56 protein-coding genes are annotated in these 54759 nt (G+C 68.5%); 35 read left to right on the plus strand and 21 right to left on the minus strand.

Annotated features, from left to right (window positions below):
- Positions 1-76: hypothetical protein (locus tag AC4OR5_RS14020; protein WP_242451281.1), on the plus strand; the 76-nt coding region annotated here is incomplete at its 5' end.
- A 435-nt stretch (positions 77-511) separates the two neighbouring features.
- On the opposite strand, the gene AC4OR5_RS14025 is transcribed toward AC4OR5_RS14020, so the two are convergent.
- Positions 512-1405 carry a LysR family transcriptional regulator gene (locus AC4OR5_RS14025; RefSeq protein ID WP_003143374.1) on the minus strand — a complete coding sequence of 298 codons (894 nt, stop codon included), beginning with the start codon at positions 1403-1405 and terminating at the stop codon, positions 512-514.
- Positions 1406-1500: 95 nt separating this feature from the next.
- Between AC4OR5_RS14025 and AC4OR5_RS14030 the strand changes: the two genes are divergently transcribed.
- The 7 genes from AC4OR5_RS14030 (at position 1501) to AC4OR5_RS14060 (ending at position 6670) form a co-directional block, all read left to right on the plus strand.
- The gene (locus tag AC4OR5_RS14030; RefSeq protein ID WP_003091885.1) at positions 1501-1890 is read left to right on the plus strand and encodes a CidA/LrgA family protein; all 390 of its coding nucleotides are present in this window, start codon (positions 1501-1503) and stop codon (positions 1888-1890) included.
- Positions 1877-2563 (plus strand): LrgB family protein, encoded by a 687-nt coding sequence (locus AC4OR5_RS14035; RefSeq protein WP_058160064.1) that lies wholly within the window; start codon positions 1877-1879, stop codon positions 2561-2563. The genes AC4OR5_RS14030 and AC4OR5_RS14035 overlap by 14 nt, the downstream gene beginning before the upstream one ends.
- A 128-nt stretch (positions 2564-2691) precedes the next feature.
- Positions 2692-3471 carry a class II aldolase/adducin family protein gene (locus tag AC4OR5_RS14040; protein WP_003091880.1) on the plus strand — a complete coding sequence of 260 codons (780 nt, stop codon included), beginning with the start codon at positions 2692-2694 and terminating at the stop codon, positions 3469-3471.
- Complete coding sequence (locus AC4OR5_RS14045) at positions 3468-4364, plus strand: alpha/beta fold hydrolase (protein ID WP_003102328.1); 897 nt, start codon at positions 3468-3470, stop codon at positions 4362-4364. The genes AC4OR5_RS14040 and AC4OR5_RS14045 overlap by 4 nt, the downstream gene beginning before the upstream one ends.
- Before the next feature lie 98 nt (positions 4365-4462).
- Positions 4463-4756 carry a hypothetical protein gene (locus AC4OR5_RS14050; protein WP_058160063.1) on the plus strand — a complete coding sequence of 98 codons (294 nt, stop codon included), beginning with the start codon at positions 4463-4465 and terminating at the stop codon, positions 4754-4756.
- Between the two features lie 115 nt (positions 4757-4871).
- The gene (locus tag AC4OR5_RS14055) at positions 4872-5783 is read left to right on the plus strand and encodes an SDR family oxidoreductase (RefSeq protein ID WP_003111019.1); all 912 of its coding nucleotides are present in this window, start codon (positions 4872-4874) and stop codon (positions 5781-5783) included.
- A gap of 116 nt (positions 5784-5899) precedes the next feature.
- Positions 5900-6670, plus strand: a complete 771-nt coding sequence (locus tag AC4OR5_RS14060) for a crotonase/enoyl-CoA hydratase family protein (protein WP_003091874.1) — start codon at positions 5900-5902, stop codon at positions 6668-6670.
- Positions 6671-6689: 19 nt separating this feature from the next.
- On the opposite strand, the gene AC4OR5_RS14065 is transcribed toward AC4OR5_RS14060, so the two are convergent.
- The 3 genes from AC4OR5_RS14065 to AC4OR5_RS14075 all read right to left on the minus strand — a co-directional run bounded on the left by AC4OR5_RS14065 (position 6690) and on the right by AC4OR5_RS14075 (position 9309).
- Positions 6690-7034, minus strand: a complete 345-nt coding sequence (locus AC4OR5_RS14065) for a cupin domain-containing protein (RefSeq protein WP_003091873.1) — start codon at positions 7032-7034, stop codon at positions 6690-6692.
- Between the two features lie 34 nt (positions 7035-7068).
- Complete coding sequence (locus AC4OR5_RS14070; protein WP_058160062.1) at positions 7069-8475, minus strand: NAD(P)/FAD-dependent oxidoreductase; 1407 nt, start codon at positions 8473-8475, stop codon at positions 7069-7071.
- A 90-nt stretch (positions 8476-8565) separates the two neighbouring features.
- Positions 8566-9309 (minus strand): AraC family transcriptional regulator, encoded by a 744-nt coding sequence (locus AC4OR5_RS14075; RefSeq protein ID WP_003119583.1) that lies wholly within the window; start codon positions 9307-9309, stop codon positions 8566-8568.
- A 284-nt stretch (positions 9310-9593) separates the two neighbouring features.
- On the opposite strand from AC4OR5_RS14075, the gene AC4OR5_RS14080 reads away from it, so the two are divergent.
- The 3 genes from AC4OR5_RS14080 (at position 9594) to AC4OR5_RS14090 (ending at position 15411) form a co-directional block, all read left to right on the plus strand.
- The gene (locus AC4OR5_RS14080) at positions 9594-11351 is read left to right on the plus strand and encodes a DUF1302 domain-containing protein (RefSeq protein ID WP_003102337.1); all 1758 of its coding nucleotides are present in this window, start codon (positions 9594-9596) and stop codon (positions 11349-11351) included.
- 56 nt (positions 11352-11407) lie between these two features.
- Positions 11408-12778 carry a DUF1329 domain-containing protein gene (locus AC4OR5_RS14085; RefSeq protein WP_003091862.1) on the plus strand — a complete coding sequence of 457 codons (1371 nt, stop codon included), beginning with the start codon at positions 11408-11410 and terminating at the stop codon, positions 12776-12778.
- Positions 12779-12927: 149 nt separating this feature from the next.
- Positions 12928-15411, plus strand: coding sequence for a LuxR C-terminal-related transcriptional regulator (locus AC4OR5_RS14090; RefSeq protein ID WP_012613810.1), 2484 nt, complete (start codon positions 12928-12930; stop codon positions 15409-15411).
- 6 nt (positions 15412-15417) lie between these two features.
- Here AC4OR5_RS14090 and AC4OR5_RS14095 read toward each other — a convergent pair whose 3' ends face one another.
- On the minus strand, positions 15418-16230 hold the full coding sequence (locus AC4OR5_RS14095) for a SirB1 family protein (RefSeq protein WP_003091860.1): 813 nt from the start codon (positions 16228-16230) through the stop codon (positions 15418-15420).
- 245 nt (positions 16231-16475) lie between these two features.
- On the opposite strand from AC4OR5_RS14095, the gene AC4OR5_RS14100 reads away from it, so the two are divergent.
- The 4 genes from AC4OR5_RS14100 (at position 16476) to AC4OR5_RS14115 (ending at position 20864) form a co-directional block, all read left to right on the plus strand.
- Complete coding sequence (locus tag AC4OR5_RS14100) at positions 16476-17501, plus strand: Leu/Phe/Val dehydrogenase (RefSeq protein ID WP_003091859.1); 1026 nt, start codon at positions 16476-16478, stop codon at positions 17499-17501.
- 141 nt (positions 17502-17642) lie between these two features.
- Complete coding sequence (gene pdhA / locus AC4OR5_RS14105) at positions 17643-18740, plus strand: pyruvate dehydrogenase (acetyl-transferring) E1 component subunit alpha (protein ID WP_003091858.1); 1098 nt, start codon at positions 17643-17645, stop codon at positions 18738-18740.
- Positions 18733-19734 (plus strand): alpha-ketoacid dehydrogenase subunit beta, encoded by a 1002-nt coding sequence (locus tag AC4OR5_RS14110; RefSeq protein ID WP_023088140.1) that lies wholly within the window; start codon positions 18733-18735, stop codon positions 19732-19734. The genes pdhA and AC4OR5_RS14110 overlap by 8 nt, the downstream gene beginning before the upstream one ends.
- Before the next feature lie 17 nt (positions 19735-19751).
- Entirely contained in the window at positions 19752-20864 is a 1113-nt protein-coding gene (locus AC4OR5_RS14115; RefSeq protein WP_058152197.1) for a dihydrolipoamide acetyltransferase family protein, read from the plus strand.
- On the opposite strand, the gene AC4OR5_RS14120 is transcribed toward AC4OR5_RS14115, so the two are convergent.
- The 3 genes from AC4OR5_RS14120 to AC4OR5_RS14130 form a co-directional block, all read right to left on the minus strand.
- Positions 20865-21263 (minus strand): DUF2809 domain-containing protein, encoded by a 399-nt coding sequence (locus AC4OR5_RS14120; protein WP_058160061.1) that lies wholly within the window; start codon positions 21261-21263, stop codon positions 20865-20867.
- Positions 21264-21356: 93 nt separating this feature from the next.
- The gene (locus AC4OR5_RS14125) at positions 21357-21941 is read right to left on the minus strand and encodes a hypothetical protein (RefSeq protein ID WP_012613812.1); all 585 of its coding nucleotides are present in this window, start codon (positions 21939-21941) and stop codon (positions 21357-21359) included.
- 35 nt (positions 21942-21976) lie between these two features.
- Positions 21977-22243: a YebG family protein gene (locus AC4OR5_RS14130; protein ID WP_003091854.1), complete on the minus strand. Its 267-nt coding sequence runs from the start codon at positions 22241-22243 to the stop codon at positions 21977-21979.
- A gap of 209 nt (positions 22244-22452) precedes the next feature.
- On the opposite strand from AC4OR5_RS14130, the gene AC4OR5_RS14135 reads away from it, so the two are divergent.
- The 9 genes from AC4OR5_RS14135 to AC4OR5_RS14175 all read left to right on the plus strand — a co-directional run bounded on the left by AC4OR5_RS14135 (position 22453) and on the right by AC4OR5_RS14175 (position 32986).
- Complete coding sequence (locus AC4OR5_RS14135; protein ID WP_003091850.1) at positions 22453-22722, plus strand: DUF2790 domain-containing protein; 270 nt, start codon at positions 22453-22455, stop codon at positions 22720-22722.
- A 119-nt stretch (positions 22723-22841) separates the two neighbouring features.
- Entirely contained in the window at positions 22842-23060 is a 219-nt protein-coding gene (locus AC4OR5_RS14140) for a hypothetical protein (protein WP_003112066.1), read from the plus strand.
- Positions 23061-23136: 76 nt separating this feature from the next.
- Positions 23137-23652: an RNA polymerase sigma factor gene (locus tag AC4OR5_RS14145; RefSeq protein ID WP_003107536.1), complete on the plus strand. Its 516-nt coding sequence runs from the start codon at positions 23137-23139 to the stop codon at positions 23650-23652.
- A gap of 64 nt (positions 23653-23716) precedes the next feature.
- On the plus strand, positions 23717-24703 hold the full coding sequence (locus AC4OR5_RS14150) for a FecR family protein (protein ID WP_003138216.1): 987 nt from the start codon (positions 23717-23719) through the stop codon (positions 24701-24703).
- Positions 24704-24913: 210 nt separating this feature from the next.
- Complete coding sequence (gene hasR / locus AC4OR5_RS14155) at positions 24914-27589, plus strand: heme uptake receptor HasR (RefSeq protein ID WP_079992402.1); 2676 nt, start codon at positions 24914-24916, stop codon at positions 27587-27589.
- 85 nt (positions 27590-27674) lie between these two features.
- Positions 27675-28292 (plus strand): heme acquisition protein HasA, encoded by a 618-nt coding sequence (gene hasA, locus AC4OR5_RS14160; RefSeq protein ID WP_003091842.1) that lies wholly within the window; start codon positions 27675-27677, stop codon positions 28290-28292.
- A gap of 217 nt (positions 28293-28509) precedes the next feature.
- Complete coding sequence (locus AC4OR5_RS14165) at positions 28510-30306, plus strand: type I secretion system permease/ATPase (protein WP_023093899.1); 1797 nt, start codon at positions 28510-28512, stop codon at positions 30304-30306.
- Positions 30303-31634, plus strand: coding sequence for an HlyD family type I secretion periplasmic adaptor subunit (locus AC4OR5_RS14170; protein ID WP_058160059.1), 1332 nt, complete (start codon positions 30303-30305; stop codon positions 31632-31634). The genes AC4OR5_RS14165 and AC4OR5_RS14170 overlap by 4 nt, the downstream gene beginning before the upstream one ends.
- Positions 31631-32986, plus strand: coding sequence for a TolC family outer membrane protein (locus tag AC4OR5_RS14175; protein WP_003138223.1), 1356 nt, complete (start codon positions 31631-31633; stop codon positions 32984-32986). The genes AC4OR5_RS14170 and AC4OR5_RS14175 overlap by 4 nt, the downstream gene beginning before the upstream one ends.
- On the opposite strand, the gene AC4OR5_RS14180 is transcribed toward AC4OR5_RS14175, so the two are convergent.
- Positions 32979-33266 carry a DUF3509 domain-containing protein gene (locus AC4OR5_RS14180; RefSeq protein ID WP_003091839.1) on the minus strand — a complete coding sequence of 96 codons (288 nt, stop codon included), beginning with the start codon at positions 33264-33266 and terminating at the stop codon, positions 32979-32981. The genes AC4OR5_RS14175 and AC4OR5_RS14180 overlap by 8 nt on opposite strands.
- A gap of 174 nt (positions 33267-33440) precedes the next feature.
- Between AC4OR5_RS14180 and AC4OR5_RS14185 the strand changes: the two genes are divergently transcribed.
- The 5 genes from AC4OR5_RS14185 (at position 33441) to AC4OR5_RS14205 (ending at position 37699) form a co-directional block, all read left to right on the plus strand.
- Positions 33441-33926, plus strand: coding sequence for a phosphate-starvation-inducible protein PsiE (locus tag AC4OR5_RS14185; protein WP_003091838.1), 486 nt, complete (start codon positions 33441-33443; stop codon positions 33924-33926).
- A 100-nt stretch (positions 33927-34026) separates the two neighbouring features.
- Positions 34027-34998 carry an HlyD family secretion protein gene (locus AC4OR5_RS14190; RefSeq protein ID WP_003091837.1) on the plus strand — a complete coding sequence of 324 codons (972 nt, stop codon included), beginning with the start codon at positions 34027-34029 and terminating at the stop codon, positions 34996-34998.
- Between the two features lie 3 nt (positions 34999-35001).
- A complete protein-coding gene (locus AC4OR5_RS14195) occupies positions 35002-36174 on the plus strand; it encodes an ABC transporter permease (RefSeq protein WP_003111478.1) in 1173 nt (390 codons plus the stop codon).
- The gene (locus AC4OR5_RS14200; protein ID WP_003098675.1) at positions 36171-37304 is read left to right on the plus strand and encodes an ABC transporter permease; all 1134 of its coding nucleotides are present in this window, start codon (positions 36171-36173) and stop codon (positions 37302-37304) included. Before AC4OR5_RS14195 ends, AC4OR5_RS14200 begins: the two co-directional genes overlap by 4 nt.
- 53 nt (positions 37305-37357) lie before the next feature.
- The gene (locus tag AC4OR5_RS14205) at positions 37358-37699 is read left to right on the plus strand and encodes a YceK/YidQ family lipoprotein (RefSeq protein WP_003098676.1); all 342 of its coding nucleotides are present in this window, start codon (positions 37358-37360) and stop codon (positions 37697-37699) included.
- A 1-nt stretch (position 37700) separates the two neighbouring features.
- Here the strand turns inward: AC4OR5_RS14205 and AC4OR5_RS14210 are convergent, their stop codons facing one another.
- A complete protein-coding gene (locus AC4OR5_RS14210; RefSeq protein ID WP_003091833.1) occupies positions 37701-38627 on the minus strand; it encodes a LysR family transcriptional regulator in 927 nt (308 codons plus the stop codon).
- Between the two features lie 273 nt (positions 38628-38900).
- Between AC4OR5_RS14210 and fpr the strand changes: the two genes are divergently transcribed.
- Positions 38901-39677, plus strand: coding sequence for a ferredoxin-NADP reductase (gene fpr / locus AC4OR5_RS14215; protein ID WP_003091832.1), 777 nt, complete (start codon positions 38901-38903; stop codon positions 39675-39677).
- A gap of 82 nt (positions 39678-39759) precedes the next feature.
- Here fpr and AC4OR5_RS14220 read toward each other — a convergent pair whose 3' ends face one another.
- The 7 genes from AC4OR5_RS14220 to AC4OR5_RS14250 all read right to left on the minus strand — a co-directional run bounded on the left by AC4OR5_RS14220 (position 39760) and on the right by AC4OR5_RS14250 (position 48067).
- Entirely contained in the window at positions 39760-40296 is a 537-nt protein-coding gene (locus AC4OR5_RS14220) for a nitrous oxide reductase accessory protein NosL (RefSeq protein ID WP_003091829.1), read from the minus strand.
- Between the two features lie 16 nt (positions 40297-40312).
- Positions 40313-41140, minus strand: coding sequence for an ABC transporter permease (locus tag AC4OR5_RS14225; RefSeq protein ID WP_003113110.1), 828 nt, complete (start codon positions 41138-41140; stop codon positions 40313-40315).
- Positions 41131-42045, minus strand: a complete 915-nt coding sequence (locus tag AC4OR5_RS14230) for an ABC transporter ATP-binding protein (protein ID WP_003453169.1) — start codon at positions 42043-42045, stop codon at positions 41131-41133. Before AC4OR5_RS14230 ends, AC4OR5_RS14225 begins: the two co-directional genes overlap by 10 nt.
- Positions 42042-43328, minus strand: a complete 1287-nt coding sequence (locus tag AC4OR5_RS14235) for a nitrous oxide reductase family maturation protein NosD (RefSeq protein WP_079992401.1) — start codon at positions 43326-43328, stop codon at positions 42042-42044. The genes AC4OR5_RS14230 and AC4OR5_RS14235 overlap by 4 nt, the downstream gene beginning before the upstream one ends.
- Entirely contained in the window at positions 43325-45235 is a 1911-nt protein-coding gene (gene nosZ, locus AC4OR5_RS14240; RefSeq protein WP_015502559.1) for a TAT-dependent nitrous-oxide reductase, read from the minus strand. The genes AC4OR5_RS14235 and nosZ overlap by 4 nt, the downstream gene beginning before the upstream one ends.
- A gap of 42 nt (positions 45236-45277) precedes the next feature.
- Entirely contained in the window at positions 45278-47425 is a 2148-nt protein-coding gene (nosR, locus tag AC4OR5_RS14245; RefSeq protein WP_058160057.1) for a transcriptional regulator NosR, read from the minus strand.
- Positions 47426-47653: 228 nt separating this feature from the next.
- The gene (locus AC4OR5_RS14250) at positions 47654-48067 is read right to left on the minus strand and encodes a VOC family protein (protein ID WP_003098688.1); all 414 of its coding nucleotides are present in this window, start codon (positions 48065-48067) and stop codon (positions 47654-47656) included.
- Between the two features lie 60 nt (positions 48068-48127).
- Here AC4OR5_RS14250 and AC4OR5_RS14255 point away from each other — a divergent pair, with 60 nt between their 5' ends.
- Complete coding sequence (locus tag AC4OR5_RS14255; RefSeq protein WP_003091811.1) at positions 48128-48430, plus strand: heme-binding protein; 303 nt, start codon at positions 48128-48130, stop codon at positions 48428-48430.
- A 6-nt stretch (positions 48431-48436) separates the two neighbouring features.
- Here the strand turns inward: AC4OR5_RS14255 and tsaA are convergent, their stop codons facing one another.
- The 4 genes from tsaA to amrZ form a co-directional block, all read right to left on the minus strand.
- Positions 48437-49132: a tRNA (N6-threonylcarbamoyladenosine(37)-N6)-methyltransferase TrmO gene (tsaA, locus tag AC4OR5_RS14260; protein WP_003091808.1), complete on the minus strand. Its 696-nt coding sequence runs from the start codon at positions 49130-49132 to the stop codon at positions 48437-48439.
- A gap of 52 nt (positions 49133-49184) precedes the next feature.
- The gene (gene rhlG / locus AC4OR5_RS14265; protein WP_058160056.1) at positions 49185-49955 is read right to left on the minus strand and encodes a 3-oxoacyl-ACP reductase RhlG; all 771 of its coding nucleotides are present in this window, start codon (positions 49953-49955) and stop codon (positions 49185-49187) included.
- A 97-nt stretch (positions 49956-50052) separates the two neighbouring features.
- A complete protein-coding gene (locus tag AC4OR5_RS14270; protein WP_023108615.1) occupies positions 50053-50418 on the minus strand; it encodes a DUF2784 domain-containing protein in 366 nt (121 codons plus the stop codon).
- A 153-nt stretch (positions 50419-50571) separates the two neighbouring features.
- Positions 50572-50898, minus strand: coding sequence for a transcriptional regulator AmrZ (amrZ, locus tag AC4OR5_RS14275; RefSeq protein WP_003091802.1), 327 nt, complete (start codon positions 50896-50898; stop codon positions 50572-50574).
- Positions 50899-51258: 360 nt separating this feature from the next.
- On the opposite strand from amrZ, the gene phnC reads away from it, so the two are divergent.
- The 4 genes from phnC to phnF all read left to right on the plus strand — a co-directional run bounded on the left by phnC (position 51259) and on the right by phnF (position 54757).
- Entirely contained in the window at positions 51259-52095 is an 837-nt protein-coding gene (gene phnC / locus AC4OR5_RS14280; protein ID WP_023113234.1) for a phosphonate ABC transporter ATP-binding protein, read from the plus strand.
- 52 nt (positions 52096-52147) lie between these two features.
- Positions 52148-53152: a phosphonate ABC transporter substrate-binding protein gene (gene phnD / locus AC4OR5_RS14285; protein WP_003091795.1), complete on the plus strand. Its 1005-nt coding sequence runs from the start codon at positions 52148-52150 to the stop codon at positions 53150-53152.
- A 67-nt stretch (positions 53153-53219) separates the two neighbouring features.
- Positions 53220-54014, plus strand: a complete 795-nt coding sequence (phnE, locus tag AC4OR5_RS14290) for a phosphonate ABC transporter, permease protein PhnE (protein ID WP_003091793.1) — start codon at positions 53220-53222, stop codon at positions 54012-54014.
- 20 nt (positions 54015-54034) lie between these two features.
- Entirely contained in the window at positions 54035-54757 is a 723-nt protein-coding gene (gene phnF / locus AC4OR5_RS14295) for a phosphonate metabolism transcriptional regulator PhnF (protein WP_003091792.1), read from the plus strand.
- Positions 54758-54759: the final 2 nt, after the last annotated feature.

Raw genomic sequence — 54759 nt, forward strand, 5'->3', positions numbered from 1 at the left:
CGTTGCCCTGGCCAACAAGAATGCCCGGATCCTTTGGGCCTTACTCAGCCGGGAGACATGCTACCGGCCCGGTTGAGCGTTCCTGCCACACCGTAGTTGAAACATCCACCACGATTGCTCAGTGAATGACAATGATGACGAACCGGTCGAACCGGCCTGCATGAAACCTGGTTTATACGTGGGCTCCCTGCTGCAGTGAAGCAAAGCCGTTAGGGCGATCAGGCATGTAGGCGCGCATTTCATCAGGGCTCGGGAGTTGCAACACCACTCCATGAAGCCGGATATACGGATGCAGTCGTACACAGGTTTGAAATCAAGACAAACACTGGCAAACCGGGAGGAGTCCATATACGAATAACGCCCCAGGCGTTATCCGCCGAAACGTCTGCCGAGGTGGCGGATAACCGCGTAGCGGTTATTCGCCCTACACGGGGAGGGGACAAGCGGTAGGGCGAATAACGCCTCCAGGCGTTATCCGCCGTAGCCTCTGCCGAGCTGGTGGTTATTCGTCCTACGCCGGGCTTTCCTCCAGCGGCTGCTCGCGCAGCAGCTCCAGCCAGGCCTGCGCCGCCCGCGACAGGTAGCCGCCCCGGCGCCAGATGAAGGCGATGTCCCAGCGCAGGTCCGGCTCCCTGAGCAGGACCCGCACCACTCCTGGGCGTTCGATCTCGCGAGCGATCGCCCGTGGTAGCAGCACCACCCCCTGGTTGGCCGCCACCAGCGCGCCGAGGAAGTCGGCCTGGCCGCTGCGGCCGCCTTCGCGCGGGCTGAAGCCGGCCTCCAGGCAGGCGCGCAGCAGGCGGTCGTTGAGGGTGAAGCTCTGCTGGTAGAGCAGGAACGGGCTGTCCGCCAGTTCGCCGAGGGCGACGCTGGCGGCAGCGGCCTTGGGATGCCCGGCCGGCAGCAGCACGTCCAGCGGTTCGTTGCAGAACGGCTGGTAGTCGAAGCCGTCGTCCGCCGGGGTGAGGCTGCCGGCCAGTTCCAGTTCGCCGGCCAGCACCGCCTGCTCCATGGTCTTGCTGCCGCCTTCCACCAGGTGCACGGCGATGTTCGGATAGCGCCGCCGGTATTCGGCGAAGCGTTGGGCGAACAGCGCGTCGGCACCGAGCAACGGCAGGCCCAGGCGCAGTTCGCCGCGGTTGAGCTGGCTGAGATCGTCCAGTTCGCTGAGCAGGTCGCGGCGCAGCCGCAGCATCTCCTCGGCGCGGCGAAACACCACGGCGCCGGCGTCGGTCAGGCGCACGTGCGGCCCGTTGCGTTCCAATACCTGCACGCCGAGGCTCTGCTCCAACTGGGCGACCTGCTTGCTGATGGTCGACTGGCTGGCGTGGCGGACCTGCGCCGCCTGGGTGAAGCTGCCCTGGCGGACCACTTCGACGAAGCTGCGGAGTTGACGGAATTCCATTCTGGAATGGCTCTCATGCGGACAATTCGCTTTGGGGATGATAGGCCGGGCCTTATCCTTTCTCCATCCCCGATTTCCCAGCCAAGGCCTTTCCCATGTTGCCCCCGCTCGTCCGCCGTCTGTCCCGCCTTGCCGCCGAACTGGCGGTACTCATCGCCTTCTGGTGGGCCGGCGGCTGGCTGGCGAAGGCCATCGGCCTGCCGCTGCCGGGCGGGGTGGTCGGCCTGGCGGCGCTGTTGCTGCTGTTCGCCAGCGGCCTGCTGCGTCCGGCCTGGCTGCAGGCCGGCGCCGGCCTGTTGCTGGCGGAGATGTTGCTGTTCTTCATCCCGGCGCTGATGAGCCTGCTCGACTACGGCGCGCTGCTACGCAGCGAGGGCTGGCGCATCCTCCTGGTGATCATGCTCAGCACCCTGCTGGTGATGCTGGTCACCGCGGTGTCGGTGGAGTGGATGTGCCGCTGGAGGGCGCGCCATGAGTCTCGATAAGCAAGCCCTGTTCTGGTTGGCGGCGACCGTCGGCGGCTACCTGCTGAGCCGCCAGCTGTACCGCCGGGTGAAGTGGTACTGGCTGTCGCCCATCGTGTTCGTCCCGGTGCTGCTCTATGCCCTGGCGATTCCCACCCATACCCGCTACGCCGACTACGCCCGCGACACCAATTGGCTGGTGGCGCTGCTTGGTCCGGCGACGGTGGCCTTCGCCATCCCGATCTGGCAGCAGCGCGAGCTGCTGATGCGCCACTGGCCGGCGCTGCTGGTCGGGATGTTCGCCGGCACCGCAGTGGCCATCGGCAGCTCCTGGGCGCTGGCCCAGGCCCTGGCGCTGGACGGCCAGGTCACGCTGTCGTTGCTGCCGCGCTCGATCACCACGCCGTTCGCCATGGAGATGTCCCACGACCTGGGTGGCGTGCCGGAACTGACCGCCGCCTTCGTGATGATCACCGGGGTGTTCGGCGCGGTGATCGGCGGCACCCTGCTGCGCGTCCTGCGCTTGCGCACGCCGCTGGCCCGCGGCGCGCTGTTCGGCGTCGGCGCGCACGGCGCCGGCACCAGTCGGGCCTACGAGTTTGGCGGCGAGGAAGGTTCGGCGGCCGGTCTGCTGATGGTTCTCACCGGGCTGTTCAACCTGCTGGTCGCGCCTCTGGTCGCCCACTGCCTGTAGCCTGCGCGCATAGGCCGGCTGAATCCTCCGCCATTCAGCCGGCGCGCGAGTGTAAGCCCGGCGACAGTCGCCGGAGGGGGGCGGGGCTAGACTGCGGGCATCCGATAACGACAAAAGAGGATGCCGCCGTGACCGCCGTTCACTCCCTGCCCGCCGATGTGCAAGCCCAGGTCTCCGCCGCCGAATGGCAGACCCGCGTCGATCTCGCTGCCTGCTACCGGCTGGTCGCCCTGCACGGTTGGGACGACCTGATCTTCACCCACATCTCGGCCAAGGTGCCGGGCACCGAGGACTTCCTGATCAACCCGTTCGGCCTGATGTTCCACGAGATCACCGCCTCCAGCCTGGTGAAGGTGGATGCCAGCGGCAAGAAGCTGATGGACAGCCCCTACGAGATCAACCCGGCCGGCTACACCATCCATAGCGCGGTGCACGAGGTCCGCCACGACGTCGAGTGCGTGCTGCACACCCATACCGCCGCGGGGATCGCGGTGTCCTGCCAGAAGCAGGGCCTGTTGCCGCTGTCGCAGCAATCGTTGTTCGTGCTCTCCAGCCTGTCCTACCACGCCTACGAGGGCGTCGCCCTGAACCATGAGGAAAAGGCCCGCCTGCAGGCTGACCTGGGGACCAGCAACTTCCTGATCCTGCCCAACCACGGCCTGCTCACCTGCGGCGGGTCCATCGCCGATACCTTCCTCATGATGTTCACCCTGCAACGCGCCTGCGAGGTACAGGTGATGGCGCAGAGCGGCGGCGCCGAGCTGATCCACATCCCGGGGCAGATCCTCGCCGGCGCGCGCGACATGATCGCCGGGGTGATGCGCAGCAAGACCGGCATGGGCGGCCAGCTCGCCTGGCCGGCGCTGCTGCGCAAGCTCGACCAGCAGAACCCGGGCTACCGCCAGTGACCGCGGCGCTGCCCGGCATTCCCCTGGAGGCCTGGCGGAGGCGCGGCCGCACTCTGGATTTCAAGGGCTTCCCGATCCGCTACTGGGAAGCCGGGCAGGGTCGGCCGTTGCTGCTGATCCACGGTTTTCCCAGCGCCGCCTGGGACTGGCACTACCTCTGGGAGCCGCTGGCGCAGCGCTACCGCGTGCTGGTCTGCGACCTGCTCGGCTTCGGCGATTCGGCCAAGCCGCGCGCCCATCGCTACAGCCTGCTGGAGCAGGCCGACCTGCAACAGGCGCTGCTCGGCCGCCTGGGAATCGACGAGCCGCTGCACGTGCTGGCCCACGACTACGGCGACAGCGTCGCCCAGGAACTGCTCGCCCGCCATCACGAAGGCCGGCTGCGGCTCGCCTCCTGCGTGTTCCTCAATGGTGGACTGTTCCCGGAAACGCACCGCCCGGTGCTCAGCCAGAAGCTGTTGCTGAGCCCGTTGGGCGGGCTGTTCGGCCGGCTGTTCGACCGCCGCGCCCTGGCGCGCAACTTCGCCAAGGTCTTCGGCCCGCGCAGCCAGCCCGGCGAGACCGAGCTGGATGCCTTCTGGAGCCTGATCGAAAGCAACCAGGGGCAGCGGGTGATGCATCGCCTGATCCGCTACATCGTCGACCGCCGCGAGCAGCGTGAGCGCTGGGTGGCGGCGTTGCAGCACGGCGGGGTGCCGTTGCGGGTGATTGACGGCGCCGTCGACCCGATTTCCGGGGCGCACATGGTCGAGCGCTACCGGCAACTGGTCGCCGATGCCGACTGCGTGCTGCTCGATGGCATCGGCCACTATCCGCAGATCGAAGCGCCGGCGGCGGTGCTCGAACATTACCTGGCGTTTCGCGCCCGACTGGATGATTCAGAGTTTTCTTAAGCGAGTTTGAGATTGCAGCAAGTGCCATCGCGCAAGGATCGGGGCTAGGGTGCTGGCGCCTCGCTGGACGAGGCGTATCGTCACCCATGGAGGTCTCCATGCACGATCCCGTTTCTCCCTTGCGCGTGTTCGACGAGGGCTCCTGGTTGTTCCGCCAGATGGTGCAGGCGCAGCCGTTCATCCGCCAGTCCGGGATGGTCCTCGCCGAACTCGGCCTGCTGCTGGCGCTCGGGCTCGGCTATCTGTGCTGGCAGGACGGCAGTCGCTGGTACGCCGTCGGCGCCGGCTTCGCGTTGCTCGGCAGCCTGCTGCTGGTGGTGGTCCGGCACAACTACGACTGGTGGCTGTTCAAGCTCGGCCCGCGTGGCCGGCTGTACATTCCGTTCGACTGAAGCGGAACATCCCGCTGCCTTATCGGGCGCCATTCATGGCGGCGCGAAGCCTTGTCCCCGCCGGCGGGCTGGCCGACACTCGGGCAATCCTTCCTACTGCCCTGGAGTCCCGAACATGAGCGATGCCCTGCGTTTCGACGACCAAGTCGTGATCGTCACCGGAGCCGGCGGCGGCCTTGGCCGCGCCCACGCCCTGCTGTTCGCGAAGCATGGCGCCAGGGTGGTGGTCAACGACCTCGGCGGCAGCACCCATGGCGAAGGCGCCAGTGCCTCGGCGGCGGACAAGGTGGTGGCGGAAATCCGAGCCGCCGGCGGCACCGCGGTGGCCAACCACGACTCGGTCACGGACGGCGGCAGGATCGTGGAGAACGCGCTGGACGCCTTCGGCCGCGTCGACGTGGTGGTCAACAATGCCGGCATCCTGCGTGACAAGACCTTCCACAAGATGGAGGACGCCGACTGGGACCTGGTCTACCAGGTGCATGTCGAAGGCGCCTACAAGGTCACTCGCGCCGCCTGGCCGCACTTGCGCGAGCAGGCCTACGGGCGGGTGGTGTTCACCTCCTCGACCTCGGGCATCTACGGCAACTTCGGCCAGAGCAACTACGGCATGGCCAAGCTCGGCCTCTACGGCCTGACCCGCACCCTGGCCCTGGAAGGGCGCAAGAACAATATCCTGGTCAACGCCATCGCCCCCACCGGCGGTACGCGGATGACCGAGGGGCTGATCCCGCCGCAGGTCTTCGAGCAGCTCAAGCCGGAGCTGGTCAGCCCGCTGGTGGTCTACCTCGGCAGTTCGGCCTGCGAGGATACCTCGGGGCTCTATGAGGTCGGCGGTGGCTGGATCGGCAAGGTGCGCTGGGAGCGCAGCCTGGGCTTCGGCTTCGATCCGAAGGCCGGCTTCGACGCCGAGGACGTGGCCGCGCACTGGCAGCAGATCTGCGACTTCGAGAACGCCGCGCACCCGGCGGACAACGTCGAGGCGCTCCGTGAAATGATGGCCAACCTGCAGAAGCACGCGCTCTGAGACGCCCGGCGGATGCGGCGCGGCCGCGGGAAAAGGACTAAGGTGAAGACCGGCTGACGCCGGTCTTCTGCCATCCGGCCGGTGTCTTTTTTCGCTTTTTCCGCAGGGAGTCTGTCATGAGTGTCATCGTCGAACGCAACGGCCCGGTCACCACCCTGGTCATCGCTCGCCCGGAGCGGCGCAATGCGGTGGACCGGCCGACCGCCCAGGCCCTGGCCGACGCCCTGCGCGAGTTCGAAGCGGACGATACGGCGCGGGTCGCGGTACTCACCGGCAGCGGCGGCAATTTCTGCGCCGGCGCCGACCTGGCGGCGGTGGCCGAGGATGGCGAGCGGCGCAATCGCCTGGAGGCGGAGGGCGACGGACCGATGGGGCCGAGCCGCATGCAGCTCGGCAAGCCGCTGATCGCCGCCATCGAAGGCTATGCGGTGGCCGGCGGGCTGGAGCTGGCGCTGCTCGCCGACCTGCGGGTGATGGCCGAGGACGCCATCTGCGGAGTGTTCTGCCGGCGTTTCGGGGTGCCGCTGATCGATGGCGGCAGCGTGCGCCTGCCGCGGATCGTCGGGCAGGGCCGGGCGCTCGACCTGATCCTCACCGGGCGTCCGGTGAAGGCCGACGAAGCGTTGCAGATCGGCCTGGCCAACCGGGTGGTGCCGAGCGGTTCGGCGCGAGCCGAGGCCGAGGAGCTGGCGGCGGAACTCGCCGCCTTCCCGCAGACCTGCATGCTCGCCGACCGCGCCAGCGTATACGCGCAGTGGGAACTGTCCTTCGACGTGGCCCTGGCCAACGAATTCCAGGGCGGGCTGGCGGTGATCGAGAGCGGCGAGACCCTGGAGGGCGCGCAGCGCTTCAAGGACGGCGAGGGGCGCCACGGGCGCTTCGAGTGACGCCGTCGCGCCGCGTGGGCTAGCGGTGGATGATCACGTAGCTCTTGCGCACGGTTTCCTGCACATCCCACACGCCGAGACTGTTCTCCGGCAGCAGCAGGGCATCGCCGGCCTCGATGCGGATGGTCTCGCCGCCGTCCGGGGTGAAGGTGCAGCGGCCTTGCAGGAAGTGGCAGAACTCCTGCTCGACGATCTGCCGCCGCCAGCGTCCGGGGGTGCATTCCCAGATGCCGGTTTCCACCTGGTCGGTGCGCTCCACGGCGTAGGCGCGGGTCTGCGCGACCGGCTCGCCAAGCGGCACCGCGACCGGGCTGGCGGCGCCAAGATCGGCGCCGGCGGTATTTTTCAGAAGGGTCAGGGCCATGCGGTTTTTCCTCTGTGGGAGGTGGAGGGGATTCTCAGCGCATCAGGCTTTCCATGCCGGCCGCGAGGGTTTGCGCCAGGCTGCGGCGCCAGGGCGCGCTGTGCGGATCGGCAAGGACCCGGTCCTCATGGACGAAACTGCGGATGATCGCGTTGTAGCCGAGCCAGCGGCAGGGTTCCGGTTCCCAGCGGGCCAGGCTGTCCAGTGGACGCTCGCCCAGCACCCAGGGCTGCCGCAGCAGCTCGCTGTCCTCGCCGAGGATCAGCGCGGCCAGGGTGCGGCCGCCGAGGTTGCTGGCGCCGACCCCTTCGCCGCCGTAGCCGCCGGAGAGGGCGATGCCACTGGCGCGGTCGAGCAGCATGTGCGGGCGGAAGCGCCGGGCCATGCCGAGGTTGCCGCCCCAGGTGTGGCTGATCCTGGCGTCCTTGAGCAGCGGGAAGAGTTCGCCGAACAGGTAGCGACGCAGGCCGACTTCCTCGTCGTCGAGGCTGAAGTCGTTGCGCAGCTTGCCGCCGAAGCGGTAGCCGCCCCGCGCGCCGAAGGCCAGGCGGTCGTCGGCGGTGCGCTGGCCGTAGGTGACCTGGCGGCTGAATTCGCTGAAGGCCTGGCCGCGCTCCAGGCCGATCTCCGCCCAGACCGACGACGGCAGCGGCTCGGTGGCCACCAGCAGACTCTGCACCGGCAACTGGTAGTGGCCCAGTGGCGGCAGGCTGGCGGCATAGCCTTCCACCGCCGGCACGATCCATTCGGCGCGCAGTTCGCCGCGCTCGGTGCGCAGCAGGCCGCGTTGCCAGTGCAGCACCCGGCTCTTCTCGAACAGCCGCACGCCCAGGCGCTCCACCGCGCGGGCCAGGCCGCGCGCGAGCCTGGCCGGCTGGATGGTGGCGCAGTGCGGCGAATGGATCGCCCCGTAGCTGCCGGGGATGCGCAACTGCTGGTCGAGTTCCTGCGGCGTCAGCCAGCGGTAGTCGCTTTCGTCCAGGCCTTCGGCATAGAGATCATGCAGATAGGCGCGCAGGCGGCGTTCCTGTTCCGGGTAGCGCGCCGCGCAGTAGAGCACGCCGCCCTTGCGGTAGTCGCAGTCGATGCCTTCCTCTTGCAGCACCCGCGCGACCTCGTCGGGAATCCCGTGCAGCAGGTCGTAGCCGGCCCGGCGCCGTTCCGGCGGCAAGCCGGCGAGCAGGCCGTCCTCGCCGAGCAGGTTGCCCATCAGCCAGCCGCCGTTGCGCCCCGAGGCGCCGAAGCCGGCGGTTTCCGCCTCGACGATGGCGACGCGCAACTGCGGCGCCCGGCGCTTCAGGTAATAGGCGGTCCAGAGGCCGGTGTAGCCGGCGCCGACGATGGCCACGTCGACCTCGAGGGATTCTTCCAGGGACGGGCGCGCTTCGAGCGGATCGTCCAGTTGATTCATCCACAGGCTGAGGTAGCGCCAGGCCGACATAGAGGGCTCCATCGCGAGAGGGAAGGGGGAATGCGGCGAGAGTAGGAAGATGCCGTGCGCCTGTCGTGCGCGCGGGTCCGCTGGGAAATCTCAGCGGCGCGACGACAGGCGCTTCAGGTATTCGCGCGGAGACTGGCCGGTGTGCTGGCGGAAGCAGCGGTAGAAGGCCGACAGCGAATTGAAGCCGGCGGCGAAGGCCAGTTCGTCGACCCGTCCGGGCAGCTCGCCGGAAAGCTGGCCGAGCAGGTGTTGCAGGCGGGTCTGGTTGACGTACTGGTAGAAGCTCAGGCCGAGCACCTGGTTGAGCAGGTAGGAAATCTGGTTGCGCGTATAGCCGGTGGCATTGGCCACCTGGGTCAGGTCCAGGTCCGGATCGAGATAGGGCTGGGCCTGTTGGAAGTAGTGCTCCAGGTCGCGCGCCAGCAGGCTCAGCTGCTTGGCCGAAAGCCCCAGGCGGCTGGCCGGCGGCCGGCCGTCGCCGCCGGCCTGGGCTCCGCCGCCGCTTTCGTGGACCAGCGAGGCGTATTCGTTGATGCGCCAGATCAGGCCGTCGCGCACGGTGATCGCCTCGCTGGCGCGGAACGAAGCCAGGCGGCCGCTGAGGGTCACCCGCAGGCGGTACTGGATGAAGGCGGTATCGCCGTCGAAGCGGATACGGTCGGTGTGCTCCAGCGACTCGTCGGGGCCCTTGGGCATGGTCGCCTCGACGTACTCGCGAAGATCGGCCAGGCGCATCCGGCGGTTCTGGAAGAAGTCGTTGTATTCGACCTCGGGATGATAGAGCGCCATCACCGCGTCGATGTCGCGGTGCTTCCAACTGAGGTGGTAGCGCATGACCGTCTCGCGGGTGGCGTCGGCGAGGTCGCGGTCGGCGGGAATGGTCTGTTCGGGCTGCATGCAGCGAAGGATGCCATCGCCGCCGCCGGCGGAACAGTGCCGCGCCGTCATCCATGCACTGGATGACGGCGTATCCATCCTGCATATGGCGTTCGCCGAGGCGCTTTCCAGGGCCCCTGTTCACTCTTTCGGGCGACAGCCGGAATACCTCCTTGGTGCGCTTACCGCCGTTCGGGCCGCTGGGTAGGGTGTAGCCACCTCGACCCTGTCAGGAGAGCCGCATGACAACAACAAAAAGGCGCGGAATCTTCCCTCTGCACGCACTCGCTGCGGCCACAGCCCTGGGTTGCGCCACCCAGGCCTCGGCCGTGTCATTCAACATCGGGGAGATCGAAGGGCAATTCGACTCGTCGCTGTCGGTGGGGGCCAGCTGGTCCATGCGTTCCGCCGACAAGGACTACATCGGCACCCGCAACGGCGGCCACGCCTCGTCGCAGACCTCCGACGACGGCCGGCTCAACTTCAAGAAGGGCGAAACCTTCTCGAAGATCTTCAAGGGCATCCACGATCTCGAACTCAAGTACGGCGACACCGGCGCGTTCTTCCGTGGCAAGTACTGGTACGACTTCGAGCTGAAGGACGAACACCGCCTGCTCTACGACATCGACGACCACAACCGCAAGGAGGGCGCCAAGTCCTCCGGGGCGCAGCTGCTCGATGCCTTCCTCTACCACAACTACAGCATCGGCGACCTGCCCGGCAGCGTGCGGGTCGGCAAGCAGGTGGTGAGCTGGGGCGAGAGCACGTTCATCCAGAACTCGATCAACAGCATCAACCCGATGGACGTCGCCGCGTTCCGCCGGCCCGGCGCGGAGATCAAGGAAGGCCTGATCCCGGTGAACATGCTCTACCTGTCCCAGGGCATCAGCGACGCGCTGACCGTCGAAGGCTTCTACCAACTGGAATGGGACCAGACGGTGATCGACAACTGCGGCACCTTCTTCTCCACCACCGACGTGGTCGCCGATGGCTGCGAGCGGATGGTCTACGCCGGCAGCGACTTCGACCCGAACCCGGCCAACGGCTACCGCTACCTGCCGCGCGCCGGCGATCGCGATGCCCGCGACAGCGGCCAGTGGGGCCTGGCCCTGCGCTGGTACGCGGCGGAGCTGAACGACACCGAGTTCGGCCTGTACGCGATGAACTACCACAGTCGCAACCCGTACTACAGCGTGATCGCCGGCAACGGCCTGGCCACCTCCGACCCGGTCACCGGGCGCTCCACCGGCTATTACTTCATCGACTATCCCGAGGACATCCGCCTCTACGGCCTGAGCTTCCAGACCAACATCGGCAGCACCTCGGTGGCCGGCGAGCTGAGCTACCGGCCGAACATGCCGCTACAAATCAACAGCACCGACATGTCGATCGCCGCGATCTACCCGACCACCCTGTTCGGCAACCCGATCTACGACAGCGGCTTCGCCACCCCGCGCGCCGGCGAGGTGATCAACGGCTACGTGCGCAAGCCGGTGACCCAGGCACAGGTGACCGTCACCCAGTTCTTCGACCGGGTACTGGCGGCCGACCGCCTGACCGTGGTCGGCGAAGTCGGCTACAACCACCTCAGCGGGGTCGACGGCGACGACCTGCGCTACGGCCGCGACGCCATCTACGGCATCGGCGAACTGCCGAACAACGCCTTGTGCACCGGCGCGCTCAACGTGGCCAACCCGCAGGAGTGCAACAGCCACGGCTTCTACACCCGCAACTCGTGGGGCTACCGCCTGCGCGGGATCCTCGAATATCCCAACGTGTTCGCCGGGGTCAACCTGAAGCCGAACCTGGCCTGGTCGCACGACGTCGAGGGCTACGGGCCGAACTTCAGCGAGGGCGCCAAGGCCGTCAGCGTCGGCCTCGATGCCGACTACCAGAACACCTATACCGCCAGCATCAGCTACACCGACTTCTTCGGCGGCAACTACAACCCGATCAACGACCGCGACTTCCTCGCGGTGAGCTTCGGGGTGAACTTCTGAGGTCCGCCGCCCCTCGGGGCGGCCGCTTTCGCGGATACGAACAAGGATAACGACGCATGAAAACAGCACGACTCCTGTCCTCCGGGGCGCTGGCCCTCAGCCTGCTGGCCGGTTCGGTGACGGCGGCGGTTTCGCCCGACGAGGCCGCCAAGCTCGGCAGCAGCCTGACCCCCATCGGCGCGCAGAAGGAAGGCAACGCCGACGGCAGCATCCCGGCCTGGACCGGCGGCCTCGCGGCCAGCGCCGGCAAGGTCGACGGCAAGGGCTTCCTTTCCGATCCCTTTGCCGACGAGAAGCCGCTGTTCACCATCACCGCGCAGAACGTCGAGCAATACAAGGACAAGCTCTCCGACGGCCAGTTGGCGATGTTCAAGCGCTACCCGGAGACCTATCGGATCCCGGTGTACAAGACCCATCGCACGGTGGCCCTGCCGGCCGAGATCGACGAGGCGGTCAAGCAGAGCGCGCTGAACGTGCAGCCGATCAACGACGGCAACGGCCTGTCGAATTTCGAGAAGAGCCGCTACTACGCCTTCCCGATCCCGAAGAACGGTGTCGAAGTGCTCTGGAACCACATCACCCGCTACCGCGGCGGCAACCTCAAGCGCATCATCGTCCAGGCCACCCCGCAGACCAACGGCAGCTTCACGCCGATCCGCTTCGAGGAGTCGGTGGCGTTCCCGCAGAACATGCCTGACCTCGACCAGAGCAAGGCGGCCAACATCCTCACCTTCTTCAAGCAGCAGGTGACCGCGCCGGCGCGCCTGGCGGGCAACGTGCTGCTGGTCCACGAGACCCTCGACCAGGTCAAGGAGCCGCGCCTGGCCTGGGTCTACAACGCCGGCCAGCGCCGCGTGCGGCGCGCCCCGCAGGTGGCCTACGATGGCCCGGGCACCGCCGCCGACGGCCTGCGCACCTCGGATAACTTCGACATGTTCTCCGGCGCCCCGGACCGCTACGACTGGAAGCTGGTCGGCAAGCGCGAGATGTACATCCCCTACAACGCCTACAAGCTCAACGACCCGACCCTGAAGTACGGCGACATCATCAAGGCCGGGCACATCAACCAGGACCTGACCCGCTACGAGCTGCACCGGGTGTGGGAAGTGGTCGGCACGGTGAAGCCGGGTGAGCGGCACATCTACGCCAAGCGCCACATGTACATCGACGAGGACAGCTGGCAGATCGCCCTGGTCGACCACTACGACGGTCGCGGCCAGCTCTGGCGGGTCGGCGAGGGCCACGCGCAATACCACTACGACCAGAAGGTCGCCGGCTACACCCTGGAGGCGCTCTACGACGTGATCGCCGGTCGCTACCTGGCGCTGGGCATGAACAACGAGGAGAAGCGCGGCTACGAGTTCGGCTTCAAGGCCTCGTCCGCCGACTACACCCCGGCCGCCCTGCGCAACGCCGGGGTACGCTGAGTCCCGGCCAGTCGCGACGAGCGTGTCGGCTTGTGCCGACGCGCTCGTTCGTTATGACGGCCCATCACCCGGCGCAATCATCGTTCAGCAGCGGGGCAGGCGCGGTCTAGGCTCCCGGCAAGGCGCTTCGACAGAACAAGAGCACTGCCATGACCGAGCCGACCGAGCTGCCCGCCGCCTTGCCGCGGCTGCCGCCGCAGCACCTGCCGCGGCCCCGTTTGCACCAGCCGCTGCTGCGCGGCGAATGCCGCCTGCGACTGCTCTGCGCGCCCGCCGGCAGCGGCAAGACCGTCCTCCTCGGAGAATGCGCGCGGCGGGCGCCGCCTGGCGTGCAGGTGGTCTGGCTGGCGCTGGGCGGGGAAGCGCTGGACCCCGCGACCTTCCGCCGCCGCCTGGCCGGCGCCCTCGGCTTGCCCGAGGACAGCGACGAAGCGCAGCTGTGCCGGCGGCTGCGTAACGCTTCCGCGCTGTGGCTGCTGCTCGACGATTACCCACGGCACCCCGACCCCGCCCTCGACGCCTGCCTCGATCGCCTGCTGAGCGCGGCCTCGCCACGGGTGGGCTGGTGGCTGGCGAGCCGGCGGCGGCCGCAGTGCAACCTGGCGCGGTTGCTGCTGGAAGGGGAGTTGCTGGAGGTCGACGGCGGCCTGCTGGCGTTCGATGCCGACGAGGTCGCCGAACTGCTCCGCCTGCACGGGCGCAGCGCCGATGCCGCTACGGCCGGGGCACTGCTGGAACGCAGCGGCGGTTGGTGCGCCGCGTTGCGCTTGCGCCTGCTGGTCGGCGAAGAGACGGCCGGACCGTTGTTGCAGGAATACCTCCAGCACGAGTTGCTCGACGAGCTGCCGCCGCCGCTGGCCGACGCCGCGCGTGCCCTGGCCTGGCTGCCACAAGTCGGTCCGGAGCTGTTCCGCCGGCTGTTCGAGGAACTGCCCCACGGGCTGGACGACCTGTTGGCGCGGGGCTTCCCCCTGCTGGCCGATACGAACCAGCGCTACAGCCTGCCGCCGGCGATCCGCGAGGCCTGGCGCGAAGCGCCGCAGCGCCCGCAGCGGGACTTCCACCGGGAAGCCTGCGAATGGTTCGCCGAACACGGCGAGACCCGCGAGGCGGTCGACCAGGCGCTGGCCGCCGACGAACCGGAAACCGCCGCCGGATTGTTGCAGAAGCTCACCGAGGAGCAATTGCTGCACGGCCACAACATCGGCATGGTCCTGGCCCTGCGCGACGAACTGCCGGCGGCGCTGCTGGCCAGCACGCCGCGCCTGGTGATCCTGAATGCCTGGACGCTGCTCTACGCCGGACGCCTGGCCGAAGCCGAGGACTGCATCGGCCAGTTGGCGCGCTTCCTGCCGATGCCCTCGGCGTCCCGCCAGCGGGTGCTGCTGGCGCAATGGCAGGGCTTGTTCGGGATCCTCCTGCACTGCCGCGGCGAGCGCGGCGCCGCCGACTACCTGCGCGAGGCGCTGGAGCAACTGCCGGAGGATGCCTGGTCGCAGGGACTGATCTGCCGCTCGGCGCTGATGCAACTGGCGATGATCGAGGGGCGGATGGACCAGGCGCGGTTGATCGGCCGCGATGCCTTGCGCCTGGCGCGCGAGCACGACAGCCTGATCTTCGAGGCGTTGATCGAACTGGAGCGGGCGCAGTGGCTGGAGCAGCGCGGCGAACTGCTGCGCGCGGAAGGCGTCCTCGATCGCGCCCAGCGCTACCTGGAGGACCTCGGCCAGCAGGGCAGCCCGATGCTCGGCCGGATCGCCCTGCGCCGCGCGCGCCTGTGCCTGCAGCAGGGCCGCGAGGTCGAGGCCGGGCACTGGTATCGGCTGGGGCTGGAGCAGGCACGGGAGAATCTCGATCCCTGGGCGCTCTACGGCTACCTGGGACTGGCCTTGCTGGAAGCCGGGCAGGGCGACCTGGACGCGGCGTTCAACCGCCTGCTGGAGGTCGAGCGGCTGATGCAGCAGCGCCATGTCCCCGATCCGCTGTATCGCGGCGCGCTACTGCTGGTCAGCTCCGCCCTGACCCTGCAGCAGGGACGGCCGGCGCAGGCGCGGGAGATCCTGCTGCGGGTCCGCGCCTACTTCCAGCCGGGACGGGCGCGCCTGTCGCCGCCCTCCGAACCGGAGCTGGAAGCGCGGGTAGAGCACCAATTGGCGCTGGCCGAACTCTACAGCGGTGAGGCTGCCGCCGCCGAAGCGCGGCTGCGCGGGCTGCTCGCCATTCTCGAGGCGCAGGGGCGGCAGACGCTGCTCTGCGAAGTGCGCATGGGTATCGCCGAGTGCCAGTTCCTCTCCGGACAATTGCCCCAGGCCCAGCAAACCCTGCGCAGCGGCCTGGAACTGGCGGAGCGGCTGGGCCTGCAACTGCCGCAGCGGCGACTGCGGGATCGCCAGCCGCAACTGTTCGCCGCCCTGCCGGGGGAAGAAGAGGAGGGGCTCAGTCCGCTCAGTTGCCGGGAACTGGCGGTGCTCGGCCTGATCGCCCAGGGCTGCTCCAACCAGGAGATCGGCGAGCAACTGTTCATTTCCCTGCACACGGTGAAGACCCACGCCCGGCGGATCAACGGCAAGCTCGGGGTGGCCCGCCGGACCCAGGCGGTGGCGCGGGCCAAGGCCCTCGGCCTGCTCGCCTGAGCGGCCTCAGTGCAGGGCGCGGCCGGTCGGCGGGGCGAGTTCGCCCAGGCGCTGGCCGAGGCGCAGTTGCTCGGTGGGATCGTCGCTGAGCAAGAGCGCGCGTTCCAGGTCGTAGCGTTCCGCCTGCGGGCAATCCAGTTGCCGATAGAGGCCGGCGCGGGCCTCGTGGTCGGCGGCGCCCACCGGGCCGAGTTCGATCACCCGCTGGGCATCCTTCAGCGCGGCCAGCGGCTCGCCGGCGGCGCTGTGCAGTTGTCGCAGGTTGCGCGACAGACGCTGGAGGATTTCCCCGGGAGAGGCCTGCTTCAGGTAGGCGGCCTGCAGCTCGCTCTTCGGCCCCTGCAGGCGCAGCAGCAGTTCGCGGCAGTCGGTGGGATAGAGGCGCCGTCCGGTGGCCGGGTCGAGCAGATGGTCGGCCTGCGGCACGCGCAGCAGGAAGCGTCCCGGGAAGTTCACTCCGACCAGCGGAATGTCCAGCCGCCGCGCCAGTTCCATGGCCACCAGCGCCAGCGACAACGGCTGTCCCTGGCGCCGCTGCAGCACCAGCGGAAGCAGGGCCGAGCGCGGTTGCAGGGGGAAGTCGTCGTCCTCGCAGAAACCCTGTTCGCTCATTCGCCGCAGCAACCCCTGGGCGCGCTCGCTGGCCGAGGCGCGGTCGTCCAGGCTCGCGCCGATCTGCCGGACGAGTTCGTCGAGCTCGCGCAGGGCGTGGGCGGGCGAATACGCCGGGAGGTGCTCCGCGGCGATCCACAGGGCCGCCTCGAACAGCGCTGGCGGTTCCTGGGCGAGACAATCGAGGCAGGCTTGACGCGGGTCCATGGCTTTCCTCCTGGTGCGCCTGGATCGCTGCGGACGGGCCGTTCGGAGCACGCCGGGGCCGGTTTCGAGCGGGCGGACCCCAAGGTTGTAACCGTCCGCCGAAGCTTCGTCCAGTACCCGGCTCGGCGAGCGCCGCCGCCTGGTCGTCGGCCTTGCGGGCGTTTCGCCGACGCCTGCCTATACTGAAGGTGCCGGGCGGCAACGGCCCGGCCCGGACAACAAGCAGCAAGCAGGGGAGCCCCAGCATGTTCGACATGATGGACGCGGCCCGGCTCGAGGGTCTCCACCTCGCCCAAGACCCGGCCACGGGACTCAAGGCCATTATCGCCATCCACAGCACGCGACTCGGCCCGGCACTGGGTGGTTGTCGCTACCTGCCTTACCCCAACGACGAAGCCGCCATCGGCGACGCCATCCGCCTGGCCCAGGGCATGAGCTACAAGGCGGCCCTGGCCGGGCTGGAGCAGGGCGGCGGCAAGGCGGTGATCATCCGCCCGCCGCACCTGGACAATCGCGGCGCGCTGTTCGAGGCCTTCGGGCGCTTCATCGAAAGCCTCGGCGGACGCTACATCACTGCGGTGGACAGCGGTACCTCCAGCGCCGACATGGACTGCATCGCCCAGCAGACCCGCCACGTCACCAGCACCACCCAGGCCGGCGACCCCTCGCCGCATACCGCCCTCGGCGTGTTCGCCGGGATTCGCGCCAGCGCCCAGGCGCGCCTCGGCAGCGACGACCTGGAAGGCCTGCGGGTCGCGGTGCAGGGGCTCGGCCACGTCGGCTACGCATTGGCCGAGCAACTGGCGGCGGTCGGCGCCGAGCTGCTGGTCTGCGACCTCGATCCCGGCCGGGTGCAACTGGCCGTCGAGCAGCTCGGCGCCCATCCGCTGGCGCCGGAGGCATTGCTTTCCACCCCATGCGACATCCTCGCGCCCTGCGGGCTGGGCGGCGTGCTCACCAGCCAGAGCGTCAGCCAGTTGCGCTGCGCGGCGGTGGCCGGGGCGGCGAACAACCAGTTGGAGCGGCCGGAGGTCGCCGACGAGCTGGAGGCGCGCGGCATCCTCTATGCGCCGGACTACGTGATCAACTCCGGCGGCCTGATCTACGTCGCCCTCAAGCACCGCGGCGCCGATCCGCACAGCATCACCGCGCACCTGGCGCGGATTCCCGCGCGGCTCACCGAGATCTATGCCCATGCCCAGGCCGACCACCAGTCGCCGGCGCGGATCGCCGACCGTCTGGCGGAACGGATTCTCTACGGCCCGCAGTGACGGGCCGGCGTTTCCGGCGAGGCCGCCAGCGGGCCTCGCCAGCGGCAGTGCGGGCCACCCCCGCGGTGCCGCGCGTGCACGCCGCCACCCGCGGCGCGACCCTGAGCGGCACGCCTACCCGGCGTGCGGAGGAGGTTTGCGATGGTTCACAACCGGATCGACCCGCCTTTCACCCGCTACCTCGACAGCGACGGTCGGCCCCTCGGCGAGTTGCCCGCCTGGGCCGGCGACAGCGATGCGCTGGTCGGCCTCTACCGGCAGATGCTCCTGACCCGCCTGTTCGACCAGAAGGCGGTGGCCCTCCAGCGTACCGGACGGATCGGCACCTATGCGCCAACCCTCGGCCAGGAAGCCATCGGCGTGGCCATCGGCAGCCAGATGCGCGCCGAAGACGTGCTGGTGCCCTATTACCGCGATACCGCGGTGCAATTGATGCGCGGTGTGCGCATGGAGGACATCCTCCTCTACTGGGGCGGCGACGAGCGCGGCAGCGACTACGCCGAACCGCTGGCGGCGCAGGACTTTCCCATTTGTGTGCCGATCGCCACCCAGGCCCTGCATGCCTGCGGGGTCGCCTCGGCGTTCCGCATCCGCGGCGAGCACCGGGTGGCGGTGACCACCTGCGGCGACGGCGCCACCAGCAAGGGCGATTTCCTCGAGGCGCTGAACGTGGCGGGCGCCTGGCAGTTGCCGGTGCTCTTCGTGGTCAACAACAACCAGTGGGCGATCTCGGTGCCGCGGCGCATCCAGTGCGGCGCGCCGACCCTGGCGGAGAAGGCGGTGGGTGCCGGCTTCCCCGGCGAACAGGTGGACGGCAACGACGTGCTGGCGGTCGCCGAACGCGTCCGCGCGGCCCTGGAGCGCGCGCGCCAGGGCAAGGGGCCGACCCTGCTGGAGTGCATCAGCTATCGCCTGTGCGACCACACCACGGCCGACGACGCCAGCCGCTACCGTTCCGCCGAGGAGGTCAACCAGGCCTGGCGCGAGGAGCCGATCAAGCGCCTGCGCGCCTTCCTCGCCGGCCGCGGCCAGTGGGACGAGGAGCGCGAGCAGGCGCTGGTGGGCGAGTGCCAGGCGCGGGTGCAGGAGGCGGTGGAGCGTTTCGAGACGTTCGCCGCGCAGGCGCCGCAGGCACTGTTCGAGCATGTCTACGCGCGCTGGCCGGCGGCCCTGGAGGAGCAGCGCGAGCAATTGCTGGAACGCGCCGCGCGGCGGCAGGGAGGGGCCGAACATGAATGAGCGCAACGGCGAAGCGAAACGCCTGGCCCTTCTGGAGGCGGTCAACCTGGCGTTGCACCGGGCCATGGCCGAGGACGAGGCGGTGGTGGTGCTGGGCGAAGACGTCGGGGTCAACGGCGGGGTGTTTCGCGCCACCCTCGGCCTGCGCGAGCGCTTCGGCTTCAAGCGGGTGCTGGATACGCCGCTGGCGGAGAACATGATCGCCGGGCTGTCCATCGGCATGGCCGCCCAGGGCCTGAAGCCGGTGATGGAGATCCAGTTCATGGGCTTCATCTACGCCGCCATGGAGCAACTGGTGTCCCATGCCAGCCGCCTGCGCAATCGCACCCGCGGCCGCCTGGCCTGCCCGTTGGTGCTGCGCACGCCGATGGGCGCGGGAATCCGCGCGCCGGAGCACCACAGCGAGGCGACCGAGGCGATGTTCGCGCACATCCCCGGCGTCCGCGTGCTGGTGCCGTCGTCGCCGGCGCGGGCCTACGGCCTGCTCCTGGCGGCGATCGACGATCCCGATCCGGTGATCTTCCTCGAACCGACCCGGCTCTACCGGATGAACCCGCAGCCGCTGGCGGACGACGCCCGGCGCCTGCCGCTGGACAGTTGCTTCACCCTCCGCGAAGGCGGCGACCTGACCCTGGTCAGCTGGGGCGCCAGCGTCCACGAGACCCAGCAGGCCGCCGAGCGCCTGGCGCAGCGCGGCATCGAGGCCGAAGTGATCGACGTCGCCTGCCTCAAGCCGCTCGACCTCGACACCCTCGAAGCTTCGGTGCGCAAGACCGGTCGCTGCGTGATCGTCCATGAGGCGCCGAAGAGCGGCGGCCTCGGCGGGGAAATCGCCGCGAGCCTCTACGAGCGCGTCCTGTTCGACCTGCGGGCGCCGATCCAGCGGGTCGCCGCGGCCGATATCCCGCCGCCGCTGTACCGCCTGGAAGCGCTGTACATGCCCGCCGTGGAGGACATCCTGGCGGCCTGCGACACCGTGCTCGGCTACGCCTGAGCCAAGGGGAGACGACCATGAAGCACTTCAAGCTGCCCGACCTGGGCGAGGGCCTGCAGGAAGCGGAAATCGTCGAATGGCACGTCAAGGCCGGCGACAGCGTGCGCGCCGACCAGCGCCTGGTCTCGGTGGAAACCGCCAAGGCGCTGGTGGACATCCCCGCGCCCTACGATGGGGTGGTGGGCAAGCTGTTCGGCGCCGAGGGCGACATCCTCCACGTCGGCGAACCGCTGGTGGGCTTCGAGGGCGAGGAGGCGGACGCCGGTACCGTGGTGGGGCGCCTGGAGGGCGGCGGTAGCGCCCTGGAGGACCGTTTCTTCATCGGCGCCGCACCATCCACCCGCGAGCACCTGGCACCGCGCGCGACCCCGGCGGTGCGCCAGTTCGCCCGCCAGCAGGGCGTCGAGCTGGCCGGCCTGAGCGGCTCCGGCCCGGATGGCCTGATCACCCGCGGCGACGTCGAGGCCGCCGCCCAGGGCGCCCGCGAACGCTTCGGCGGCGAGCGCTTGCGCGGGGTACGGCGGAGCATGGCGCTGAACATGGCGCGCTCGCATGCCGAGGTGGTGCCGGTGACGATCTACGGCGACGCCGACCTGCATCGCTGGAAGACCGCACGCGACCCGTTGATCCGCCTGGCCCAGGCGCTGGCCGAGGCCTGTCGCGCCGAGCCGACCCTCAACGCCTGGTTCGATGGCGCCTCGTTGTCGCTGAAACTGCATGAGCGGCTCGACCTGGGGATCGCCGTGGACACCCCGGACGGCCTGTTCGTGCCGGTGCTGCGCGACGTCGGTGCGCGTTCGGCGGAGGACCTGCGCTCCGGTATGCGGCGCCTGCGCGAAGACGTCCAGGCACGCTCGATCCCGCCGGCGGAAATGCTCGGCGCGACCCTGACCCTATCCAACTTCGGCACCCTGTTCGGCCGTTACGCCAACCCCGTGGTGGTGCCGCCGCAGGTGGCCATCCTCGGCGCCGGCGGCATCCGCGACGAAGTAGTGGCCTGGCGCGGCGAGATGGCGATCCACCCGATCCTGCCGCTCTCGCTGACCTTCGATCACCGCGCCGCCACCGGTGGCGAGGCGGCGCGTTTCCTCAAGGTACTGGTGAACGCCCTGGAGCAGCCCGACGGCTGATCAGCGCCGGCGCTCCAGCCACCATGCCAGCAGCGCGCCGAGGGCATAGGCGAGCAGGTCGAAGCCGTCGGCGGTGCTGCCGAGAACGATGCGCAGCACGGGGCTGGAGAATTGCCAATGCAGTTGCGCCGCCAGGTACTGGCCCAGTTCCAGCAGCGCGCCGACGGCAAAGGCGGCGGATGCCAGCCAGGCGGCTGGCGCCCTGAGCGCGCTGCCCATCAGGTAGTAGAGCCAGACCACCGCCAGCAGGTCGCCGCCGAAGCTGCGTATCCAGCCCCAATGCCGGCCCAGGGTGGCGAGCAGGACCAGCAGGCCGAACAGCAGCAGTGCCAGCAGCAGGCTGCGCCGGTCCAGGCGCCAGCGTCGGGAGCGGACGGGGGAGGCGGGGAGAGTGGGCATGGGACCTTCCTGGTCGATGGGGCTGCCGGGCGTTGTACGGCAAGCGCCGGTTTCCGGCAAGGCGGGCGCGGGTCGGACAAGCGCCGCGCGGACTCAGCGGCGTCGCAGGCTGGCGAGCAACTGCTCGATGAAGGCGTCGCTGCCGGAGCTGTCGAGGTAGTGCACCTGGGGACCGTCGAGTAGGTAGAGCGCGTGGTAGGGCTTGCCGGCCTGGCTGCCGCGCAGGCGATAGACCTCGGTGCCGGCCACGCGGTAGCGGCTGACGCTGGCGCGCCGGTCGCACAGGCCGAGGGCCTGGCGCTGCGCCTGGAGACGCTCGCGCTCGGCGTCGGGCAGGCCGTCCAGCGGCAGGGCTCCAAAGAGCAGGCGAACCTGTCGCGGAAGGTCGAGCCGTTCGCCCTCGTCCGCGCCCATCTCGTTGCCTTCGAGCAGGCGGTGGGCGAGGTAGTGACCCTCGGCGTAGCGGGCGATCAGCAGGTCGCCGCTGTGCAGCAGGGTGGCGGGGGCCCGTTGCAGGTCGAGTTGCAGCCTGCCGGCGCCGCCCAGGGCCAGGACCTGCGCGGCGCCGGCAGAGGCTGCCGGTGTCTCGGCGTCCGTGGCCCGGAACGGGCAGGCGAGGGCAGGGGCGCCGGCGAGGCCGAGGAGGACGCACAGCAGGCCGGCAAGTTGTCGCGGCATGTTTCGGCTCCTTGCGCTTTGCTTGCAGCGGCGGCTCATTCGTCCGCGGCGTTTTCCTCGAACAGTTCGTTGAGGGCGTCCGGCTGGTTCTTGAAGGCGCGGGCGAAGGCGTCGCGGTTCTTCGCCATGAAGATGCCGAGTTCTTCCACCTGTTCCTCCTTCAGCGACGGCACCGCCTTCTGCAGCACCTCGGCCAGCGTTTCCGCCAGCTCCAGCATCTTGTCGTAACGATCGGCTTCAGCCTTGTCCATGAACAAACGCTCCTGATCCCGGCTGCTGCGGTACACCACTTCGACGGCCATTCATCACCTCTGTGCCTTCTGAGTCGCAAGGTTGCTTTGACTGGTTATCCATACAGTATATGGCGTCTTGCCGTCCGTGGATAGCGCCAGGATTGCTGGCGCATTGCCGGGGCGGTCGTCGTCTGACAGAAATGTCACGCCGGGCTCATGAGCCTGACAGTCTCCGCAGCGTAGTTTCAGGCTGAACGTTCTACCAAGGAGACATCCTCATGAGAGTGATCCCGTTGGCACTTGTCGCGCTGCTCGGCCTGGCGCCGCTGGCCCAGGCGCAGCAGCAGCCCTACGGACCCAACCCGGACTCGAAATCGCTCCGCCAGCATTACGTGGAAGGGCGCCTGGACATCGCCCGGGTGATCTACAAGACCGACCTGTGGAGCGCCTGTGGGATCGTCCCGGCGCGCCTGGTCTACGAGGACTCGCAGGGCGAGCGGCATACCGTCGAGTACAAGGCCTGGGGCAGCGGTTGCAGCGGCAATTGAGCGAACCCGGCGCGGCACGGGCCGCGCCGGGTTTTCCTCGGCTCCCGCGCTTCTGCTAAGGTTGCGCGCCTGCCGCCCGTTGCGCGGCGCATACCTTCCGCCCCGCAAGGATGCCCGGCATGCAAGACCTCGGTTTCGCCCTCCTGCTCATCGGCTATGTCTGGTCCGTGGCCAGCGGCGGCCGCCGTTCGATCCCCTGCGCATTGCTCTGCCTGCTGCTGTTTCCGCTGGCGCAACTGGCCTTCGCCATCAACGACGCGCCGATGCGCCCGCCGCTGGCGCTGGCGGCCTTTGGCGCGGGCCTGGCCTACCTCGGCGGCGGCTCGGTGTTCGGCTGAGCCCGGCATCTCACAAGAATACGATTGAAAATCATTATCATAAAAAATATGCTGCTGCCCTTCTGAAAGGACGTGGGTGGATGCGCCGTTGGCGGAGCAGGATCTCAAGGCACTGTTTCTCAGGCATGCCCGGCAGTTGCAGTCGTATCTGTTGCGCAAGACCCGCGATCCGCACCTGGCGGCGGACCTGGCGCAGGAAAGCTTCCTGCGCCTGGCCGAGCAGCGGCACAAGGAGCCGATCGAGCATGTCGACGCCTATCTCTACCGCACCGCGCACAACCTCACCATCGACCATTACCGGCAGGAACGGCGGCGCCGCACCGAGACCCGCCCCAACGACGACCTCGCCGGGTTCGTCGCCGACCAGCCCGGCCCCGAGGAGTCCGCGGTGGATGCCGATGCGCTTGCCCGCCTGCGCGAGATAGTCGCCGAACTGCCGCCGCGCACCCGTGAGATCTTCCGTCTCAACCGTCTGGAGGGGCTGACCCATGCCGAGGTGGCGAGACGCCTGGAAATCTCCGATAGCTCGGTGCAGAAGCACCTGGCCCGCGCCCTGGCCCATGTGATGCAGGCACTCGAGGATTCCCGCTGAATGGATTACCGAGTCTTGCCGGTTCGCGCGTCTGAACCTCTATAACGACCAACGAGAGCCGCACGTGAACAGCCCCCAGGAACAACAGCAGATCCGCCAGCAGGCCGCCGAATGGGCGATCCGCCTGGACGGCGGCGACCTCGACCGGTCCCGGCGCGAAGCGCTGGACGGCTGGCTGGCGGCCGACCCCCGGCACCCGGCCGCGCTGGCGCTGGCGCAACGGACCTGGAAACAGCTGGGATCGCTGGCCGAACCGCGGACGATGGTTCAGACGCCGGTCGCCAGCGCGCCGCGCCGCGCCGGGGGGCGGCGCAAGGGCTGGCGCGGCTGGGCCGCGGCGGCGGCGGTGCTGCTGGCCCTGGGCAGCGCCTGGAACGAACGCGACGCCGGCGTGAGCTGGCTGGCCGACCACGCCACCGGCAAGGGCGAGGTGCGCATCCTGCGGCTGGTGGATGGCAGCGAGGTCGAGCTGGACGCACAGAGCGCCATCGATGTCGCCTACGACAGCCGCGAGCGACGGGTGCGCCTGCTCGAAGGCAGCGCGATCTTCCGCGCCGCCCCACGCGCGGGCCGGGAGACCCGGCCCTTTGTGGTGGAAAGCGCCGGCGGCAGCACTCGCGCGCTGGGCACTCGGTTCCTGGTCAGCCGCAACGACGACGGCAGCGTCCAGGTCGGGGTGCTCGAACACCGCGTCGCGGTGGCCCTGGCGCATCCGCGCACGGGGACCGTCGGACGCCGCGAGCTGGGCGAGGGCGAGAGCCTGCGCTACAGCGCGGAGGGCGGCGTCGAGGCGCCGCTGGGCGGTCGCCTCGACGACCTGACCAGTTGGCGGCGCGGCCTGCTGGTCTTCGACGAGCAGCCGCTGGGCGAGGTGGTGGCGCGCCTCAATCGCTACCGGCCGGGGCATTTGCTGGTGGCTCCCGGTGCGTTGGCGCAGCGGCGGGTCAGCGGGGTATTCCGGGTCGCCGACCTGGAGGCCTCGTTGCAGTCGATCAGCGATGAGCTGGGCGTGCGCAGCCTGGGCCTGGCGGGAGTGACGCTGCTGTACTGAGCGGCGCGATCGCTTCCGAGAGCCTCGACCACGGGCCGGGCAGTCGTCCCGTGCGCTTGTTCCGGCAGGGGCCGGGAAGCGCATTTTCGAGCCGTGGATCCCGCCGGCGAAAAATTTTCTCGATTTCCGTTACTGACTTTCCCTGCCTCCATCGTTCTCTTAACGAGACTGATTCTTATTACACAAAAACGATGGAGTGTAGGCGCTGTCATGAAACATCGTGGATGGAGTGCCGTGCGAGGCGGTCGCAAGGGGGCGCAACTGGCCCTGGGGCTGGGCCTGGTCCTGCTGGGAACGGCCGCGCTACCGCTGCATGCGCAAGACGGGGCGGACTCGGCGAGCCAGCAGCAGACCGCGTTGCGCCGGGTCCGGCTGGACATCCCGGCACAACCGCTGAACCGCGCCCTGCTGCGATTCGCCGAGCAGGCCGGGGTCCAGGTGTTCTTCGACAGCCAGCGTTTCGCCGGTCTCGGCAGCGCAGCGGTGCACGGCGAATACGTGCTGGCCGACGGCCTGAGCCAGATGCTCCAGGGCAGCCCGGTGGAATACCGCTTCTCCGGCAAGGACCAATTGAGCCTGATCCGCGTCAGCCAGGACGACCTGGTGCAGATGTCGCCCTCGGTGATCTCCGCCGCGCGTCCGGACGACTGGGTCTACCAGACGCCGCATTCGGTCAGCGTGATCGGCCGCGAGCAGATCGAGCGCAACCCGCCGCGGCATGCCGCCGACATGCTCGAGGAAACCCCCGGGGTGTACTCCTCGGTGAGCCAGCAGGATCCCGGCCTGTCGGTGAACATCCGTGGCATCCAGGACTACGGGCGGGTCAACATGTCGGTCGACGGCATGCGCCAGAACTACCAGCAGAGCGGCCACCAGCAGCGCAACGGGACGCTCTACGTCGATCCCGAGCTGCTCAGCGAGGTGGTCATCGACAAGGGCGCCAGCTCGGCCATGGGCGGCGCCGGGGTGATCGGCGGGATCGCCAACTTCCGCACCCTGGAGGCCCGCGACCTGGTCAAGCCGGGCAAGCAGGTCGGTGGCCGGGTGCGCCTCACCAGCGGCCTGGGCGGCGACGCCAACGGCACCCACTTCATCGGCAGCGCGGCCTTCGCCATCGGCACCGAGGCCTGGGACATGCTGGTCGCCGCCAGCGAGCGCCACCTGGGCGACTACGACCCGGGGACCAAGGGCAGCATCGGTGAGCTGCGCACCGGCGCCTGGTTCAATCCCGAGGCCGGGCAGCGGGTCAAGCATTCGCCGGTGGCCTACTCCGGCTACGTGATGCGCTCGCGACTGGCCAAGCTTGGTGTCGCCCTGCCGCAGGACCAGCGCCTGCAGTTCAGCTACCTGACCACCCAGGTGTCCTACGACGACGCCAACATGCTCAACACCGAGAACCAGGCGCTCTGGGAAAAGCTCGGCAGCAGCGACGTGCGTGCGCAGAACTTCGCCATCGACTACGGCTACGCGCCGGACAACCCGCTGGTGGACTTCAAGGCCAAGCTCTACTACGTCGACAACCGCAACCGCCAGCAGACCCTGCAACGCGGTATCACCCCCGGCTACTCGATCACCTACCAGACCGACACCTACGGCGCGCAGGCGCAGAACACCTCGACCTTCGCTCTCGACGAGCTCTCCACGCTGCGCGCCAACTATGGCCTGGAGTTCTTCTACGACAAGGTGCGGCCGGACTCCAGCCAGCCGCGGGCGAGCACCTCGGCGGTCGACTTCCCCGCGGCCGAAGGCATGACCCCCAAGGGCGATCGCACCCTCGGCAGCCTGTTCGCCCGTCTCGACTACGACTACGACGACTGGCTCAACCTCAACGCCGGGCTGCGTTACGACCGCTACCGCCTGCGCGGCGACACCGGCTTCAACGCGCGCACCTTCATCCTTGGCACCACCCGGCAGACCGACATGCCGCTGCAATACGCCGTCGACCGCGAGGAGGGGCGCTTCTCGCCGACCTTCGGCCTGTCGGTCAAGCCCGGCGTCGATTGGTTGCAGTTGTTCGCCACCTACGGCAAGGGCTGGCGCCCGCCGGCAGTGACCGAGAGCCTGATCACCGGCCGCCCCCACGGCGGCGGCGCGGAAAACATGTACCCCAACCCGTTCCTCAGTCCGGAGCGCTCGAAGGCCTGGGAAGTCGGTTTCAACGTGCTGAAGGAGAACCTCTGGTTCAGCGACGACCGCCTGGGCCTGAAGGTCGCCTACTTCGACACCCGGGTCGACGACTTCATCTTCATGGGCATGGGCATGCAGCCGCCGGGCTACGGCATGGCCGGGATCGGCAACAGCGCCTACGTCAACAACCTCGACAGCACGCGCTTCCGTGGCGTCGAGTACCAGCTCGACTACGATGCCGGGCTGGCCTACGGGCAGCTCTCCTACACGCACATGATCGGCAGCAACGACTTCTGTTCGAAGACCGCCTGGCTCGGCGGCGTCACCCAGACGGTGAAGGGCAGCGGTCGCCGCCCGCCGGTGATCGACATGCGGCCGGACGAGCAGGCCAACGCCGCCACCCATTGCAGCGCGGTGCTCGGCTCCGCCGAACACATGCCGATGGACCGCGGCTCGCTGACCCTGGGCATGCGCTTCTTCGACCGCAGGCTGGACGTCGGCGCCCGTGCCCGCTACAGCGAAGGCTACTCGGTGGCCGGCGGCGCCACGGTGTCGCAGGCCGGCGTGTACCCGGCGGACTGGAAGGAATACACCGTCTACGACCTGTACGGCAGCTACCGGGTGAGCGATGAACTGACCCTGCGCCTGGCCATGGAGAACGTCACCGACCGCGCCTACCTGGTGCCGCTGGGCGACGTGCTGGCCTTCACCCTCGGTCGCGGGCGGACCCTGCAAGGCACCCTCGAATACCAGTTCTGACCCCCGTTTTGCCCAGTGAAGGGCAAAACCGGAGCGGGCATCCGTGCGCTCCGGCATTCACCACTCGTTGAATTGGAGTTTTGGCATGAGCATTTCGATTTCCTACAGCACCACCTACAGCGGCTGGACCGTAGCGGATTACCTGGCGGACTGGTCGGCCTACTTCGGCGACGTCAACCATCGTCCGGGCCAGGTGGTGGACGGCAGCAATACCGGCGGCTTCAACCCCGGTCCGTTCGACGGCAGCCAGTACGCGCTGAAGAGCACCGCCAGCGACGCGGCCTTCATCGCCGGCGGCGACCTCCACTACACCCTGTTCAGCAACCCCAGCCACACCCTGTGGGGCAAGCTGGACAGCATCGCCCTCGGCGACACCCTGACCGGCGGCGCCTCCAGCGGTGGCTACGCCCTGGACAGCCAGGAGGTGAGCTTCAGCAACCTGGGCCTGGATTCGCCGATCGCCCAGGGCCGCGACGGCACCGTGCACAAGGTGGTCTACGGCCTGATGAGCGGTGACAGCAGCGCCCTGCAGGGGCAGATCGACGCGCTGCTGAAAGCGGTCGACCCGAGCCTGTCGATCAACTCCACCTTCGACCAGTTGGCCGCGGCCGGCGTCGCCCATGCCACCCCGGCTGCGGCAGCGGCGGAAATCGGCGTGGTCGGCGTGCAGGAACTGCCGCACGACCTGGCCCTGGCGGCCTGAGCAACTGTCCACGATAGCGTTCGTGGACTGCTTGCGCTAAAGGCCGGAGAGGAGTTGGCGCTCCTCTCCGGCGCACGAACCGCCGTCGCTGCGCCTCGCACCCGTGGCGACGGCGGCCCCCGGATTGTTCCTCCGCCGGCCGTGCCCGGCAAGCGGAGACTGCCGCAATGTCCTCCGGGCCCGCTCGCGGCCCGGACACCCACAGGACCCGACTCCGATGAAGCTCCGGCCGGCCTCGCCGCGCAATGAAATCCTCGCCACCCTCGGCCGCTTCCGCCCGGCGCTGCGCAGCGTCGCGCTGTTCACCGCGGTGATCAACCTGCTGATGCTGGCGCCGTCGCTGTACATGCTGCAGGTCTACGACCGGGTGCTCGGCTCCGGCAACCACATGACCCTGCTGATGCTGACCCTCATGGTGCTCGGCCTCTACCTGCTGCTCGGCGCCCTGGAGTGGGTGCGCAGCCTGGTGGTGATCCGCCTCGGCGGCCAGCTCGACATGCAACTCAACCAGCGCATCTACGACGCCTCGTTCCGCGCCAGCCTGGAGCGCGGCGAGCAGGCCGCCGGGCAGGCGCTGAACGACCTGACCAGCCTGCGCCAGTTCCTCACCGGCAACGCCCTGTTCGCCTTCTTCGACGCGCCCTGGTTCCCGCTCTACCTGCTGGTGATCTTCCTCTTCAGCCCCTGGCTCGGCCTGCTCGCCCTGGTTGGGGCGCTGTTGCTGGTGCTGCTCGCCTGGGTCAACGAAAGCCGCTCGCGCGAACCGCTGGCCGAGGCCGGGCAACTGTCGATCCTCGCCACCCAGCAGGCCTCGGCCAACCTGCGCCAGGCGGAAACCCTGGCGGCAATGGGCATGTTGCCGGCCATGCGTGCGCGCTGGTTCGCCCAGCACCAGGCCTTCCTTGCCCGGCAGAACCTCGGCAGCGAGCGCAGTGCGGCGATCGGCGCGACCTCCAAGGGCGTACGCCTGGCCTTGCAGTCGCTGGTGCTCGGCCTCGGCGCCTGGCTGGCGGTGGAAGGCCTGATCACCCCGGGGATGATGATCGCCGGCTCGATCCTGATGGGCCGCGTGCTCAGCCCCATCGACCAGTTGATCGCGGTCTGGCGCCAGTGGAGCGGCGCGCGGCAGGCCTACCAGCGGCTGGCGCGGCTGCTCGAGGAGAATCCGCCGGCTGCCCTGGGCATGCCGCTGCCGGCGCCGCGCGGCGCGTTGCGCGTCGAGCGGCTCTGCGCGGCCGCGCCGGGACGCGAGCAGGCATTGTTGCAGGACCTCGGTTTCGCCCTGGAGCCTGGCGAAGCGCTCGGCGTGATCGGGCCGTCCGGTTCCGGCAAGTCGACCCTGGCGCGCTTGCTGGTGGGCGCCTGGCAGCCGCTGTCCGGCGCGGTGCGCTTGGACGGCGCCGACCTGCGGCAGTGGAGCGCGGCGGCACTGGGGCCGCACATCGGCTACCTGGCCCAGGACGTGCAACTGTTCGCCGGCAGCATCGCCGAGAACATCGCGCGCTTCGCCGAGGTGGATGCCGAGAAGGTGGTGGCGGCAGCGCGCCTGGCCGGCGTACACGACCTGGTGCTGCGCCTGCCGCAGGGCTACGACACGCGCCTTGGCGACGGCGGCGCCGGTCTCTCCGGCGGCCAGCGCCAGCGCATCGGCCTGGCCCGCGCGCTGTACGGGCGACCGGCGCTGATCGTGCTCGACGAACCCAATGCCAGTCTCGACGAGGCGGGTGAGGCGGCCCTGGCCGAGGCCATCGCGGCGATGCGCCGGCAGGGCAGCAGCCTGGTGCTGGTCACCCACAAGCCGGCGGTGCTGGCGCTGACCGACAAGCTGTTGTTGCTGCATGGCGGGCGCCTGCAGCGTTTCGGCGCGACCGCCGAGGTGCTCGCCAGCGCCTCGCCGCCGGCCGCTGCGGCCCCGGCCCCGGCGCCGACACGGCCGACGCCGGCGTTCGGTTTCGGCTACCGGCCGGGACCGGGCATGCCGGTCGGCGGTGTGCCGGGAGGAGCGGCGCGATGAGCGGGCAGGCGCGGTTGCGCGAAGTCGGCGCCGGCGGCGCGGCGCTGGAACTGGACGAGAAGCGTTTTTCCCGGCTCGGCTGGGGGCTGGTGCTGCTCGGCTTCGTCGGCTTTCTCCTGTGGGCCGGGTTGGCCCCGCTGGACAAGGGCGTCGGGGTCTCCGGCACGGTGATGGTGGCCGGTAGCCGCAAGGCCGTGCAGCACCCTACCGGTGGCCTGGTCAGGCACATCCGCGTGCACGAAGGCGAGCGGGTGGAGGCAGGACAGGTGCTGCTGGAGATGGACGCTACCCAGGCCCGGGCCCAGGCCGATGGCCTGTTCGCCCAGTACCTGGCGACGCTGGCGAGTCTGGCGCGGCTGAGCGCCGAGCGCGATGAAAAGGCGCGGATCGAGTTTCCCGCCGAGCTGCTGGCGCTGGACGACCCGCGCCTGCCGACCCTGCTGGAACAGCAGCGGCAGTTGCACGACAGCCGTCGGCGGGCGCTGCGCCTGGAACTCGATGGTCTCGCCGAGACGGTCGCCGGCAGCCAGGCGCAACTGGACGGCCTGCAAGCCGCGCTGCGCAGCAAGGAGCAGCAGCGCGCCGCCCTCGAGGAACAGTTGCGCGGCCTGCGCCAACTGGCCAACGAGGGCTACGTGCCGCGCAACCGCCTGCTCGACAGCGAGCGCCTGCTGGCCCAGGTCAACGGCGAGATCGCCGGCGACCTCGGCAGCCTCGGCAGTACCCGCCGGCAGATCCTCGAACTACGCCTGCGCATGGCCCAGCGGCGGGAGAAGTTCCAGGAAGAGGTGCGCGCCAGCCTGGCCGACGCCCAGGTGCGCGCCGAGGAGTTGCGCAACCGCCTGGCCAGCGCGCGCTTCGACCTGGCCAACAGCGAGGTACGGGCGCCGGTCGCCGGCCTGGTGGTCGGCCAGGAAGTGTTCACCGAGGGCGGCGTGATCGCGCCCGGCCAGCAACTGATGGAAATCCTCCCGGAGCGCCAGCCGCTGCTGGTGGACGCTCGGCTGCCGGTGGGGATGGTCGACAAGGTCCGCGTCGGCCTGCCGGTGGAACTGATGTTCAGCGCCTTCAACCAGAGCACTACGCCGCGGGTGGAGGGCGAAGTGACCCTGGTCTCGGCCGACCGCCTGCTGGACGAGCGCAGCGAGGCGCCGTACTACCGGGTGCGCATCCGCGTAGGCGAGGAGGGCGTACGTCGCCTGGCCGGCCTGGAGATCCGCCCGGGGATGCCGGTGGAGGCCTTCGTTCGCAGCGGCGAGCGCTCGCTGTTGAACTACCTGTTCAAGCCGCTGGCCGACCGTACCCACCTGGCGCTGGGGGAAGAATGAATCGCCTGCGAGCCTGCCTGCTGTCCTCCGCGCTGCTTTCGGCCTCTTCGGCCCAGGCGCTGGGCCTGCTGGACGCCTACCAACTGGCGGTGCGCCACGACCCGACCTTCCAGGCGGCGCTCCACGAGCGCCGCGCCGGCAGCGAAAACCGCGCCATCGGCCGTGCCGGCCTGCTGCCGAGCCTGCGCTACGACTACAACAAGGCGCGCAACGACTCCACCGTCAGCCAGGGCGACGCCCGCGTCGAGCGCGACTATCGCAGCTACGCCTCGACCCTCAGCCTGGAGCAGCCGCTGTTCGACTACGAGGCCTACGCGCGCTACCGCCAGGGCGAGGCCCAGGCGCTGTTCGCCGACGAACAGTTCCGCGGGCGCAGCCAGGAACTGGCGGTGCGCCTGTTCGCCGCCTACAGCGAAACCCTGTTCGCCCGCGAGCAGGTGGTCCTGGCCGAGGCCCAGCGGCGCGCCCTGGAAACCCAGCTGGCGTTCAACCAGCGTGCCTTCGAGGAAGGCGAGGGCACCCGCACCGACCTGCTGGAGACCCGCGCCCGGCTGAGCCTGACCCGCGCCGAGGAGATCGCCGCCGGCGATCGTGCGGCGGCGGCGCGGCGTACGCTGGAAGCGATGCTCGGGCAGGCACTGGAGGATCGCGAACTGGCCGCGCCCATCGAGCGTTTCCCGGCGTTGCGCCTGCAACCGGCGACCTTCGAGGGCTGGCGCCAGGTGGCCCTGCAACGCAGCGCCGAGCTGGGCGCCCAGCGCCATGCGCTGGAGGCGGCGGCCTACGAGGTGGAGCGCAATCGTGCCGGCCACCTGCCCAGGCTCAGCCTCTACGCCAGCAGCAGCAAGACGCACTCGGCTTCGGAAAGCACCTACGAGCAGAAATACGACACCGACAGTGTCGGCCTGCGTCTCAGCCTGCCGCTGTTCGAGGGCGGGCGGGTGTCGGCGGCGACCCGCCAGGCCGGCGACAAGTACGCCCAGGCCCAGGCCGAGCTGGATGCCCAGGTGGCCAGTGTGATCAATGACCTGCACAGCCAGTTCGACCTGACCGCCAGCAGCCTGGCCAAGGTGCGTGCCTATGAGATGGCGGTGGCGGCGGCGCGCGAACAGGTGACGGCGACGCGGCGCAGCGTCGCCGGCGGGGAGCGGGTCAATCGCGACGTGCTGGACGCCGAACAGCAGTTCTACGGCGCCCGCCGCGACCTGGCGGAAGCGCGCTACGCCTACCTCAACGCCTGGCTGCGCCTGCGCCAGCTGGCGGGGGTGCTGGAAGACCGCGACCTGGCGGTACTGGCCGCCTATTTCGGCGCCGGCGAAGGACGCGCGCAGGTCGCCGCTGCCATCAGATAGCTATCGGCCAGCGTGCCTTGCCTTGGGTCATCGCCTGCAACAGTTGCGGCGCGCTGGTGCCGTTTTCGATGGCGATGCCGAAGCGGATGCTCTCGATCATCCGCTGCAACTGTTCCAGGTCATGCAGTTGCGCCGGTCGGATCAGGCGCTTGGCGGCGACCCCGCGTTCGTTGGAGAGGGTGAGGACGATGCTGCCGTCCGGCCGCTCCAGGCTGAGGTTGACCCGGTACTCGGCCTGGAAGGCCTCGGTGAGGAGCTGGAAAGGGCTGCTGTCGGTCATGGCGGACCACCTGAATGCTGTCGTGCTGGTTGGGACTGGGTGCCGCCCGGAAAGTTCTTTGTCACCGCCGGGCTGTACCCTGCGCCGACGTGCGGACGTCTATCTGCGCACGTGCCTTGGCCTGGGCCTTGCACGCTTCGGGCCAGGTGGCCGTCGTCTTTGTCGGGAGAAGCTATGAAACAGAATTGGGCCGAGCGCCTGCGCGCAAGCATGCACCACCAGGCGGAGAGCCTCGGCAACCTGCTGGTGGAGGCGTTCCACTACCTGGCCCTGTTCGCCATCGGCGCCACGGTGTTCTGGGCGGCGGGCGCGGCCTTCCTGGGGATGGTGAACAAGGGGCATGCGTCGATCGACGACATCCTCCTGCTGTTCATCTACCTCGAGCTGGGCGCGATGGTCGGTATCTACTTCAAGACCAACCACATGCCGGTACGCTTCCTGATCTACGTGGCGATGACCGCGCTGACCCGCCTGATGATCGCCGACATCCAGCACAACCATACGCCGGACGATGGCATCATCCTGGTCTCGGTGGCGTTGCTCCTGCTGGCGCTGGCGATCCTGGTGGTGCGCTTCGCCTCGGCGCGCTTCCCTTCGGCGAAGTCCGACGGCGCCGCCGCGCGGCGGGTGGCGAGCGAGGACGCCGAAGGGGAAGCCTGATTCGTCGCCGCGCCGGAGCCGGTCTCCGGCGCGCTTCCGGCCAGCGCAACGGCCTGGCAATGTACTACCATCGCCCGGTCGTGTTCAGGAAGCCTGCCCCATGAAGGGATGGAAACTCTTTACCCCGTTGCTGATCCTCGCGATCGTCGCCATCACCCTCTACCTGCGCCTGCACAATCCGCCCCTGCTGTTGCAGGGCGAGGCGGACGCCACCAACGTCATCGTTTCCTCCAAGGCCAAGGGCCGGGTCCAGGTGTTGCACGTGCGGCGCGGCGACGAGGTGAAGCAGGGCGACCTGCTGATCAGCCTCGACAGCCCCGAGCTGGAAGCCCAGCTCGATGCCTTGCACGCGGCGCGCAACCAGGCCCAGGCGCAGCTCGACGAGTCGCTCCACGGTACCCGCGAGGAGAGCATCCGCGCGCTCAAGGCCAGCCTGGCACAGGCCGAGGCCGAGTTGCGCAACGCCGAGTCGGATTTCCAGCGCAACCAGCAGATGGTCGAGCGCGGCTTCCTCTCGCGGACCCAGTTCGACCTCTCGCGGCGTGAGCGCGATGTCGCCCGCGACCGCGTCGCCGAGGCGCGGGCCAATCTCGACGAAGGCCTCAAGGGCGACCGCGAGGAGCGCCGCCAGGCGTTGCAGGCCGCGGTGCGCCGGGCCGACGCGCAGATCGCCGAGCTACAGGCGCAGATCGACGACCTGCAGGTGCGCGCGCCGGTCAACGGCGAGGTCGGGCCGATCCCCGCCGAACAGGGCGAACTGATCAACGCCTACAGTCCGCTGCTGACGCTGGTGCGGCTGGACGACAGCTACTTCGTCTTCAACCTGCGCGAGGACATCCTGGCCAAGGTGCGCAAGGGCGACCGCATCGTCATGCAGGTGCCCGGCCTGGGCGGCGCCGAGGTCGAGACCGAACTGCGCTACATCGCCCCGCTGGGCGACTTCTCGACCAGGCGCGCGACCCGCGCCACCGGCGATTTCGACCTGAAGACCTTCGAGACCCGCTTCTACCCGTTGCAGCCGACACCCGGCCTGCGCCCGGGCATGAGCGCGCTTTGGCGCTGGACGAACTGAGCGATGGCGTGGGCCGCGCTGAAGCGCAACGCCAGCCGTTTCGTCCAGGCGTTCAACACCGAGACGCGGATCGCCTGCCGCAGCTGGACCATCCACTGGCTCGGCTGGTGCTGGCCGCTGCTGCTGTTCGGCGTGATCAGCGGCGTCTACCAGGCCGGTACCCTGCTGGACATGCCGCTGGCGGTGGTCGACAAGGACCATAGCCAACTGTCGCGCAAGTTGATCCGCGAACTCGACGCGACCTCCCACGCCCAGGTGATTACCGTTCCCGCCGGCGTCCAGGAGGGGCTCGACGCGATCCGTCGGGCCGATGCCTACGCCTTGCTCTACATCCCGCCGGACTTCGAGGCCGACGTGCTCGGCGGGCGCGCGCCGAAGGCCGAGCTGTACTACAACGCGCTGCTGTATTCGGCCGGCTACGCCGCCACCCAGGACTTCTCGGCGCTGGTCGCCAGCCTCAACGGCGAATTGCGTCCGCGCCTGGCCGCCGGGATGCCGGCGGCGCTGCCGCACCTGGCGAGCATCAGCGTGTCCTACGACAGCCTGTTCAATGCCAGCGGCAACTACATCTATTACCAGCAGTTCGCCGCCATCGTGCACCTGCTACAGCTGTTCGTGATCGTCACCATGGTCCATGTGCTGGCCCGCGAGGCGCCGGAACTGCGCGCCTCCTCGCCGCACATCCTGCGGGCCAAGGCCCTCGGCGTACGCCTGGTGGGCAAACTGGCGCCCTACACGCTGCTGTTCACCGCGCTGCTGATGCTGGAAATCTTCCTGCTGGTGGCGTTCTCCGGCGCGCGCATCAACGGCAGCCCGCTGGCGATGCTGATGATCACGCTGTTCTACGTGATCGCCGCGCAGAGCGTCGGGCTGGTGCTGTTCGTCTTCACCGCCAACCGCTTCACCGCCTATTCGCTGGTGGGCATGCTGATCGGCGTCGCCCAGACCTACTCGGGAGTGCTGATCCCGGAACTGGCGATGCCGACCCTGGCGCGGGTGATCGCCGAGGCCGAGCCGCTGACCCACACCCTGCACGGCCTGTTCGACCAGTTCCTGCGCCAGGCGCCGCCCAGTTCGGCGCTCTACACCTGCGCCAAGCTGGCGCTGTACCCGCTGATCGCCTACATGATCGCCAAGATGCGCCTGCGCAGCCGCCTGGACCTGAGCCCGATATGAAGAACTACCTGCAGATCCTCCGGGAAACCCTGAAGGCCATGCTGTCCAAGCCGATGTGGCTGATGGTCGTGGCCTCGGTGTGCATCACCTCGCTGCCGTACATGAACCACACCGCCCTCGACCTGCCGGTGGCGGTGGTCGACGAGGATCACAGCGACGTGTCGCGCGAGCTGGTCCGGCTGCTCGATTCGGCGCCGAAGGTCGCCGTGGTCGGCTACGACAGCCTGCCGCAGGCCAAGCGCGACCTGGCCTGGCGCGAGCTGTACGCGATCATCGTGATCCCGCTGAACTTCGAGAAGCGCCTGCTGCGCGGCGAGGCGCTGGTGATCCCGTACTTCGGCGATGCCACCAACCGCATGGCCAACGGCCAGATCCAGCAGGACATCTCGGCGGTCTACAGCGCGCTGACCAACCGCTACAACGCCGCCCTGCTGGAACGCGAAGGCTTCACCGCGACCCAGGCGCAGGTGGTGCTGAGCCCGCTGGTAGGGCAATTGACCGACCTGTTCAACCCCGGCATCAGCTTCGCCGCCATCGTCCTTCCGGGGCTGCTGTCGCTGATCCTGCAACACAGCCTGCTGCTCGGCTGCACCCGCGGCAACATCATGCTGCGCGGCGGCACCCCGCGCTACATGCGCCAGCCGCTGTCGACCCGCTTCGGCCGCTACAGCGCGCAACTGCTGATCTGGACCGTGCTGGCGATGCTCTTCTACGTGATCTGGCCGCACCTGCTGGGCTATCGCCAGTCGGCCTCGTTCTTCATGCTGCTGGGGATCGTCCTGCCGTTCCTGATCGCGGTGATCGCCCTCAGCGAGTTCATCGCCGAGCTGCTGCCCACCGAGGAATCGGTGTACCTGACCATGACCTTCATCACCCTGCCGCTGTTCTACATGGCCGGCTACAGTTGGCCGGAACAGGCCATGCCGGACTGGGTACGCTGGCTGGCCGACGCGATCCCCTCGACCTGGGCGATCCGCGCCATCGCCGAGATGAACCAGATGGACCTGCCGCTGCGCGAAGTCAGCGACCATGCCCTGGTGCTGCTGGGCATGGCCGCCACCTATGCGTTGCTGGGTACGCTGCTGTACCAGTACCGCAACTGGCGCTGGGACAACGTCAAGGGTTGGTGAAGCGGCGCAAGGCCGGCCATACTCGGCTGGCGTTCGCACAGGGAGATGAAGGAATGTTTCGTTCGGGGCTTTCTTTGCTGGTGCTTCTGGGGCTCGCCACGCTCGGCGGGTGCGGTTCCGTCAACACGCTGGTGCGCGACGACGCCAGCGCCGCCCACGACCTGCGCCTGAAGGCGACCGCCTGCACCAGCCTGCCGCGGGTGTACAGCGGGGTCAGCTACACCTTCTGCCGGCTCAACGTGAAGACCGGGTCGCCGGTGGCGCCGGCGCAAGCCGACGGCATCCTCGAGGTGCTGGCCCTCGACTTCGCGCTGTCCGGGGTGATCGACACCCTCGCGCTGCCCTATACCTCGTACCGCCAGTACCGCGACGGCAACCTGTCCCTGGCCAACTGAGTCAGGGAATCAGCGGCAGCACGATCTCGTCGCTGCGGCTGATCCCGGCGGTCTCGCTGCGGCACAGGTCGAGGAACTCGCGCATGGTCGCGGTCTGGTACTTCTGCTTGTGCCAGATGAAGTAGAACTGCCGGCGCAGGTCCAGGCCGGGCGTTTCCACCGGCACCAGGCTGCCGCGGCGGAAAGCGTCGCGCAGGGCCAGGCGGGAAATGCAGCCGATGCCCAGGCCGGACTCCACGGCACGCTTGATCGCCTCGGTGTGCTCCAGCTCCAGGCGGATGTTCAGCGGCCGCGGGTGATGACGCATGGCCTGGTCGAAGGTCAGGCGGGTGCCGGAGCCCTGCTCGCGGAGGATCCAGGCCTCCCGCGTCAGCCGTTCCAGGTCGGCGCCGCCCCGCCGCGCCAGCGGATGCTGGGGGGCGCAGAACACCACCAGTTCGTCCTCCATCCAGGGTTGCACCTCGATGTCCGGATGCCGGCAGTCGCCCTCGATCAGGCCCAGGTCCAGCTCGTAGTGGGCGACCTGCTGCACCACCTGGGCGGTGTTGTGTACGTGCAGGCGCACCCGGCAGTCCGGCTGGCGCTGCATGAAGGCGCCGATCAGCAGCGTGGCCAGGTAGTTGCCGATGGTCAGGGTGGCACCGAGGTCGAGGGAGCCGAAGGCGGTCTTGCCGTTGAGCAGGTTCTCGATTTCCTCGCCGCGGTCGAGCAGCGCCACCGCCTGCGGCAGCAGTTGGCGGCCGAGGGCATTGAGGGTCAGGCGCTTGCCGGCGCGGTCGAACAGCTTGCAGTCGAACTGCCGCTCCAGCTCGCCGAGCGAGGTGCTGGTCGCCGACTGCGACAGCGACAGCCCCTCGGCGGCGCGGGAGACGCTCTCCTGCTGGGCCACAGCGACGAACACCTCGAGCTGGCGGAGGGTGAATTTCATCCAGGCTTCCTCGTCTAGAGCGAAAGGCCCCGCGACATTTTGCCGTTCCGTCGGCGGGGTTGGCTCGGTTATCCTTGCGCCCCGTCCGCGGGAGCGATGGGAGCCCTCGGCGGCCGGCGGCCGACCGATATCGTGTTATCCCATATCCATATTCTGGATAAGCATTATCCAGACAATTCATTTTGCGGATATTTTGGCAACCGATAAAATGCCGCGCAACTGCGTCACGTCTGCTGCTGTTGGTGTGCGCCCGCGTTTTCCTAGGAGTCTTTGATGAGCAATCTGTACACCGAGCGCGTTCTCAGCGTGCACCACTGGAACGACACCCTGTTCAGCTTCAAGACCACCCGCAACCCGGGTCTGCGCTTCAAGACCGGCCAGTTCGTGATGATCGGCCTGGAAGTCGACGGTCGCCCGCTGATGCGCGCCTACAGCATTGCCAGCCCGAACTACGAAGAGCACCTGGAGTTCTTCAGCATCAAGGTCCCGGACGGCCCGCTGACCTCGCGCCTGCAACACCTGAAGGAAGGCGACGAGCTGATGGTCAGCCGCAAGCCGACCGGCACCCTGGTGCACGACGACCTGCTGCCCGGCAAGCACCTCTACCTGCTCAGCACCGGCACCGGCATGGCGCCCTTCCTCAGCGTGATCCAGGACCCGGAAACCTACGAGCGCTACGAGAAGGTGATCCTGGTCCACGGCGTGCGCTGGGTCAGCGAACTGGCCTACGCCGACTTCATCACCAAGGTCCTGCCGGAACACGAGTACTTCGGCGACCAGGTGAAAGAGAAGCTGATCTACTACCCGCTGGTGACCCGCGAGCCGTTCCGCAACCAGGGCCGCCAGACCGACCTGATGCGCAGCGGCAAGCTGTTCGAGGACATCGGCCTGCCGCCGATGAATCCGCAGGACGACCGTGCGATGATCTGCGGCAGCCCGAGCATGCTGGAAGAGACCAGCGCCGTGCTCGATAGCTTCGGCCTGAAGATCTCACCGCGCATGGGCGAGCCGGGCGACTACCTGATCGAGCGCGCCTTCGTCGAGAAGTAGGCCTCCGCCGCGCCTCGTCGCGCCAGGCGAAGAAAGCCCCTGCCGTATCCGCGGCAGGGGCTTTCTGCTTTCCGGCCCCCGCTCAGTGCGCCGGGTGCCGGTGCGGGTGGTCGCCGCCCACGCCTTGCAGTACCGCCTGGTCGATCTCGTCGAAGCGCAGTACCCGGCCGCCTTCCTCGGCCGCCAGGCGCGTCGCGGCCTCTTCGTCGGCGAACGAGGCGAGGGTGGCGCCCATGCCGCCCGGCCGCTGGATGCCGACCACGTAGTAGGCGCGGGTGGCGTCGATCAGGCGGGCGTCGTCGGGGTGCCGCCAGTCGGCCTGGCTCATGTCGTGGACATACAGGCGCGCCTGGCCCTGGCGGTTTTCCGGTTGCAGCCACCAGCCGAACAGTTCGGCGGTGGAGCAGAACTTGCGCACTGCGCCGGGAAGCACCGCCTCGCCCTTGGGACCGGGCATTTCCTCGATGAGCATGCCGCAGACGTGGCATTCGTCGCCGCTGGCGATCGGCACCGGGCCGAGTGCCGTGGCGTCGTCCCGCGACGCATCGCAGCCGGCCAGCAGCAGGCCGAGCAGGAGTGTGCCGAGCAGAGGGCGCAGGGGGAGGGTATGACGTTGCATGGCGGAACCTCGTGAGTCAGATGGGGCGGCGGCGGAACAGGCCGTGGGCCAGCGCCAGGGCAGCGCCGGCCCAGAGGGCCAGGGCCAGCCAGAGGGCGCTGGCGGACACCGGCAGGTCGCTGGCCAGGGGAACCACCCCGCCGGCGGCGGCCGCGTCGAAGCCGGACAGGTTGATCAGCCGGTAGAGGTCGGTCGGGTTGAGCAGCAACAGCCAGGGCAGCAGCCGCGGGCTCAGGTGACCCTGGCTGAGGACCAGGATCGCCAGCAGGGCCAGGTCGAACAGCAGGACGAAGAAGAACCACAGGCCGAGCGCCTGCCCGGCGGCGCTGGATTTCTCGCTGGCGCGGCTGCTCAGGGCGTAGGCCAGGGCGAGGAACACGCAGCCGAGCAGCAGCGAGGAACCCATGAAGCGGCCGAAGGCGCCCAGCAGGATGGCCGCCTCGACCTCCGGCACCAGCGCGAGGATCGCCAGCGCCGCGCTGCCGAAGCCGATCAGGGTGGCCAGGGCGAGGATCAGGCCGTGACCGAGGAACTTGCCGAGCAGCAACTGGCCGCGCCCCAGCGGGTAGGTCAGGAGCAGCAGCAGGGTGCCGCCTTCCTCCTCGCCGACGATGGCGTCGTAGGCCAGCAGCAGGGCGATCAGCGGCATCAGGAAGGTGGCCAGGCTGGTCAGGCTGGCGACCGTCGCCGGCACCGAGGTGAAGCCGACCTGGCCGGCCGCGGCGGCGCCGAACCAGGCGATGCCCACCGAGAGCAGGGCGAACAGCAGGCTGATCGCCAGCAGCCAGCGATTGCGCAGGCCGTCGGCCAGTTCCTTGCGGGCGATGGTCCAGACTACGGGCATGGCGTGGCTCCGGCGGGGGCGGGGGACATGTGGTGGCGATAGAGGTCCTCCAGCGACGGCGGCAGGATTTCCAGGTCGAACTCGCGCGCGGCCAGCAGCGCTTCCAGCACGCCGTCGCGCTCGGCATCGTCCAGCAGTACCTCGATGCGCTGGTCGTCCAGTCTCCGCGCCGCCAGGCCGGCCCGGTGCCAGCGTTCGAGCCACTGCGGGTTATGCGGGCTGGCCAGGCGCACGCGGGTCGGCAGAGCCGCCTTGCGGCGCAATTCGGCGAGGCTGCCGGCCACTTGCAGGCGGCCGCCGGCGAGAATCGCGGCGCGGTCGATGTGCGTCTCGACGCCGGGCAGCACATGGGAGCAAAGGACGATCCCGATGCCCTGGCCGCGCAGGCGGTCGAGCAATTGGTAGAGCTCGACGGTGGCCAGCGGGTCGAGGCCCACCGTCGGTTCGTCGAGCAGCAGCAGGCGCGGTTCGCCGAGCAGCGCCTGGGCCAGGCCGAGGCGCTGGCGCATGCCCTTCGAGTAGGTTTTCAGGCGCCGCCTGGCGGCATGGCCGAGGCCGACCTGTTCCAGCAGGCGCGCGGCTTCGGCCGGCGCCACGCCCTTGAGGCGGGCGAAGTGGCGCAGGGTTTCCGCGCCGCTGAGCTGCGGGTAGAAGGTCACGTTCTCCGGCAGGTAGCCGAGCTGGCGGCGCGCCTCCAGGCTCCTCGCATCGTGGCCGAGGACCCGCACGCGGCCTTCGCTGGGGGCCAGCAGGCCGAGGACCAGCTTGATGGTGGTGGTCTTGCCGGCGCCGTTGTGGCCGAGCAGGCCGAGCACCTCGCCGGGCTCCAAGCGCAGGTCGAGCCCGCTCAGGGCGGTGAGGGCGCCGTAGCGCAGGGTCGCGCCGTCGATCTCGACCAGGCTCATGGCCTCGGCTCCGCGGCGGGCATCCGCATCAGCGGATGGCTGTCGCGCACGCCGGGCGAGCGCACCACCGGGAAGGCGCGCTGGACCCAGCGCAGCAGCTCGATGCTCGGGCTGTTCAACAGCAGGCGTACCTGCGGGTACAGCCAGATCAGCCGGTCGACGTTGTCGTTGGGCTCGTAGGCGACGTCGCCGAGACCGTCGTCGTCGCGGTCCCAGCCCAGGTAGTCGCTCCAGTAGTTGCCGCGGCCGTCGGCGGACCACTCCTGCTCGCGGCTGGCGACGTACTTGACCTGCTGGCGGTTGCCTATGAAGGCGTTGCCGGCGATGCGATTGTCCTCCGAGCCGGCGGTGAGGTGGATGCCCAGGGCGCTGTCGGCGAAGCTGTTGCCTTCGATGCGGTTGAACAGCGAGTTGTAGATGAACAGCGCCTTGCCCTCGGCGCCGGAAATCATCGCGTCGCCGGTGCTGCCGCTGCGCACGCCCTCGACGCGGTTGCCGGCCAGGGTCGAGTAGGTGATGTAGTTCATCAGGATGCCGTAGTTCTCGTCGTCGATGGAGCGGTTGCCGGTCACGGTCAGCTTGCGGCTCTGCATCAGCGCGTAGCCGGTGCGGGTGCGCCGGGTCAGGTTGTCGGTCACCCGGCTGTTGTGGGTGAACATGTAGTGCACGCCGTAGCGCAGCTCCTCGAAGCGGTTGGCTTCGATGCTGCTGTCGTTGGAAGTGTCGATGTAGACCCCGTCGCGGGTGTGGCTGACCCGGTTGCCGCGGACCAGAGCGTCCTTCACCGCATAGAGGTGGATACCGTTGCCGCGATCCTGGGAGCGCACGCTTTCGTCGCCCTCGATGCGGTTGTCGAGCACCTGCGCGCCCACCGTGGCGTCGAGCCAGACGCCGAATCCCGCGCCGCGCAGGTCGTTGCCGCGGATCACGGCGCCGCTGGCGGCCTTGCCGACGAAGATCGCGGCGTCGAGTTCGGTCAGGTTGCGCCCCCAGTTGCGCAGCCGGCAGCCCTCGACGGTGATCCCGGGGCTGGTCAGGGTCAGCAGACTGCCGTGGCCGCCGCCGTCCAGTTCGGCGCCGGCCTCGCAGCGTAGGTGCAGCGGCCGGTCGATGACGAAGTTGCCGGCGTAGCGGCCCGCCGCCAGGCTCCAGCGGCCATCGCCGTCGGCCCGCAGCGGCAGGCCGTCGACCGGCTCCGCGCGGGCCGTGGCGAGGCCGAGCAGGAGCAGGGCGAGGAGCGGCCCCGCCCGGCGCCCGGCCATCGACCGCGCTGCGTGGATCAAGCCTTTTCCACCAGCATCCGCCCGCACATTTCCATGTGCAGGGCGTGGCAGAACCAGCTGCAGTAGTACCAGTGCACCCCGGGCTTATCGGCGACGAAGGTGATCGACGAGGTCTGTTGCGGGCTGATCTCCATGCAGACGCCGTGGTTGACCATGACGAAGCCGTGGGTCACGTCCTCGATCTCGTCGAGGTTGGTGATGGTCACGGTGACTTCGTCGCCCTGCTTCACCTTGAACTCGGTGAGGCCGAAGGAGGGCGCCATCGAGACCATGTAGACGCGGACCTTGTTGCCCTCGCGGATGACCTTGTTGTCCTTCATCAGGTCGATGCCGTCCTTTTCCGCGCGCTTGACCGTCTCGGCGAAGAACGGGTCCTTGCGGTCCCAGATCTTGCGGGTCTTGATCTGGTCGCGGCGGGCGAGGATGCAATCGTGCGGTTCGGCGAAGGTCGGGCCGTCGTGGACCAGCTTCATTTCCTCGCCGGAAATGTCGATCAACTGGTCGTTCTCCGGGTGCAGCGGACCGGTGGGCAGGAAGCGGTCCTTGGAGAACTTGCTGAGCACCACGATCCACTTGCCGTCGGCTTCGCTGGTCTCGCACAGAGTGGCGTGGTTGTGCCCCGGCTGGTACTGCACGTCGAGCTTCTGGCGGATGTAGTCGACCTTCTCGCCCTTGTAGGCGCGCACCGCGTCGGCCAGGTTCCACTTCACCAACTGGCTGTCGATGAACAGCGTGGTATAGGCGTTGCCTCGGCCATCGAAAGTGGTGTGCAGCGGGCCGAGGCCCAGTTCCGGCTCGCCCACCACCACGTCGCGCGGGTCGGCCAGCTTGCCGGCGAACAGGTCGCCGAGGCGCTCGATGGCGATCATGGTGCAGGTCGGCGAGAGCTTGCCGTTGGCGATGAAGTACTTGCCGTCCGGCGAGGTGTTCAGCCCGTGGGGGTTCTTCGGTACCGGGATGTAGCGGGTCACCGGGCTGTCCTTGCCGTCCTTGCGCCGGCCGTCGACCACCGGCACCTTCGAGTCGCCGAGGGTGACGAAGCGCCTGGCCTTGATCTCGGCCTCGATGCGCGGGATGTCGAACACCACCACCCAGTCGCGCTCGTTGCGCATCATGCCGCCGAGGTCGACGGCCTTTTCCGAGTTGTAGCAGGTGGAGGCGGCGAACCTGCCGCTGTAGTCCATGTCGGTGTTGTCGAGGTTGCCGTCGACGATCACCTGCCAGGCCACTTCCATGGTCTCGGCGTCGATGGCGTTGTACAGGGTGAAGGCGTTGTCGCCGGACAGGTCGAAGGTCGAGCCGTCGTTGGGATGGGGGATGATGAACTCGGCGTTGCAGAACACGTAGCGGGTATGCGGCACCTTTTGCAGGCGCAGGCCGTGGATCGCCTGGACGTTGGGAATGGTGACGATGCGGTCGCATTTCATGACGTCCAGGCGGATGCGCGCGACCCGGCTGTTGGCCTTGTCGTTGATGAACAGGTACTTGCCGTCGTACTTGCCGTCGGTCATCGAGATGTGCGGATGGTGGCAGTCGCCGTTGAGGAAGCGCGCGCCGTCGCCGAGGACCCGCTTGCTCTCGTTGGTCAGGCCCCAGCCGGTGGCCGAGTCGACGTTGAACACCGGTATGCGCATCAGCTCGCGCATCGACGGCACGCCGAGCACGCGTACTTCGCCGGAATGTCCGCCGCTCCAGAACCCGTAGTACTCATCCAGTTCGCCGGGGGCGACCTCGGCCTTGCTGCGCTCGCCCTTGCCCGCGGCCCGGGCCTCGCGGCCGACCACCGCGCTGCCCAGGGCGCTGGCGCCAACCAGGGCGGCGGCTCCGGTCAGCGCCGAGGCGCCGAGGAAGCCGCGGCGGTTCAGGCCGTGGGTTTCTTCGTGGGGGCTTTTCGTGTCGTCGCTCATCTCGTGTCGTCCTCAAGGGCAGTCAGGGGAAAGGGAGCCAGGTCAGAGGTTCTCCGCGGGTATTCGCGCGTTGTCCGCCGGCGCGCTCTTCGCGCGCTTCTTGCGCTTGTTCACCAGCGGCGGGCACTTGTCCTGGTCGTGGTAGGTCATCTGGCAGTCGAGGCAGTAGTGGCATTCGTTGGCCTCGATGCGGCCGTCCGGATGGATCGCCTGGATCTCGCATTCGCGGGCACAGAGCTGGCAGGGCCTGCCGCATTCCGCACGGCGCTTGAGCCAGTCGAACAGGCGCGCCTTGGCCGGGATCGCCAGGGCCGCGCCCAGCGGGCAGAGGTAGCGGCAATAGACCTTGCGGGTGAACAGGTTGACCACCAGCAGCGCGACGGCGTAGGCGACGAACCACCACTGGCGGTCGAAGCCGAGGGTGATGGCGGTCTTGAACGGCTCCACCTCCGCGGCCTGCTCGGCCAGCGCCAGGGATTCCAGGGAGAGACCGAAGAGCACCAGCAGGATGATGTACTTGATCGCCCAGAGCCGCTCGTGCACGGCGAACGGCACCTGGAACTGCGGCACACGGAGCTTGCGCGCGAGTTCGTTGAGCAGTTCCTGTAGCGCACCGAACGGGCACAGCCAGCCGCAGAACACGCCGCGGCCCCAGAGCAGCAGGCTGGCTGCGGTGAAGGTCCAGAGGATGAACAGCAGCGGGTCGCTGAGGAACAGCTCCCAGCGGAAGCCTTCGAACAGCGCGTGGACGAAGGTCAGCACGTTGACCACCGATAGCTGGCCGAGGCTGTACCAGCCCAGGTAGACCAGGGTGAACGCCAGGTAGCCGGTGCGCAGTCGCTGCATCAGGCGCGGCCGTCGCACCAGGCGGTCCTGGAGGAAGAGGATCGCCAGGAGCAGGACGAGGGCGGTACAGAGGACCCCGATCTGGAAACTCTTCTGGTACCAGACCCGCAGCCACAGCGGCCGGGCAGCCTCTTCCAGGGCGGCCAGTTCCTCGGCCGTTGGCTGCGGCCGCTCCAGGTATTCCTCGGGCGTCTGGCAGGCCAGCTCGAAGCTGGTGAATACCCCCGCCACCGGGCCGGTCTGGCGCCGCACCAGCAACTCCAGGGTCCAGGGCGAGCCCGGATCGAAACGCTGGCTGGCGCGGGCGACGAAGATCGCCATCTCGCGGAACTGCGGCATGCCTTCGGCGTAGACGTCCGACAGGCGCTGGTAGTCGAGGTCGCGGAAGCTGATGATGTCGCCGAACTGGCGCAGTTGGACCCGATCGAAGATGCCGCCGCGCACGTAGCCGGAACCCTTGAAGGAATACTCGCCGTCGCCGAGCACGACTAAGGCGTATTCGCCTGGCTTCAGCGACGCCATCAGTTCGCGGTACTGGTTGTCGCCGAGCAGGCTGCGGCCCGCCGCGGGAGGGTTGAGCAGGGCGCTGTAGAGATCGATGAACGGCTCGTCGCGGTGCGCCGCGTCGGCTTCGCCGATGCCTTCGGCCTCGCTGCCCTTGAAGGCGTCGTCGATCTGCCCGCGACTCAACTGCAGGCGGCGGATCGCGCCGTTGCCGAGCAATTCGCTCCAGCTCGCCGTCGCTGCCGGTTGCTGGCGCACCTGCGCCGGCTTGGGCCGCACATTGCCGCGGTCCTCGATCAGGCCGAGGGAAACCGCCACCGTATGTGCGGCGCGCATGACGACCTCGTTGACCACCATCACCGTCACCGTGGCGCCGCTCACCGCGTCGACGGTAACCGCCTGCGGGTCGCTGGAGCGGCCGACCACCACCCGCTGGTCGGCGCGCACGCCGTCGTACCTGGCGCTGAAGGCGTGCAGCTTCTCTTCCGGGATGCCGATCAGCAGGATCGGTTCGTGGTGTTCGAGGACGTAGGCGTCGCGGATAACCGCCTGCGGATCGAGGATCACCTGCAGGTTGATCGGCTTGCCGGAATAGGCCGGGATGTCGGTGACGCTGAGGGTCTGGAAGGCGTAGCCGAGGGTTTCCTCGCCCTTGCTCAGGCGGCGTACGCCGTAGTCGCCTTCGGGGTCGCCGATCCGCTCGACCGCGGGGAATACCTGGGCGATGCGCAGGCGCTCCAGCTCGCTGAGTTCGGCACCCTGGGCGGCGAGGCCGACCAGCAGGAGCATCCAGGCGAAGACACACCGCCACGATCCGGCGGAAAAACGAAGGGCGCGCATAGGTTCCATCTACTACTGGCTACCGGCGAAAAAAGGGACGCCGCGCTGCGGTGGGGTCTGCGCCTGGCGGTGGAATCGCTTCCGTTGCCGGATGCTAGGAGGAGCGGGGGCGGAACGCGCTTGATGAAAGTCAAGAAGTGGAGATGAGGAGCCAGCGAGGTTGCTGGCACTGAGTGTACCGAGTCGCCCCTCTCCCTTCAGGGAGAGGGGGAGAGGGCTGCCCGAGGCTCAGGCCAGGCGCTGCCCGGATACCGCCGGATGGTACAGCGGCTGCACCTTGTTGCCCGCCGGGTCGAGCAGGTGGAAGCTGCGCGCGCCGTCGCCGTGGTCGAAGGGTTGGTCGAGCAGGGTCACGCCCAGCGCCTTCAGGTAACGGTACCAGGCCTCCAGTTCCTCCACGCTGTCGACGACGAAGCCATAGTGATCCATGGTCTGCAGGCCGTTGCTGGCGGCGTGGGCGCGGCCGAGGGAAAGGTTGTCGTTGCCGCAGGTGAGATACACCAGGTCTTCGTTGGCGCGGTTCAGCACTTCCATGCCCAGCACGTCGACATAGAAGCGCTCGCATTCTTCCAGGTTGGGTACCAGCAGGGCGAGGTGACGCAGGCCGTTGAGACGGGAGGGGCGGGCAGGGCGGTCGGACATGGGCTTGCTTCCTTTTTTGTATACAATAATTTTGTAAATCTAAAACAAAAGGAAGTTTCCGTGTACTGCATCTTTATCAAGACCCGCCTCAGGCCCGGCTGCGCCGAGGCTTTCATCGATGCCATCCAGGTCAACGCCGCCGCTTCCGTGTCCACCGAGCCCGGCTGCCTGGTGTTCGACGTTTCCCGCGACCGACAGGACCCTGACCTGGTCTATCTCTACGAGATCTATCGCGATGACGCGGCCTACGAGGCGCACACCCGCACCGCGCATTTCCGCGACAGCCGGCCGTTGGTCGAGCCGCTGATCCTCGAACAGGAAGTCTTCGAAAGCGACGCGCTGGCGCTCAATCCGCTGCGCTGAGAAGGCTCAGTCGCCGCGGGCGACGTCCAGCACGCGGATCAGGTCCGGGCGCGGGTAGTGCCAATGCACGTCGAGGTCCCACAGGCGCACCCCGTAGCGGCGCCCGGGCTCCGGCTTCTGGTAGGCCGGACGCGGGTCCTGGGCCAGGCATTGCTCGATCAGCTCGGCCACCGGTTGCCGCAACCGCTGGCCGTGCTCATGGGCCTGGCGCCGCGCCTGCTCGCTCCACTCCACCGCGATGCCCGGCGGCGGCGCGTCGGCGATGCCGTTGCGGGCGTCGGCCACGGCGTCGGCGTAGGGTACGTAGGGCTTGATATCGAGTACCGGGGTGCCGTCGAGCAGGTCGATCCCGGACAGCCACAGGCGCCCCGCTTCGAAGCCCTCCAGGCGCACCACCGACTGGCCGATGCCGTTCGGCCGATGGGTGGCGCGGGTGGCGAAGACTCCCAGCGAGCGGTTGCCGCCCAGGCGCGGCGGGCGCACCTTCAGCCGCGGCTTGTCTTCCAGGGCCTGGTGGAAGAGGAACAGCAGCCAGACATGGCTGACCTGCTCCAGGCCTTCCAGCGCTTCCGCCTGGTCGAACGGCGGCAGCAGTTCCAGGGTCCCCCGCGCCGCCGGCGCGAGCAGCGGCTGGCGCGGGATGGCGAACTTCTCCATGAAGCAGGAGCGGATGTAGCCGATGGGAGAAACGCTGTGGGTCATGGCGGGACGAGGCGAGCGGTCGGGGGCGTCATGTTACCCGGATTGGCGGCGCTCAGAGATGAAAACCGCCGTCGATGGGGATCACGTTGCCGGTCATGTAGGCGCCGGCGGTGCCGGCCAGGCTGATCGCCAGCGCCGCCATCTCCTCCGGGCGACCCCAGCGGCCCATGGGAATCGACGTGCTGTCCGCCTCCAGTGCCTGCGGGTCATTGGCGATGTGACGGGTCATGCGGCTCGGGAAGCGTCCGGGAGCGATCACGTTGACATTGATGTGCTCGCCGACCAGTTCCTTCGCCAGCATCCGCGACAGTTGATGCAGCGCGGCCTTGCTCGGCCCGTAGGCATAGGCTTGTTCGCCCATGGCGCTGATGCCCGCCACCGAGCCGATGTTGATCACCCGCGCCGGATTTTCCGCGCTGGCCGAGCGGCGCAGCAGCGGCAGCAGTTGCTGGATGCAGGAAAACACCGAGGTGACATTGAGCTGCATGACCTTTTCCCAGCCGGACACCGGATAGCTTTCCAGCGCTGCGCCCCAACTGGTGCCGGCGTTGTTCACCAGGATATCCAGCCGCGCGCTGAGTTCGCCGAGCGCCTGCGCCAGGCGCCGGGCACCGGCTTCGCTGGAAAGGTCGGCAGGGATCGCCTGGCAATCGCCGTAGGCCGAGAGGCGTGTGGCGGTGTCGGCGCAGGCCTCTGCGTCACGTGCGCAGATGAAGACGCGGGCGCCGGCTTCGAGAAGACCCTGGGCGATCATCTGGCCGATGCCGCGGCTGCCGCCGGTGACCAGGGCGACGCGGCCGGCGAGGCTGAAATAGGGATGCATGGGAAACACTCCGGGCTGGGCAGGGGAGACCAGCCTACGATTCGCCTCGCTGCCGGCGCAGCACTATCCAGATACGGAATGACGTGGCATCCGTGGCTCAGCGGCTACCGCGGCGATGCCACAGATACAGGTAGGCGATCAGGTTGACCAGCAGAACGATGGCGCCAAGGATCCATTGCACCGCCGGGGTCAGGCCGGCGGGATAGATCAGCGGCAACAGGTAGTGCTCGACGAAGCCGCCGCTGTAGCCGGCGTCCCCGGCGGCCCGGCGCAGACGATTCTCCAGCGGGGTCAGCGGACAGGGCAGGCCGAGGAACTCAACGGCGCAGCCCCAGGCCACCGCCGGCAGGTGCAGCCAGGCCAGGCGTGGCCAACGCAACGGCAGCAGGCCGCCGAACAGGACGAACAGGATGAAGCCCAGGTGCAGCCAGACCAGGGCATCGGCGGCCAGGCGATAGCTCATTCGGCTCTCCCTCGTGGCGTTGGAGGGATAACGCCACCGCTACAGGGGCCGGCGGATAACCGCCTTGCGGTTACTCGCCCATGGTTTGGCCATCCATAAAGAAAAAGCCGGCGAATGCCGGCCATTTCAAGCGCTACGCGTGGGCTTCGGCGCTCAGGCCTGAGCCAGCTCCGCATCGTGTGCGATCAGGGCGACCAGCGCGTTCTGCTGACGGTGGGTCAGCTGGCGGAAACGCTGCAGCAGCTCGCGCTCGTGCAGGCTGAGTTCCGGGCTGTCCAGGCGAACACCGAGATTGTCTTGCAGCGCCCCTTCCTGGAGCAGGCTCTGCTCGAGTCGGGCGATGATCTCGGAGTTCATGCTGCGGTGATGGCTGCGAGCGACTTCTGCGATCTGCTCACGCATGCCCTCGGGCAGACGAACGACGAATTTGTCAGCGGTACGGCTGGAGTAGGTAGGAGTTGCCTGTTTCAGTGGGCGCATACATTGAACCTGTAGAGTCAGGGAAAAGCGGTGCCGAGGAAGCGTTCATTGTTCTCGGGCCTATGACCACGATTTCCGCCAGCCGTTCAGTCTGTTATTTCGGAAACAACAATTAGTTGACGTCAATTGTGCGTTGCGTGACGGCGTTTTGCCAGTACCAGCTATCTGAAATGCGAGCGATTCAACAAAAGCCTAGTTTTTTACTGGGGTTAGATGATGGCCTTCTGACCACCGGTCGTTCAATGGATTGTCACTCGACTGTCATCGTCACTTCACCGGTCTGACACAGTCTCCTCCTATCTTGGTCTACACCAGATGGCGCCGCTGGCGTCTTCGTGCAACCGATTGGAGGGGAGAACGATGAGCGCGGTGATCCGTGTCGACAGCCTGAACAAGACCTTTGCCCGCAAGCAGGCGCTTTTCAACCTGAAGCTGGAGATCCAGGCGGGCGAGATGGTGGCGTTGATCGGTGCATCCGGCTCCGGCAAATCCACGCTCCTGCGTCACGTCGCCGGGCTCGCCCGCTGCGACCGCGACAACGGCGGCAGCATCGACGTGCTGGGTCGCCGCCTGCAGGCGTCCGGTCGCCTGAGCGGCGAAGTGCGCCGCCTGCGCGCCGACATCGGCTACATCTTCCAGCAGTTCAACCTGGTCAACCGCCTCAGCGTGCTGGACAACGTCCTGCTCGGCTTCCTCGGTCGCATGCCGCGCTGGCGCGGTTCGCTGGGGCTGTTCAGCGCCGAGCAGAAGCGCCAGGCCCTGGAAGCGCTGGCGCGGGTCGGCCTGGCCGATTTCGCCGGGCAGCGCGCCTCGACTCTCTCCGGCGGCCAGCAGCAGCGCGTGGCCATCGCCCGTGCCCTGACCCAGAAGGCCGAGGTGATTCTCGCCGACGAACCGATCGCCTCGCTCGACCCGGAGTCGGCGCGCAAGGTGATGGACATCCTCGCCGACATCAACCGCCACGACGGCAAGACCGTGGTGGTGACCCTGCATCAGGTCGACTACGCGTTGCGCTATTGCCCGCGCGCGGTGGCCCTGAAGGGCGGCCGGATCCTCTTCGACGGCAGCAGCGAGCACCTTTCCGAAGGCTTCCTCAACGAACTCTACGGCGCCGAAGGGGATACCCCGCTGCTGTTTTCCGACCGTGCCCGGCGCGGGACGGAGAGCCAGCCGGAACTGACCCTCGCGCGCGCCTGACGTCATTCGAACCGCATAAAAACCCGCCAAACCCTGCCCAGGAGTTCTCTCCATGTTGAAACGCTTCAGTCGTGTGCTCGCGGCTTCCGCCCTGCTCGCCGGCTCCCTTGCCGGGATGGCGCACGCCGACCAGCCGGTGATCAATTTCGGGATCATCTCCACCGAGTCGTCGCAGAACCTCAAGAGCATCTGGGAGCCCTTCCTCAAGGACATGAGCCAGCAGACCGGCTACCAGGTGAAGGCCTTCTTCGCCCCCGACTACGCCGGGATCATCCAGGGCATGCGTTTCGACAAGGTCGACATCGCCTGGTACGGCAACAAGGCCGCCATGGAAGCGGTGGATCGCGCCCACGGCGAGATCTTCGCCCAGACCGTCGCCGCCAGCGGCGCGCCGGGCTACTGGAGCCTGCTGATCGCCAACAAGGACAGCAAGATCGACAGCGTCGAGGACATGCTGGCGAACGCCAAGAGCCTGACCTTCGGCAACGGCGATCCGAACTCCACGTCCGGCTACCTGGTGCCCGGCTACTACGTGTTCGCCAAGAACAACGTCGATCCGGTCAAGGCCTTCAAGCGCACCCTCAACTCCAGCCATGAGGTCAACGCCCTGGCGGTGGCCAACAAGCAGGTCGACGTCGCCACCTTCAATACCGAGGGCATGGAGCGCCTGGAACTGACCCAGCCGGAGAAGGCCAGGCAGCTCAAGGTGATCTGGAAGTCGCCGCTGATCCCGGGCGACCCGCTGGTGTGGCGCAACAACCTGAGCGACGAGCAGAAGAACAAGCTGCGCGACTTCTTCTTCAAGTACGGCGCCAACGCCGAGCAGAAGAAGGTCCTCGCCGACCTGCAATGGTCGAAGTTCCAGCCCTCCGACGACGACCAGTTGCTGCCGATCCGCCAGCTCGAGCTGTTCAAGCAGCGCACCGACGTGGCGAACAACGCCAACCTCGGCGCCGAGGAGAAGGCCGCCAAGCTGAAGGCCCTCGACGAGGAGCTGGCCAAGCTGGAGAAACGCATGGCCGAGCGCGAGCAGAAGACCGCCGCCAACGCCGGCTGATCCACCCCGGGCGCGGCCGGCGCCGCGCCCCACCCGATTCGCCAATACCGCTGTCGAGATTCCCGATATGAGCACTCTGAGCACCACCGCCGCGGCGGCCGCCACCGGCAAGCCATCCTGGGGACGCCTGGTCGGCTGGGGCCTGTTCCTCGCCATCCTCGCCTGGTCCTGGAAGGGCGCGGAAATGAACCCGGCCGTGCTGTTCCGCGACGCCGGCAACATGGCGACCTTCGCCGCCGACTTCTTCCCGCCGGACTTCGGCAACTGGAAGCTCTACCTCAGCGAGATGCTGGTCACCGTGCAGATCGCCCTCTGGGGCACGGTGCTGGCCATCGTCTGCGCCATCCCGCTGTCGATCCTGGCCTCCGAGAACATCGTGCCCTGGTGGGTCTACCAGCCGGTGCGGCGGGTGATGGATGCCTGCCGTTCGATCAACGAGATGGTCTTCGCCATGCTCTTCGTGGTCGCCGTCGGCCTGGGCCCGTTCGCCGGCGTGCTGGCGCTGTTCATCAGCACCACCGGGGTGCTCGCCAAGCTCTTCGCCGAGGCGGTCGAGGCGATCGACCCCGGTCCGGTCGAAGGCGTCCGCGCCACCGGTGCCAGCGCCCTGCAGGAGGTCATCTTCGGGGTCATCCCGCAGGTCCTGCCGCTGTGGATCTCCTATTCGCTGTACCGCTTCGAGTCCAACGTGCGTTCCGCCACCGTGGTCGGGATGGTCGGCGCCGGCGGCATCGGCGTGATCCTCTGGGAGGCCATCCGCGGCTTCCAGTTCGGCCAGACCTGCGCCGTGCTGATCGTCATCATCGTGGTGGTGAGCCTGATCGACGTTCTGTCACAACGCCTGCGCAAGCTGTTCATCTGACGACGCGAGGAGGGCGCCTGGTGCGCCCTTTCCAAACCATGCACTTGTCTAGACAAAGCGAACCGCTGTACCGCGAACTGGCCGAACGGCTGCGCCAGGAACTGCTGGCCTACCGTCCCGGCGACTACCTGCCCGGCGAGATCCAGCTGGCCCAGCGCTTCGCGGTGAACCGCCATACCCTGCGCCGGGCGCTCGACGAACTGGTGCTCGAAGGCCGCGTGCTGCGGCGCCAGGGCAAGGGCACCCAGGTCCTGGAGGCGCCGACGATCTACCCGATGGGCGCCGCCAACGCCTACACCGAGTCGCTCTCGGCCCAGGGCCACCGGGTCGAGGCTCGGCTGCTGGAGGCGCGCCAGCGTCCGGCCGGCGCCGCCGAGGCCACCCACCTGGGGATCGGCGAGGGCGGGCGGGTGCTGGAACTGACCACCCTGCGTTACCTCGACGGCCAGCCGGTGAGCCTGATCCGCCATTGCTACGCCGTTTCCCGCAGCGAGCTGCTCGCCGACTACCAGGGCGGTTCGCTGCGTCGCTACCTGGCCGACAAAGGCCTGCCGCTGACCCGCACCTACAGCCTGATCGGTGCGCGCCTGCCCAACCGCGAGGAGGCGGCGCGCCTGCTGATGCCCCGGCACGCGCCGTTGCTCACCGTCCTCACCCTGTCCCGCGACCGTACCGGCCAACCGGTGGAACTGGCCCAGTCGATCAGCCGCGCCGATCGCTTCCAGTACCAGGTCGCCCCCTAGGA

The sequence above is a fragment of the Pseudomonas sp. YA1 genome, assembly GCF_058680555.1.

Bases quoted from the DNA above. Each gene is read 5' to 3' on its own strand.
- AC4OR5_RS14135 (WP_003091850.1), top strand. From the start codon at position 22,453: ATGAGAGTGATCCCGTTGGCACTTGTCGCGCTGCTCGGCCTGGCGCCG.
- AC4OR5_RS14025 (WP_003143374.1), bottom strand. From the start codon at position 1,405: ATGGAATTCCGTCAACTCCGCAGCTTCGTCGAAGTGGTCCGCCAGGGC.
- AC4OR5_RS14110 (WP_023088140.1), top strand. From the start codon at position 18,733: ATGAATGAGCGCAACGGCGAAGCGAAACGCCTGGCCCTTCTGGAGGCG.
- AC4OR5_RS14250 (WP_003098688.1), bottom strand. From the start codon at position 48,067: ATGTCCGACCGCCCTGCCCGCCCCTCCCGTCTCAACGGCCTGCGTCAC.
- AC4OR5_RS14090 (WP_012613810.1), top strand. From the start codon at position 12,928: ATGACCGAGCCGACCGAGCTGCCCGCCGCCTTGCCGCGGCTGCCGCCG.
- AC4OR5_RS14225 (WP_003113110.1), bottom strand. From the start codon at position 41,140: ATGCCCGTAGTCTGGACCATCGCCCGCAAGGAACTGGCCGACGGCCTG.
- rhlG (WP_058160056.1), bottom strand. From the start codon at position 49,955: ATGCATCCCTATTTCAGCCTCGCCGGCCGCGTCGCCCTGGTCACCGGC.
- phnD (WP_003091795.1), top strand. From the start codon at position 52,148: ATGTTGAAACGCTTCAGTCGTGTGCTCGCGGCTTCCGCCCTGCTCGCC.
- hasR (WP_079992402.1), top strand. From the start codon at position 24,914: ATGAAACATCGTGGATGGAGTGCCGTGCGAGGCGGTCGCAAGGGGGCG.
- AC4OR5_RS14180 (WP_003091839.1), bottom strand. From the start codon at position 33,266: ATGACCGACAGCAGCCCTTTCCAGCTCCTCACCGAGGCCTTCCAGGCC.
- AC4OR5_RS14050 (WP_058160063.1), top strand. From the start codon at position 4,463: ATGCACGATCCCGTTTCTCCCTTGCGCGTGTTCGACGAGGGCTCCTGG.
- AC4OR5_RS14130 (WP_003091854.1), bottom strand. From the start codon at position 22,243: ATGGCCGTCGAAGTGGTGTACCGCAGCAGCCGGGATCAGGAGCGTTTG.
- AC4OR5_RS14175 (WP_003138223.1), top strand. From the start codon at position 31,631: ATGAATCGCCTGCGAGCCTGCCTGCTGTCCTCCGCGCTGCTTTCGGCC.
- AC4OR5_RS14080 (WP_003102337.1), top strand. From the start codon at position 9,594: ATGACAACAACAAAAAGGCGCGGAATCTTCCCTCTGCACGCACTCGCT.
- amrZ (WP_003091802.1), bottom strand. From the start codon at position 50,898: ATGCGCCCACTGAAACAGGCAACTCCTACCTACTCCAGCCGTACCGCT.
- fpr (WP_003091832.1), top strand. From the start codon at position 38,901: ATGAGCAATCTGTACACCGAGCGCGTTCTCAGCGTGCACCACTGGAAC.
- phnC (WP_023113234.1), top strand. From the start codon at position 51,259: ATGAGCGCGGTGATCCGTGTCGACAGCCTGAACAAGACCTTTGCCCGC.
- AC4OR5_RS14095 (WP_003091860.1), bottom strand. From the start codon at position 16,230: ATGGACCCGCGTCAAGCCTGCCTCGATTGTCTCGCCCAGGAACCGCCA.
- nosZ (WP_015502559.1), bottom strand. From the start codon at position 45,235: ATGAGCGACGACACGAAAAGCCCCCACGAAGAAACCCACGGCCTGAAC.
- AC4OR5_RS14190 (WP_003091837.1), top strand. From the start codon at position 34,027: ATGAAGGGATGGAAACTCTTTACCCCGTTGCTGATCCTCGCGATCGTC.
- AC4OR5_RS14200 (WP_003098675.1), top strand. From the start codon at position 36,171: ATGAAGAACTACCTGCAGATCCTCCGGGAAACCCTGAAGGCCATGCTG.
- AC4OR5_RS14140 (WP_003112066.1), top strand. From the start codon at position 22,842: ATGCAAGACCTCGGTTTCGCCCTCCTGCTCATCGGCTATGTCTGGTCC.
- AC4OR5_RS14075 (WP_003119583.1), bottom strand. From the start codon at position 9,309: ATGCGCTACCACCTCAGTTGGAAGCACCGCGACATCGACGCGGTGATG.
- AC4OR5_RS14035 (WP_058160064.1), top strand. From the start codon at position 1,877: ATGAGTCTCGATAAGCAAGCCCTGTTCTGGTTGGCGGCGACCGTCGGC.
- AC4OR5_RS14055 (WP_003111019.1), top strand. From the start codon at position 4,872: ATGAGCGATGCCCTGCGTTTCGACGACCAAGTCGTGATCGTCACCGGA.
- AC4OR5_RS14115 (WP_058152197.1), top strand. From the start codon at position 19,752: ATGAAGCACTTCAAGCTGCCCGACCTGGGCGAGGGCCTGCAGGAAGCG.
- AC4OR5_RS14060 (WP_003091874.1), top strand. From the start codon at position 5,900: ATGAGTGTCATCGTCGAACGCAACGGCCCGGTCACCACCCTGGTCATC.
- AC4OR5_RS14125 (WP_012613812.1), bottom strand. From the start codon at position 21,941: ATGCCGCGACAACTTGCCGGCCTGCTGTGCGTCCTCCTCGGCCTCGCC.
- AC4OR5_RS14205 (WP_003098676.1), top strand. From the start codon at position 37,358: ATGTTTCGTTCGGGGCTTTCTTTGCTGGTGCTTCTGGGGCTCGCCACG.
- AC4OR5_RS14220 (WP_003091829.1), bottom strand. From the start codon at position 40,296: ATGCAACGTCATACCCTCCCCCTGCGCCCTCTGCTCGGCACACTCCTG.
- AC4OR5_RS14165 (WP_023093899.1), top strand. From the start codon at position 28,510: ATGAAGCTCCGGCCGGCCTCGCCGCGCAATGAAATCCTCGCCACCCTC.
- phnE (WP_003091793.1), top strand. From the start codon at position 53,220: ATGAGCACTCTGAGCACCACCGCCGCGGCGGCCGCCACCGGCAAGCCA.
- AC4OR5_RS14070 (WP_058160062.1), bottom strand. From the start codon at position 8,475: ATGTCGGCCTGGCGCTACCTCAGCCTGTGGATGAATCAACTGGACGAT.
- AC4OR5_RS14230 (WP_003453169.1), bottom strand. From the start codon at position 42,045: ATGAGCCTGGTCGAGATCGACGGCGCGACCCTGCGCTACGGCGCCCTC.
- tsaA (WP_003091808.1), bottom strand. From the start codon at position 49,132: ATGACCCACAGCGTTTCTCCCATCGGCTACATCCGCTCCTGCTTCATG.
- AC4OR5_RS14120 (WP_058160061.1), bottom strand. From the start codon at position 21,263: ATGCCCACTCTCCCCGCCTCCCCCGTCCGCTCCCGACGCTGGCGCCTG.
- AC4OR5_RS14085 (WP_003091862.1), top strand. From the start codon at position 11,408: ATGAAAACAGCACGACTCCTGTCCTCCGGGGCGCTGGCCCTCAGCCTG.
- AC4OR5_RS14210 (WP_003091833.1), bottom strand. From the start codon at position 38,627: ATGAAATTCACCCTCCGCCAGCTCGAGGTGTTCGTCGCTGTGGCCCAG.
- AC4OR5_RS14195 (WP_003111478.1), top strand. From the start codon at position 35,002: ATGGCGTGGGCCGCGCTGAAGCGCAACGCCAGCCGTTTCGTCCAGGCG.
- pdhA (WP_003091858.1), top strand. From the start codon at position 17,643: ATGGTTCACAACCGGATCGACCCGCCTTTCACCCGCTACCTCGACAGC.
- AC4OR5_RS14185 (WP_003091838.1), top strand. From the start codon at position 33,441: ATGAAACAGAATTGGGCCGAGCGCCTGCGCGCAAGCATGCACCACCAG.
- AC4OR5_RS14170 (WP_058160059.1), top strand. From the start codon at position 30,303: ATGAGCGGGCAGGCGCGGTTGCGCGAAGTCGGCGCCGGCGGCGCGGCG.
- AC4OR5_RS14270 (WP_023108615.1), bottom strand. From the start codon at position 50,418: ATGAGCTATCGCCTGGCCGCCGATGCCCTGGTCTGGCTGCACCTGGGC.
- AC4OR5_RS14100 (WP_003091859.1), top strand. From the start codon at position 16,476: ATGTTCGACATGATGGACGCGGCCCGGCTCGAGGGTCTCCACCTCGCC.
- nosR (WP_058160057.1), bottom strand. From the start codon at position 47,425: ATGCGCGCCCTTCGTTTTTCCGCCGGATCGTGGCGGTGTGTCTTCGCC.
- AC4OR5_RS14030 (WP_003091885.1), top strand. From the start codon at position 1,501: ATGTTGCCCCCGCTCGTCCGCCGTCTGTCCCGCCTTGCCGCCGAACTG.
- AC4OR5_RS14065 (WP_003091873.1), bottom strand. From the start codon at position 7,034: ATGGCCCTGACCCTTCTGAAAAATACCGCCGGCGCCGATCTTGGCGCC.
- hasA (WP_003091842.1), top strand. From the start codon at position 27,675: ATGAGCATTTCGATTTCCTACAGCACCACCTACAGCGGCTGGACCGTA.